53 protein-coding genes (2 of these 53 running past the window's edge) are annotated in these 56,435 nt (G+C 60.7%); 30 read left to right on the top strand and 23 right to left on the bottom strand.

Annotation, left to right across the window (positions count from 1 at the left end):
* The 10 genes from lpxB to ispD all read left to right on the top strand — a co-directional run.
* Positions 1 to 929: the 3' portion of a lipid-A-disaccharide synthase gene (gene lpxB, locus ACR52_RS01945; protein WP_048719930.1), read on the top strand. 211 nt of this gene lie to the left of the window's left edge; only the last 929 of its 1,140 coding nucleotides appear in the window; its start codon lies beyond the left edge, outside the window; its stop codon occupies positions 927 to 929.
* Positions 926 to 1,558, top strand: a complete 633-nt coding sequence (gene rnhB / locus ACR52_RS01940) for a ribonuclease HII (protein ID WP_048719929.1) — start codon at positions 926 to 928, stop codon at positions 1,556 to 1,558. Before lpxB ends, rnhB begins: the two co-directional genes overlap by 4 nt.
* Before the next feature lie 77 nt (positions 1,559 to 1,635).
* Positions 1,636 to 5,157 (top strand): DNA polymerase III subunit alpha, encoded by a 3,522-nt coding sequence (gene dnaE, locus ACR52_RS01935; RefSeq protein WP_048719927.1) that lies wholly within the window; start codon positions 1,636 to 1,638, stop codon positions 5,155 to 5,157.
* A gap of 138 nt (positions 5,158 to 5,295) precedes the next feature.
* Positions 5,296 to 6,243: an acetyl-CoA carboxylase carboxyltransferase subunit alpha gene (locus ACR52_RS01930; RefSeq protein ID WP_048719925.1), complete on the top strand. Its 948-nt coding sequence runs from the start codon at positions 5,296 to 5,298 to the stop codon at positions 6,241 to 6,243.
* Between the two features lie 147 nt (positions 6,244 to 6,390).
* The gene (gene tilS, locus ACR52_RS01925) at positions 6,391 to 7,710 is read left to right on the top strand and encodes a tRNA lysidine(34) synthetase TilS (protein ID WP_048719923.1); all 1,320 of its coding nucleotides are present in this window, start codon (positions 6,391 to 6,393) and stop codon (positions 7,708 to 7,710) included.
* A gap of 273 nt (positions 7,711 to 7,983) precedes the next feature.
* Positions 7,984 to 9,615 carry a CTP synthase gene (locus ACR52_RS01920; protein ID WP_048719921.1) on the top strand — a complete coding sequence of 544 codons (1,632 nt, stop codon included), beginning with the start codon at positions 7,984 to 7,986 and terminating at the stop codon, positions 9,613 to 9,615.
* Positions 9,616 to 9,620: 5 nt separating this feature from the next.
* Positions 9,621 to 10,466 carry a 3-deoxy-8-phosphooctulonate synthase gene (kdsA, locus tag ACR52_RS01915; RefSeq protein ID WP_048719919.1) on the top strand — a complete coding sequence of 282 codons (846 nt, stop codon included), beginning with the start codon at positions 9,621 to 9,623 and terminating at the stop codon, positions 10,464 to 10,466.
* A 157-nt stretch (positions 10,467 to 10,623) separates the two neighbouring features.
* A complete protein-coding gene (eno, locus tag ACR52_RS01910) occupies positions 10,624 to 11,913 on the top strand; it encodes a phosphopyruvate hydratase (protein WP_048719917.1) in 1,290 nt (429 codons plus the stop codon).
* A gap of 184 nt (positions 11,914 to 12,097) precedes the next feature.
* Entirely contained in the window at positions 12,098 to 12,376 is a 279-nt protein-coding gene (gene ftsB, locus ACR52_RS01905) for a cell division protein FtsB (protein ID WP_048719915.1), read from the top strand.
* Positions 12,373 to 13,080, top strand: coding sequence for a 2-C-methyl-D-erythritol 4-phosphate cytidylyltransferase (ispD, locus tag ACR52_RS01900; RefSeq protein ID WP_048719912.1), 708 nt, complete (start codon positions 12,373 to 12,375; stop codon positions 13,078 to 13,080). Before ftsB ends, ispD begins: the two co-directional genes overlap by 4 nt.
* Positions 13,081 to 13,192: 112 nt before the next feature.
* Here ispD and ACR52_RS01895 read toward each other — a convergent pair whose 3' ends face one another.
* Positions 13,193 to 14,089 (bottom strand): LysR substrate-binding domain-containing protein, encoded by an 897-nt coding sequence (locus ACR52_RS01895; RefSeq protein WP_048719910.1) that lies wholly within the window; start codon positions 14,087 to 14,089, stop codon positions 13,193 to 13,195.
* 110 nt (positions 14,090 to 14,199) lie between these two features.
* Here ACR52_RS01895 and ACR52_RS01890 point away from each other — a divergent pair, with 110 nt between their 5' ends.
* The 8 genes from ACR52_RS01890 to rpoS all read left to right on the top strand — a co-directional run bounded on the left by ACR52_RS01890 (position 14,200) and on the right by rpoS (position 21,398).
* Complete coding sequence (locus tag ACR52_RS01890; protein WP_048719908.1) at positions 14,200 to 15,312, top strand: S-(hydroxymethyl)glutathione dehydrogenase/class III alcohol dehydrogenase; 1,113 nt, start codon at positions 14,200 to 14,202, stop codon at positions 15,310 to 15,312.
* Positions 15,313 to 15,400: 88 nt separating this feature from the next.
* The gene (fghA, locus tag ACR52_RS01885; RefSeq protein ID WP_048719906.1) at positions 15,401 to 16,246 is read left to right on the top strand and encodes an S-formylglutathione hydrolase; all 846 of its coding nucleotides are present in this window, start codon (positions 15,401 to 15,403) and stop codon (positions 16,244 to 16,246) included.
* 54 nt (positions 16,247 to 16,300) lie between these two features.
* Positions 16,301 to 16,774: a 2-C-methyl-D-erythritol 2,4-cyclodiphosphate synthase gene (gene ispF / locus ACR52_RS01880; RefSeq protein ID WP_048719904.1), complete on the top strand. Its 474-nt coding sequence runs from the start codon at positions 16,301 to 16,303 to the stop codon at positions 16,772 to 16,774.
* A complete protein-coding gene (truD, locus tag ACR52_RS01875) occupies positions 16,771 to 17,829 on the top strand; it encodes a tRNA pseudouridine(13) synthase TruD (protein WP_048719902.1) in 1,059 nt (352 codons plus the stop codon). Before ispF ends, truD begins: the two co-directional genes overlap by 4 nt.
* The gene (surE, locus tag ACR52_RS01870) at positions 17,817 to 18,566 is read left to right on the top strand and encodes a 5'/3'-nucleotidase SurE (protein ID WP_048719900.1); all 750 of its coding nucleotides are present in this window, start codon (positions 17,817 to 17,819) and stop codon (positions 18,564 to 18,566) included. The genes truD and surE overlap by 13 nt, the downstream gene beginning before the upstream one ends.
* Before the next feature lie 41 nt (positions 18,567 to 18,607).
* Positions 18,608 to 19,243, top strand: coding sequence for a protein-L-isoaspartate(D-aspartate) O-methyltransferase (locus ACR52_RS01865; protein WP_173439168.1), 636 nt, complete (start codon positions 18,608 to 18,610; stop codon positions 19,241 to 19,243).
* A gap of 208 nt (positions 19,244 to 19,451) precedes the next feature.
* Positions 19,452 to 20,288 carry a peptidoglycan DD-metalloendopeptidase family protein gene (locus ACR52_RS29020; RefSeq protein ID WP_082143080.1) on the top strand — a complete coding sequence of 279 codons (837 nt, stop codon included), beginning with the start codon at positions 19,452 to 19,454 and terminating at the stop codon, positions 20,286 to 20,288.
* Positions 20,289 to 20,393: 105 nt separating this feature from the next.
* Entirely contained in the window at positions 20,394 to 21,398 is a 1,005-nt protein-coding gene (rpoS, locus tag ACR52_RS01855; protein ID WP_048719895.1) for an RNA polymerase sigma factor RpoS, read from the top strand.
* A 230-nt stretch (positions 21,399 to 21,628) separates the two neighbouring features.
* Here rpoS and ACR52_RS01850 read toward each other — a convergent pair whose 3' ends face one another.
* Complete coding sequence (locus tag ACR52_RS01850) at positions 21,629 to 21,838, bottom strand: cold-shock protein (RefSeq protein ID WP_002554837.1); 210 nt, start codon at positions 21,836 to 21,838, stop codon at positions 21,629 to 21,631.
* Positions 21,839 to 22,238: 400 nt separating this feature from the next.
* On the opposite strand from ACR52_RS01850, the gene dcd reads away from it, so the two are divergent.
* Positions 22,239 to 22,805 carry a dCTP deaminase gene (gene dcd / locus ACR52_RS01845; RefSeq protein WP_048719838.1) on the top strand — a complete coding sequence of 189 codons (567 nt, stop codon included), beginning with the start codon at positions 22,239 to 22,241 and terminating at the stop codon, positions 22,803 to 22,805.
* A gap of 107 nt (positions 22,806 to 22,912) precedes the next feature.
* Positions 22,913 to 23,110 carry a hypothetical protein gene (locus ACR52_RS01840; protein WP_048719836.1) on the top strand — a complete coding sequence of 66 codons (198 nt, stop codon included), beginning with the start codon at positions 22,913 to 22,915 and terminating at the stop codon, positions 23,108 to 23,110.
* Between the two features lie 29 nt (positions 23,111 to 23,139).
* Here the strand turns inward: ACR52_RS01840 and pdeM are convergent, their stop codons facing one another.
* The 15 genes from pdeM to ACR52_RS01770 form a co-directional block, all read right to left on the bottom strand.
* Positions 23,140 to 23,790: a ligase-associated DNA damage response endonuclease PdeM gene (pdeM, locus tag ACR52_RS01835; protein ID WP_048719834.1), complete on the bottom strand. Its 651-nt coding sequence runs from the start codon at positions 23,788 to 23,790 to the stop codon at positions 23,140 to 23,142.
* Positions 23,787 to 26,270: a ligase-associated DNA damage response DEXH box helicase gene (locus ACR52_RS01830; RefSeq protein ID WP_048719832.1), complete on the bottom strand. Its 2,484-nt coding sequence runs from the start codon at positions 26,268 to 26,270 to the stop codon at positions 23,787 to 23,789. Before ACR52_RS01830 ends, pdeM begins: the two co-directional genes overlap by 4 nt.
* Before the next feature lie 131 nt (positions 26,271 to 26,401).
* Positions 26,402 to 27,166 (bottom strand): ABC transporter ATP-binding protein, encoded by a 765-nt coding sequence (locus ACR52_RS01825; RefSeq protein ID WP_048719830.1) that lies wholly within the window; start codon positions 27,164 to 27,166, stop codon positions 26,402 to 26,404.
* A gap of 13 nt (positions 27,167 to 27,179) precedes the next feature.
* Complete coding sequence (locus ACR52_RS01820) at positions 27,180 to 28,298, bottom strand: succinylglutamate desuccinylase/aspartoacylase family protein (RefSeq protein WP_048719828.1); 1,119 nt, start codon at positions 28,296 to 28,298, stop codon at positions 27,180 to 27,182.
* Positions 28,299 to 28,307: 9 nt separating this feature from the next.
* Positions 28,308 to 29,018: an ABC transporter permease gene (locus ACR52_RS01815; RefSeq protein ID WP_048719827.1), complete on the bottom strand. Its 711-nt coding sequence runs from the start codon at positions 29,016 to 29,018 to the stop codon at positions 28,308 to 28,310.
* Complete coding sequence (locus tag ACR52_RS01810; protein WP_048719824.1) at positions 29,015 to 29,743, bottom strand: ABC transporter permease; 729 nt, start codon at positions 29,741 to 29,743, stop codon at positions 29,015 to 29,017. The genes ACR52_RS01815 and ACR52_RS01810 overlap by 4 nt, the downstream gene beginning before the upstream one ends.
* Before the next feature lie 57 nt (positions 29,744 to 29,800).
* A complete protein-coding gene (locus ACR52_RS01805; protein ID WP_014717255.1) occupies positions 29,801 to 30,580 on the bottom strand; it encodes a transporter substrate-binding domain-containing protein in 780 nt (259 codons plus the stop codon).
* 323 nt (positions 30,581 to 30,903) lie between these two features.
* A complete protein-coding gene (locus ACR52_RS01800; protein WP_048719821.1) occupies positions 30,904 to 32,538 on the bottom strand; it encodes an ATP-dependent DNA ligase in 1,635 nt (544 codons plus the stop codon).
* Positions 32,535 to 33,539, bottom strand: a complete 1,005-nt coding sequence (locus ACR52_RS01795; RefSeq protein ID WP_048719819.1) for a ligase-associated DNA damage response exonuclease — start codon at positions 33,537 to 33,539, stop codon at positions 32,535 to 32,537. The genes ACR52_RS01800 and ACR52_RS01795 overlap by 4 nt, the downstream gene beginning before the upstream one ends.
* Positions 33,540 to 33,780: 241 nt before the next feature.
* The gene (locus ACR52_RS01790) at positions 33,781 to 36,222 is read right to left on the bottom strand and encodes a penicillin acylase family protein (RefSeq protein WP_048719817.1); all 2,442 of its coding nucleotides are present in this window, start codon (positions 36,220 to 36,222) and stop codon (positions 33,781 to 33,783) included.
* Positions 36,223 to 36,438: 216 nt separating this feature from the next.
* Complete coding sequence (locus ACR52_RS01785; protein WP_048719815.1) at positions 36,439 to 37,083, bottom strand: glutathione S-transferase N-terminal domain-containing protein; 645 nt, start codon at positions 37,081 to 37,083, stop codon at positions 36,439 to 36,441.
* Between the two features lie 346 nt (positions 37,084 to 37,429).
* Complete coding sequence (locus tag ACR52_RS29010) at positions 37,430 to 37,645, bottom strand: SEC-C metal-binding domain-containing protein (RefSeq protein WP_082143078.1); 216 nt, start codon at positions 37,643 to 37,645, stop codon at positions 37,430 to 37,432.
* Positions 37,642 to 38,124, bottom strand: a complete 483-nt coding sequence (locus ACR52_RS01780) for an LEA type 2 family protein (protein WP_048719813.1) — start codon at positions 38,122 to 38,124, stop codon at positions 37,642 to 37,644. Before ACR52_RS01780 ends, ACR52_RS29010 begins: the two co-directional genes overlap by 4 nt.
* Positions 38,125 to 38,143: 19 nt before the next feature.
* Positions 38,144 to 38,614, bottom strand: coding sequence for a YchJ family protein (locus ACR52_RS01775; RefSeq protein ID WP_048719811.1), 471 nt, complete (start codon positions 38,612 to 38,614; stop codon positions 38,144 to 38,146).
* A gap of 4 nt (positions 38,615 to 38,618) precedes the next feature.
* Positions 38,619 to 39,116, bottom strand: coding sequence for a DUF6231 family protein (locus ACR52_RS01770; RefSeq protein ID WP_048719809.1), 498 nt, complete (start codon positions 39,114 to 39,116; stop codon positions 38,619 to 38,621).
* Positions 39,117 to 39,306: 190 nt separating this feature from the next.
* On the opposite strand from ACR52_RS01770, the gene ACR52_RS01765 reads away from it, so the two are divergent.
* The gene (locus tag ACR52_RS01765; protein ID WP_048719808.1) at positions 39,307 to 40,002 is read left to right on the top strand and encodes an OmpA family protein; all 696 of its coding nucleotides are present in this window, start codon (positions 39,307 to 39,309) and stop codon (positions 40,000 to 40,002) included.
* A 155-nt stretch (positions 40,003 to 40,157) separates the two neighbouring features.
* The gene (locus ACR52_RS01760) at positions 40,158 to 40,916 is read left to right on the top strand and encodes a hypothetical protein (protein ID WP_048719805.1); all 759 of its coding nucleotides are present in this window, start codon (positions 40,158 to 40,160) and stop codon (positions 40,914 to 40,916) included.
* A gap of 102 nt (positions 40,917 to 41,018) precedes the next feature.
* Here ACR52_RS01760 and ACR52_RS01755 read toward each other — a convergent pair whose 3' ends face one another.
* Positions 41,019 to 41,483, bottom strand: a complete 465-nt coding sequence (locus ACR52_RS01755) for a CopD family protein (protein WP_048719803.1) — start codon at positions 41,481 to 41,483, stop codon at positions 41,019 to 41,021.
* 99 nt (positions 41,484 to 41,582) lie between these two features.
* Between ACR52_RS01755 and dinG the strand changes: the two genes are divergently transcribed.
* The 5 genes from dinG (at position 41,583) to pdxH (ending at position 49,321) form a co-directional block, all read left to right on the top strand.
* On the top strand, positions 41,583 to 43,727 hold the full coding sequence (gene dinG / locus ACR52_RS01750) for an ATP-dependent DNA helicase DinG (RefSeq protein ID WP_048719801.1): 2,145 nt from the start codon (positions 41,583 to 41,585) through the stop codon (positions 43,725 to 43,727).
* Positions 43,728 to 43,825: 98 nt separating this feature from the next.
* Positions 43,826 to 46,123, top strand: coding sequence for a beta-galactosidase (locus tag ACR52_RS01745; protein ID WP_048719799.1), 2,298 nt, complete (start codon positions 43,826 to 43,828; stop codon positions 46,121 to 46,123).
* An 82-nt stretch (positions 46,124 to 46,205) separates the two neighbouring features.
* Positions 46,206 to 47,351, top strand: coding sequence for a serine hydrolase domain-containing protein (locus ACR52_RS01740; RefSeq protein WP_048719798.1), 1,146 nt, complete (start codon positions 46,206 to 46,208; stop codon positions 47,349 to 47,351).
* 143 nt (positions 47,352 to 47,494) lie between these two features.
* Positions 47,495 to 48,646 (top strand): OmpA family protein, encoded by a 1,152-nt coding sequence (locus tag ACR52_RS01735; RefSeq protein WP_048719797.1) that lies wholly within the window; start codon positions 47,495 to 47,497, stop codon positions 48,644 to 48,646.
* A gap of 27 nt (positions 48,647 to 48,673) precedes the next feature.
* Positions 48,674 to 49,321, top strand: coding sequence for a pyridoxamine 5'-phosphate oxidase (gene pdxH / locus ACR52_RS01730; RefSeq protein WP_048719795.1), 648 nt, complete (start codon positions 48,674 to 48,676; stop codon positions 49,319 to 49,321).
* Positions 49,322 to 49,371: 50 nt separating this feature from the next.
* On the opposite strand, the gene ACR52_RS01725 is transcribed toward pdxH, so the two are convergent.
* Entirely contained in the window at positions 49,372 to 49,617 is a 246-nt protein-coding gene (locus ACR52_RS01725; protein WP_048719793.1) for a hypothetical protein, read from the bottom strand.
* Positions 49,618 to 49,774: 157 nt separating this feature from the next.
* Here ACR52_RS01725 and ACR52_RS01720 point away from each other — a divergent pair, with 157 nt between their 5' ends.
* Positions 49,775 to 50,239: an outer membrane lipoprotein gene (locus ACR52_RS01720; RefSeq protein WP_003189251.1), complete on the top strand. Its 465-nt coding sequence runs from the start codon at positions 49,775 to 49,777 to the stop codon at positions 50,237 to 50,239.
* Between the two features lie 75 nt (positions 50,240 to 50,314).
* Here ACR52_RS01720 and nhaA read toward each other — a convergent pair whose 3' ends face one another.
* Entirely contained in the window at positions 50,315 to 51,490 is a 1,176-nt protein-coding gene (gene nhaA, locus ACR52_RS01715) for a Na+/H+ antiporter NhaA (RefSeq protein ID WP_048719784.1), read from the bottom strand.
* Between the two features lie 216 nt (positions 51,491 to 51,706).
* Here nhaA and ACR52_RS01710 point away from each other — a divergent pair, with 216 nt between their 5' ends.
* The gene (locus tag ACR52_RS01710; RefSeq protein WP_048719782.1) at positions 51,707 to 52,801 is read left to right on the top strand and encodes a PLP-dependent cysteine synthase family protein; all 1,095 of its coding nucleotides are present in this window, start codon (positions 51,707 to 51,709) and stop codon (positions 52,799 to 52,801) included.
* A gap of 81 nt (positions 52,802 to 52,882) precedes the next feature.
* Here ACR52_RS01710 and ACR52_RS01705 read toward each other — a convergent pair whose 3' ends face one another.
* The 3 genes from ACR52_RS01705 to ACR52_RS01695 form a co-directional block, all read right to left on the bottom strand.
* Positions 52,883 to 54,496: an NAD(P)/FAD-dependent oxidoreductase gene (locus ACR52_RS01705; protein WP_048719780.1), complete on the bottom strand. Its 1,614-nt coding sequence runs from the start codon at positions 54,494 to 54,496 to the stop codon at positions 52,883 to 52,885.
* Between the two features lie 106 nt (positions 54,497 to 54,602).
* A complete protein-coding gene (locus tag ACR52_RS01700) occupies positions 54,603 to 55,274 on the bottom strand; it encodes a COG3650 family protein (RefSeq protein WP_048719778.1) in 672 nt (223 codons plus the stop codon).
* 97 nt (positions 55,275 to 55,371) lie between these two features.
* Positions 55,372 to 55,971 carry a short chain dehydrogenase gene (locus tag ACR52_RS01695; protein WP_048719776.1) on the bottom strand — a complete coding sequence of 200 codons (600 nt, stop codon included), beginning with the start codon at positions 55,969 to 55,971 and terminating at the stop codon, positions 55,372 to 55,374.
* A 142-nt stretch (positions 55,972 to 56,113) separates the two neighbouring features.
* On the opposite strand from ACR52_RS01695, the gene ACR52_RS01690 reads away from it, so the two are divergent.
* A protein-coding gene (locus ACR52_RS01690) for a LysR family transcriptional regulator (RefSeq protein WP_048719774.1) crosses the window boundary here: on the top strand, positions 56,114 to 56,435 show its 5' portion. Its footprint extends 587 nt past the window's final position; 322 of the gene's 909 nt are visible here — the first part of the coding sequence; the start codon lies at positions 56,114 to 56,116; its stop codon lies off the right edge, out of view.

Genomic DNA, 56,435 nt, shown 5'->3' with positions numbered 1-56,435 from the left:
AGCTGCTGGCTCGGCGCAAGCTGCTGATTCAAGCCCTGATCGAAGAAAAGCCCGACGTCTTTATCGGTATCGACGCACCGGACTTCACCCTCAATATCGAACTCAAACTGCGTCAGGCCGGGATCAAGACCGTGCACTACGTCAGCCCCTCCGTGTGGGCGTGGCGGCAGAAACGCGTGCTGAAGATCCGCGAAGGCTGCGACCTGATGCTGACCCTGCTGCCGTTCGAAGCCAGGTTTTACGAAGAGAAGGGCGTGCCGGTGCGGTTTGTCGGGCACACGCTGGCTGACACCATTCCCCTGCAAGCGGATCGCGCTGCGGCGCGTGCTGAGCTGGGCCTGCCTGGCGGTCCGCTCGTAGCGCTGATGCCGGGCAGTCGTGGCGGCGAAGTCGGTCGGCTGGCCAGCGTGTTTTTCGATGCCGCCGAGCGCCTTCAGGCGTTGAAGCCTGGCGTACGCTTTGTATTGCCTTGCTCCAGCCCGCAACGTCGCGCGCAGATCGAAACATTGCTGGAAGGTCGTAACCTGCCGCTGACCCTGCTCGACGGCCAGTCGCACCTGGCCCTGGCGGCCTGTGATGCGGTGTTGATCGCCTCAGGCACCGCGACCCTGGAAGCCTTGCTGTACAAGCGCCCGATGGTAGTGGCTTATCGCCTCGCGCCGCTGACCTTCTGGATTCTCAAGCGCATGGTCAAGAGTCCCTACATCTCCTTGCCTAACCTGTTGGCCCAGCGTCTGCTGGTGCCGGAGTTGTTGCAGGACGATGCAACGCCCGAGGCCCTGGCGCAAACTCTACTGCCCTTGATCGACGGCGGCGAAGAACAGACCCGTGGTTTCGACGACATCCACCGCACCCTGCGCCGTGATGCCTCGAACCAGGCGGCTGATGCCGTGCTGACGTTGATCGGCCACAAACAGGAAACCCTATGACGAAGCAAATGGGCCTGGATTTCAGCCTTGTCGCCCAAGCCCACGAACTGGTGGCCGGTGTTGACGAAGTGGGGCGCGGTCCGCTGTGCGGCGCGGTGGTAACTGCGGCGGTGATCCTTGACCCGAACCGTCCGATCCTCGGCCTGAACGACTCGAAAAAACTCACCGAAGCTCGCCGCGAAAAGCTCTTCGACGAGATCTGTGAGAAAGCCTTGAGCTGGCATATTGCCCGGGCCGAAGTCGAAGAAATCGATGAGCTGAACATCCTCCACGCCACCATGCTGGCCATGCAGCGCGCAGTTGAAGGCCTGCACATCACGCCGAAACTGGCGATGATTGACGGCAACCGTTGCCCCAAACTGGCGATGCCGGCCGAAGCGGTGGTCAAGGGCGACAGCAAGGTGCCTGCCATCGCAGCCGCCTCGATCCTGGCCAAGGTCAGCCGTGACCGTGAAATGGCCGCGTTCGAATTGATCTACCCCGGCTATGGCATGGGTGGGCATAAAGGCTACCCGACGCCCGTTCATCTGGAAGCGTTGGCTCGTCTGGGCCCGACGCCGATCCACCGGCGCTCGTTTGCCCCGGTGCGCCAGGCTTACGAGCTGCGCGAGAGCCTGAGCGAGGTTTAGTTGCGAGGCTGATGTTTTTGCCAAGGCCCGGTACAATCCCGGGCCTTGTTGTTTCTAAGTTTCTAGACAGGATCACTATGCCGGCTTCATTCGTTCACCTGCGCCTGCACACTGAATACTCCCTGGTCGACGGCCTGGTACGGATCAAACCACTGGTCAAAACCCTGGTGGGCATGAATATGCCTGCGGTGGCGGTTACCGATCAGAACAACATGTGTTCCCTGGTCAAGTTTTACAAGAACGCCATGGGCGCCGGCATCAAGCCGATTTGCGGCGCCGACCTGTGGCTGTCCAACAAAGACCCGGATAACGCCTTGAGCCGCATCAGCCTGTTGGCGATGAACGGCGTGGGTTATCGCAACCTCACCGAACTGATTTCCCGCGGCTTCATCGACGGCCAGCGCAACGGCTCGATCATCATCGAGCGCGAGTGGGTGGCCGAGGCCAGCGAGGGCTTGATCATGCTCTCGGCGGCCAAAGAGGGTGAGGTCGGTATCGCGCTGCTCGGCGGCAACCCGCAGGAAGCCGAGGTGCTCGCCCGCGAGTGGATGCAGGTCTTCCCCGACCGTTTCTACCTCGAAGTGCAGCGCACCAACCGTCCCAACGATGAAGAGCATCTGCACGCCGCCGTGGCCCTGGCCGACAAGCTGGGCGCGCCGCTGGTGGCGACCAACGATGTGCGCTTTATCAAGAAGGAAGACTTCGAAGCCCACGAAACCCGCGTGTGCATCGGCGAAGGCCGGGCCCTGGACGACCCGCGCCGCTCGAAGAACTACAGCGAAGAGCAGTACCTGAAAAGTGCGGACGAAATGGCCGAGCTGTTCAGCGACCTGCCAGAGGCACTGGAAAACTCCGTCGAAATCGCCAAGCGCTGCAATATTGAAGTGAAGCTGGGCAAGCACTTCCTGCCCAACTTCCCGATTCCCGATGGCATGACCATCGACGAGTACTTCCGCAAGGTGTCGTTCGACGGCCTGGATGATCGTCTCTCCGTCCTGTTGCCCAAGGACACCACTGAAGACTACGAAGCCAAGCGCCAGGTCTATGTAGACCGGCTGAATTTCGAGCTGGATATCATTATCCAGATGGGGTTCCCCGGTTACTTCCTGATCGTAATGGACTTTATCCAGTGGGCCAAAAGCAACGGCGTACCGGTAGGTCCGGGCCGTGGGTCGGGTGCTGGGTCGCTGGTGGCCTATGTGCAGAAGATTACCGACCTCGACCCGCTGGAATATGACCTGCTGTTCGAACGGTTCCTGAACCCGGAACGGGTTTCCATGCCCGACTTCGACGTCGACTTCTGCATGGATGGCCGCGACCGAGTCATCGAGTACGTGGCCGAAAAATACGGCCGCAACGCGGTAAGCCAGATCATCACCTTCGGTTCCATGGCGGCGAAAGCGGTAATCCGCGACGTGGCCCGGGTGCAGGGCAAGTCCTACGGCCTGGCGGATCGCCTGTCGAAGATGATCCCGTTCGAAGTCGGCATGACCCTGGAAAAAGCCTACGAGCAGGAAGAAATCCTGCGTGACTTCATCAAGATTGATGAAGAAGCGGCTGAAATCTGGGACATGGCGCGCAAGCTTGAAGGCGTGGTGCGTAACGTCGGTAAGCACGCCGGTGGTGTAGTCATCGCTCCCACCAAACTGACCGATTTTTCGCCAATCTATTGCGACGAAGAAGGCGGCGGCCTGGTAACCCAGTTCGACAAGGATGACGTAGAGGCGGCCGGCCTGGTGAAGTTCGACTTCCTCGGTCTGCGCACCCTGACGATCATCGACTGGGCGCTCAAGACCATCAACCGCGAGCGCGCCAAGGTCGACGAAGCGCCGCTGGATATCGCCTTTATTCCGCTGGACGACAAGCCGACCTACCAGTTGCTGCAAAAAGCCGAAACCACGGCGGTGTTCCAGCTTGAATCTCGTGGCATGAAAGAGCTGATCAAAAAGCTCAAGCCCGACTGCCTGGAAGACTTGATCGCATTGGTGGCCCTGTTCCGTCCGGGCCCGCTGCAATCGGGCATGGTGGATGACTTCATCAACCGTAAGCACGGTCGCGCCGAACTGGCCTACCCGCACTCCGATTATCAGTACGAAGGCCTGAAGCCCGTACTGGCACCGACCTACGGCATCATCCTGTATCAGGAACAGGTCATGCAGATTGCCCAGGTCATGGCCGGTTACACCCTCGGTGGTGCGGACATGCTGCGTCGCGCCATGGGTAAGAAAAAGCCAGAGGAAATGGCCAAGCAGCGCGGCGGTTTCATTGAGGGTTGCGCCGCCAACAACATCGACGCGGACCTGGCCGGCAACATTTTCGACCTGGTGGAAAAATTCGCCGGTTATGGCTTCAACAAGTCCCACTCCGCCGCCTACGGCCTGGTTTCGTACCAGACTGCCTGGCTGAAAGCCCACTACCCGGCGCCGTTCATGGCCGCGGTACTTTCGGCGGATATGCACAACACCGACAAGGTCGTGACCTTGATCGAGGAAGTGCGCACCATGAAGCTGCGCCTCGACGCGCCGGACGTGAACGCCTCAGAGTTCAAGTTCACGGTGAACGACGAAGGCCGGATTATTTATGGCCTGGGCGCGATCAAGGGCGTGGGCGAAGGCCCGGTGGAAGCAATCACCGAGGCGCGCCAGAACGGGCCGTTCAAGGACCTGTTCGATTTCTGCGCCCGCGTCGACCTCAAGCGCATTAACAAACGTACTCTTGATGGGCTGATCCGTAGCGGCGCTTTGGACCGTCTCGGCCCGTACTTCCATGACGAACCGAAGGCCTATCAGGCGAATATCGACCGCAACCGTGCGGTGCTGCTCACTGCCATGGAAGAAGCGATCAAGGCCGCCGAACAGACCGCCCGTACCCATGACAGCGGCCACGCCGACCTGTTTGGCGGGTTGTTCGTCGAAGAAGATGCGGATGTGTACGCGAACCACCGCAAGGCCAAGGAGCTGACCCTCAAGGAGCGGCTCAAGGGCGAGAAAGACACCCTGGGCCTGTACCTGACCGGCCACCCGATTGACGAATACGAAGGGGAAATCCGCCGTTTCGCTCGCCAGCGCATTATCGACCTGAAACCGGCGCGCGACACCCAGACCGTCGCCGGCATGATCATCGCCCTGCGGGTGATGAAAAATAAGAAGGGCGACAAGATGGGCTTTATCACGCTCGACGACCGCTCGGGGCGGATCGAGGCGTCGCTGTTTGCCGACGCGTTCCATTCTGCCCAGTCGTTGCTGCAGACCGACGCCATGGTCGTTGTGGAAGGTGAGGTCAGCAACGATGACTTCTCCGGCGGGCTGCGCCTGCGGATCAAGCGGGTGATGAGCATGGAAGACGCGCGCACCAACCTCGCAGAAAGCCTGCGCTTGAAGGTCAAGACCGAAGCACTCAAGGGCGATCAGCTACGCTGGTTGGGCGACTTGCTCAAGCGTCATCGTGGCGCATGCCCGGTGACCATGGAGTACACCGGCAGCGACGCCAAGGCGATGTTGCAGTTTGGCGAGACCTGGCGAATTGATCCCGCTGATGGCTTGATTCAAGCATTGCGTGACCAGTTCGGCCGTGACAACGTCTTCCTCCAATACCGTTGATGGTCAGGTAGTAGCACATAGCCTGATCTCGACGAAACATTTAATCTCGACCTAGCCGCGCCTCTCCCTTAAGGTAGGGCGCGAATAGACAACCGGCTGGCCAGGCACTGCTTGGCCGTCGACCCAAGACGGACGCTTATGAACCCGAATTTTCTTGATTTCGAACAGCCGATCGCTGACCTGCAAGCCAAGATTGAAGAACTGCGCCTGGTCGGCAATGACAATTCGCTGAACATCGGCGATGAGATCGCTCGCCTGCAAGACAAGAGCAGCACGCTCACCGAAGACATCTTCGGCAAGCTGACCAGCTGGCAGATCGCGCGCCTGGCTCGCCACCCGCGCCGTCCGTACACCCTGGACTACATCCAGCACATTTTCACCGAGTTCGACGAATTACACGGCGACCGCCACTTCTCTGATGACGCGGCCATCGTCGGCGGCATCGCTCGCCTGGACGATCAGCCGGTGATGGTGATCGGTCACCAGAAAGGCCGTGAAGTGCGCGAGAAAGTCCGCCGCAACTTCGGCATGCCGCGTCCGGAAGGCTACCGCAAGGCTTGCCGCCTGATGGAAATGGCCGAGCGCTTCAAGATGCCGATCCTGACCTTCATCGACACCCCGGGCGCTTACCCGGGCATTGATGCTGAAGAGCGTAACCAGAGCGAAGCAATCGCCTGGAACCTGCGTGTCATGGCCCGCCTGAAAACCCCGATCATCGCTACCGTGATTGGTGAAGGTGGTTCCGGCGGCGCATTGGCCATTGGCGTCTGCGATCAACTGAACATGCTGCAATATTCGACCTATGCGGTGATCTCGCCGGAAGGTTGCGCCTCGATTCTGTGGAAAACCGCCGAGAAAGCACCGGACGCTGCTGAAGCCATGGGCATCACGGCTGATCGCCTCAAGGGCCTGGGCATTGTCGACAAAGTGATCGCCGAGCCATTGGGCGGTGCCCACCGTGACCCGGCCGCTGCTGCCGCGTCCATCCGTGGCGAACTGGCTTCGCAACTGGCGATGCTCAAGAAGTTCGACAACGAAGCGCTGCTGGCCCGTCGTTATGAGCGTCTGATGAGCTACGGTCTCTAAGTCGACCCAATGATCGATCATTCCCACTCTCTGCGTGGGAATGTCGCCTGGGACGCTCCGCGTCCCGTCCTGCGTAAGGGGCGCGCGGAGCGTCACGGGATGCATTCCCACGCAGAGCGTGGGAACGATCATGCTCAGGGTGCTGCGATGAAATTACGATTATCCGCCAAACTCCTGCAAACCCTGGGCCCCTGGCGCAATGCCCCGGCCTGGCATATCGCATTCTCCGGTGGGCTTGATTCCACCGTTCTGCTGCACCTTCTGGCCTCCCTGGCCAACACCGAAACCCTCCCGCCATTAAGTGCGGTCCATGTCCATCATGGCCTGCAAGCTGCTGCTGACGCCTGGCCAAATCATTGTCAGTCGGTGTGTGAGCGCCTGGGCGTGCCCTTGCAGGTCATGCGTGTGCACGTGGATCCAGGCGCAAGCCTGGAGCGCGCAGCCCGCGATGCGCGTTATCAAGCGTTTACAGGCATTACCGGAGCAGGGGAGGTGTTGCTGACTGGGCAGCATCGCGATGATCAGGCTGAAACCCTGGTTTTTCGGCTTTTGCGTGGAGCCGGCGTGCGAGGCTTGGCGGCAATGCCTGTGTATCGTGCGCTGGGCGGTGGTCAGTTGGTGCGGCCGTTGCTGGATGTGCCGCGCGCAGAGCTGGAAGACTACGCGCATGAGCACCAGCTCAAGTGGATCGAAGATCCTTCTAACGTCGACCTGCGCTTCTCCCGCAATTACTTGCGCCACCGCGTGTTCCCGACGCTGACGGAGCGTTGGCCACAGGTTGTCTCAAGCCTGGCCCGTACCGCCGAACACCTCAGCGAAGCCCAAGGCCTGCTGAATGAGCTGGCGCAAATGGATCTGCAAGCTGCCCATCAGCCTTCACCATTTGCTTGGCTACCTTTGCCGAACCTGGCTCTGGCGCCCTTGCGCGAGCTTTCCGACGCCCGCCAGCGCAACGCCCTGCGCCATTGGCTCACGCCGCTGACCCGTCTACCCGACAGCGACCACTGGGCCGGCTGGAATTCGCTGCGCGATGCCAAGCATGACGCACAGCCCATATGGCGCTTGGCCGACGGTGAGCTGCACCGTTGCAACGAGCGCCTTTGGTGGTTGCCCTGCGCTTGGTCGGAATTTTCCCACGCATCGGTGAGCTGGCCCCATCCGCGAAACCCACTAGAGTTACCGGGCAACGGCCAGTTGAAATGTATCGGCGAGCCCCCCGAAGGCCCCTTGGTGGTCCGTTATCGTCAGGGCGGCGAGAGCATCGAAGTGCCGGGTCGCGGGCGGCGTGACTTGAAGCGCCTGCTAAACGAAAGTGCGCTGCCGGGTTTCGTCCGTGGCAGATTGCCGCTGCTGTATCAGGGCGAGCAATTGCTGGCTGTCCCAAGCCTTGCGGGGCTATGGGCCATGCCGCCGGGTGACTGGCAATTACATTGGATGCCACAGACCTGCGATCAAGGTTTGAGCTGATAGAGCCTTTCCGGTAGACTACGCTCCCTTCTTGATACAACTTCTGTGGATTCGACTGAATCGCAGCAGTTGCCGATTACCAAGCAGTCTTTGCTGGGCGATTCCAAAAAATGTGTAGCGATCAACGTACCGGTGTTTCATTACTGGTCTGTCACAACGCGGCGGTTTTTTTGAAAGGTGCACTGTGATTAATGCAGGTGATCGGGGGCTTCGGCCTTCCTTCGCTTTCCCCGGCGGCTCGGACCGCTTTAACGCAGACTTCTAGGGTTTTTCATGACGCGCTACATATTCGTCACGGGCGGTGTTGTTTCTTCATTGGGGAAAGGCATTGCCTCCGCTTCATTGGCGGCCATCCTGGAGGCGCGGGGACTTAAGGTCACCATGCTCAAGCTGGACCCGTACATCAACGTTGACCCGGGCACCATGAGCCCGTTCCAGCACGGGGAAGTGTTCGTCACCCACGACGGCGCCGAGACCGACCTGGACCTGGGCCACTACGAGCGGTTCATCCGCACGACCATGACCCAGAACAACAACTTCACCACCGGCCGTGTCTACGAACACGTCCTGCGCAAGGAGCGCCGTGGTGACTATCTGGGTGCAACCATCCAGGTAATCCCGCACATCACCGACGAAATCAAGCGCCGCATCATCAAGGGTGCAGGCGATGCCGACGTGGCGATGGTCGAGATCGGTGGCACCGTGGGTGACATCGAATCCCAACCGTTCCTCGAAGCCATCCGCCAGTTGCGTTTCGAAGTCGGCGCCAAGCGCGCGATGTTGATGCACCTGACACTGGTGCCGTACATCGCCACCGCCGGCGAAACCAAAACCAAGCCTACCCAGCACTCGGTCAAGGAGCTGCGCTCCATTGGCCTGCAGCCGGACGTGCTGGTCTGCCGCTCCGATCACCCGATCGACATTTCCTCGCGCCGCAAGATCGCGCAGTTCACCAACGTTGAAGAACGTGCGGTGATCGCCCTGGAAGACGCCGACACCATCTACAAGATCCCGGGCATCCTGCACTCGCAAGGCCTGGATGATTTTGTAGTCGAGCGTTTCGGCCTGCAATGCAACGGTGCGGACCTGTCCGAATGGGAAGCCGTGGTCGACGCCAAGCTCAACCCCGAGCATGAAGTCACCATCGCCATGGTCGGCAAGTACATGGAGCTGCTGGATGCGTACAAGTCGCTGATCGAAGCGATGAGTCACGCCGGCATCAGCAACCGCACCAAGGTCAACCTGCGCTACATCGACTCAGAAGACATCGAGAACCAGGGCACTGCGCTGCTCGAAGGTGTTGACGCGATCCTCGTTCCCGGCGGTTTCGGCCTGCGTGGCGTGGAAGGCAAGATCACTGCCGTGCAGTACGCTCGTGAAAACAAAGTGCCGTACCTGGGTATCTGCCTGGGCATGCAAGTGGCCGTCATTGAGTTCGCCCGTAACGTACTGGGCTGGAAAGACGCCAACTCCACCGAGTTCGATCACGCCAGCGGCCACCCGGTCGTGGGCCTGATCACCGAGTGGGAAGACGCCACCGGCGCCGTTGAAACCCGTACCGAAACTTCCGACATGGGTGGCACCATGCGCCTTGGCGCGCAGGATTGCCTGCTGGAGTCGGGTTCGCTGGTGCACGACTGCTACGGCAAGGACGTGATCGTCGAGCGTCACCGTCACCGTTACGAAGTGAACAACAACCTGCTGCCGCAGATCAAAGAAGCCGGCCTGAAAGTCTCCGGTCGCTCGGGTGATGGCAAGCTGGTTGAAGTGGTTGAGGCGCCGGATCATCCGTGGTTCGTGGCATGCCAGTTCCACCCTGAGTTCACCTCGACGCCGCGCGATGGTCACCCGTTGTTCAGCGGCTTCGTTAAAGCAGCACTGACGCAACATCAGAAGAAGGCGTAACCCTGATGGCCCAGAAGATCATTCGCGTAGGCGACATCGAGATTGCCAACGACAAGCCCATGGTGCTGTTCGGCGGCATGAACGTGCTGGAAAGCCGCGACATGGCGATGCAGGTCTGCGAAGAGTACGTAAAGGTTACCCAGAAACTGGGTATCCCCTACGTGTTCAAGGCCAGCTTCGACAAGGCCAACCGTTCGTCCGTGACCTCCTATCGCGGCCCGGGCCTTGAAGAAGGCATGCGGATCTTCCAGGACATCAAGCAAGCCTTCGGCGTGCCAATCATCACCGACGTCCACGAGCCGGAACAAGCTGCCGTGGTTGCCGAGGTGTGCGACATCATCCAGTTGCCGGCCTTCCTGTCGCGCCAAACCGACCTCGTGGTCGCGATGGCCAAGACCGGCGCTGTGATCAATATCAAGAAAGCCCAGTTCCTCGCGCCCCAGGAAATGAAACACATCCTGAGCAAGTGCGTGGAAGCGGGTAACGACCAGTTGATCCTCTGCGAGCGTGGTTCGAGCTTCGGCTACAACAACCTCGTGGTGGACATGCTCGGTTTCGGCATCATGAAACAGTTCGAATATCCGGTGTTCTTCGACGTGACCCACGCGCTGCAAATGCCCGGTGGTCGTGCCGATTCGGCTGGCGGGCGTCGTGCCCAGGTATTGGACCTGGCCAAGGCCGGCATCAGCCAGTCCCTGGCCGGCCTGTTCCTGGAAGCCCACCCGGACCCGGACAACGCCAAGTGCGACGGCCCATGCGCCCTGCGCCTGGACAAGCTGGAGCCATTCCTGGCCCAGCTCAAGCAGTTGGACGAACTGGTCAAGAGTTTTCCGACGGTAGAGACCGCGTAACTGCCATTTCTCCGGTAGACTTTCCCACGCTTTACGCTCAGGCCCTCGGGCCTGAGCCTTGTCGCCTGCAAGCCTGCCCCGTTGTTCCACCCTTGCGGTCGGTCAAAAGATTTCCTTCAGCTGCGTCGTTTTCGTCAACTTTGGAGTGTTTACAACAATGGCAAAAATCGTCGACATCAAAGGTCGTGAAGTTCTCGACTCCCGTGGCAACCCCACCGTTGAAGCCGACGTGCTTCTCGATAACGGCATCATCGGCAGCGCCTGCGCGCCGTCCGGTGCTTCCACAGGTTCCCGCGAAGCGCTGGAACTGCGTGATGGCGACAAGAGCCGTTACCTGGGCAAGGGTGTACTCAAGGCTGTAGGCAACATCAACGGCCCGATTCGTGACCTGTTGCTGGGCAAGGACCCGCTGGACCAGAAAGCCCTGGACCACGCGATGATCAAGCTCGACGGCACCGAAAACAAAGGTAGCCTGGGCGCCAACGCCATCCTCGCCGTGTCTCTGGCCGCCGCCAAGGCCGCTGCCCAGGACCAGGACCTGCCGCTGTACGCGCATATCGCCAACCTGAACGGCACCCCGGGTGTGTACTCGATGCCGGTTCCGATGATGAACATCATCAACGGTGGCGAGCACGCCGATAACAACGTCGACATCCAGGAATTCATGGTGCAGCCGGTAGGCGCCAAGACCTTCTCCGAAGGCCTGCGCATGGGTACCGAGATTTTTCATCACCTCAAAGCCGTGCTGAAGGCCCGTGGCCTGAGCACTGCCGTGGGTGACGAAGGTGGTTTCGCACCGAACCTGGCGTCCAACGAAGATGCACTGAAAGTGATCTCCGAAGCCGTGGCCAATGCTGGCTACAAGCTGGGTACCGACGTGACCCTGGCCCTGGACTGCGCCGCCAGCGAATTCTACGAAGACGGCAAGTACAACCTGTCCGGCGAAGGCCAGGTGTTCAACTCCGAAGGTTTTGCTGATTACCTGAAGGGCCTGACCGAGCGCTACCCGATCATCTCGATCGAAGACGGCCTGGACGAGTCTGACTGGGACGGCTGGAAAATCCTCACCGACAAGATCGGCGAGAAAGTCCAACTGGTGGGTGATGACCTGTTCGTGACTAACACCAAGATCCTGAAAGAAGGCATCGACAAGAAGATCGCCAACTCGATCCTGATCAAGTTCAACCAGATCGGCACCCTGACCGAAACCCTGGAAGCCATCCAGATGGCCAAGGCCGCAGGCTACACTGCCGTGATCTCCCACCGCTCCGGCGAAACCGAAGATTCGACCATTGCCGACCTGGCCGTGGGCACTTCGGCGGGCCAGATCAAGACCGGTTCCCTGTGCCGTTCCGACCGCGTTTCCAAGTACAACCAATTGCTGCGTATCGAAGAGCAACTGGCAGGTAAAGCCAAGTACAACGGTCGCGGCGAGTTTCGCGGCTGATCGCTACTTGATGGTAAGGCATGGTAAAAAGTCGACGGATTGCGTCGGAAAACTCACGACAGTGTGAATTTCGACGCTAATCTGATGGCTATCAAGCACAAGCCTGGGTCTTCCAGGCTTCGTGCTATCAGTTGCTGCAAAAGTTTTGCATGGCGGTCTTTTTTCACTGGATACCCGATATTCGATGCGCAGTCCCAATTGGTTGTTCCTCGTCTTGCTCTTGTTGCTGGCTGGCCTGCAGTACCGCCTATGGGTGGGTAATGGCAGCTTTGCGCAGGTAAAAGACCTGACCCAGCAAATTGCTGAACAGCACGCCGAAAACGAAATCCTGCTGGAACGCAACCGCGTCCTCGATGCCGAGGTGCTTGAGCTGAAAAAAGGCACGGAGACCGTTGAAGAGCGGGCTCGTCATGAACTGGGCATGGTCAAGGAGGGTGAAACCCTCTACCAGTTGGCCCAATGAATCATCGTTTGCCGGCCTTCTGGGCCGTGATTCCTGCCGCGGGCATCGGTGCCCGTATGGCCGCGGACCGTCCCAAGCAGTACTTGCAACTGGGCGGGCGCACTATTCTCGAACACAGCCTTGGCTGTTTTCTCGACCACCCTGACCTCAAGGGGTTGGTGGTCAGTCTGGCTGTTGATGATCCTTACTGGCCCACCCTGGCGTGTGCCGCTGACCCGCGTATCCAGCGTGCGGACGGTGGTTCGGATCGCTCGGGCTCGGTGCTCAATGCCTTGCTGCAACTCAATGCCCTAGGCGCCAGCGATGACGACTGGGTGCTGGTGCATGATGCAGCCAGGCCCAATCTGAGCCGCGATGACCTCGATAAACTGCTGACCGAACTCGCGGATGATCCGGTAGGTGGGCTACTGGCGGTACCGGCCCGCGACACCCTCAAGCGCGTCGACAAGCGCGGCCGCGTGATCGAAACCGTCGACCGCAGCCTGATCTGGCAGGCCTATACGCCGCAGATGTTCCGCCTGGGTGCGTTGCACCGCGCCCTGGCCGACAGCCTGGTGGCCGACGCCGTGATCACCGACGAAGCCTCGGCCATGGAGTGGTCCGGCCAGGCACCGCGATTGATCGAAGGGCGTTCGGACAATATCAAAGTGACCCGGCCGGAAGATCTGGAGTGGTTGCGGTTGCGGTGGGCGAATCGACGGTAGTCATTTAAACCGCGTCGACGCTATCGCGAGCAAGCCCGCTCCCACACTTGGAATGCATTCCAAATGTGGGAGCGGGCTTGCTCGCGATGGGGCCGGCACAAACAGCCAATAATTACCGGCAGTATTCTGGCCGCTCGGCCAACCCCTCTTTCAAGTAGTCCACCAGCTTGCGCACCTTCGGCGACAAGTGCCGTTGCTGCGGATACAGCGCCCAGACCGCCGTATTCGGCGGCTGATGTACCTCCAGCAGCGACACCAACGCGCCACTGTGCAAATGTTCCAGCACGTAATAATCCGGCAACTGGCACAGCCCAACCCCTTGTAACGCCGCATCCAGCACCGCTTGCCCACTGTTACAGCGCCAATTGCCCTGCACCCGTTGGGAAAATTCCCGCCCGTCCTGGGCCAGTTGCCAAATGTCGGAGCTGCCGATCAGGCAGTTATGCCGGCTCAATTCCGACACGCTATGTGGCCGCCCATACCGAGCCAGGTAGGACGGCGACGCGCACAGGTACATGCGTCGCGGTGCCAGGCGACTGGCGACCATGCGTGAATCCTGTAAACGCCCGAGGCGGATCGCCAGGTCGAGGCCTTCGTGCACCAGGTCGAGTTGGCGATTACTCAGTTCGATATCCACCCGCAATTGCGGATAAAGCGCCATAAAGCGCGTCACCAACGGCACGATAAACCGCTCGCCATAGGCCACGGCGCAGGTCATGCGCAGCATGCCCTTGGGTTCGCTGGCCAGGTCGCCGACCGCGCGCAGGGCTTCTTCGCGGCCGTCCTGTAAACGCTGGCAGTGTTGCAGGAACGTTTGGCCGGCTTCGGTGAGAGTGACCTTGCGCGTACTGCGATACAGCAGGCGCGTTTGCAGGCGCTCTTCCAGGCGTGCCACCTGCCGACTGATATGCGATGAAGACACGCCCAGCCGCTCGGCCGCCGCTGTGAATTGGCTGCATTCGGCGACTGCGACAAACTCATCGATGCCCTCCCAGCGGTTTTCCAGCATGGCGATTATCCCTGTACAGCAATAAAGTTTTGCTTTCGACTGGATTATTAATCACTGAGCCATGTTTTACACTCACTGCCTCAGTTTTTAACTCCCTGGAGAAACCCCGGATGATTAAGTCCCGCGCTGCCGTAGCCTTCGAAGCCAAGAAGCCCCTTGAGATCGTTGAAGTGGATGTCGCCATGCCCAAGGCTGGCGAAGTGTTGCTGCGGGTGGTCGCATCCGGTGTGTGCCATACCGACGCCTACACCTTGTCGGGCGCGGACCCGGAAGGCATCTTCCCATCGATCCTTGGTCACGAAGGCGGTGCGGTGGTTGAAGCGATTGGCGAAGGCGTTACCTCGGTAGCCGTCGGCGACCACGTAATCCCGCTTTACACCCCGGAATGCGGCAAGTGCAAATTCTGCCTGTCGGGCAAGACCAACCTGTGCCAGGCCATTCGCGCCACTCAGGGCAAAGGCCTGATGCCCGACGGCACCACGCGTTTCTCCTACAAAGGCCAGCCGATTTTCCACTACATGGGTACCTCGACTTTCTCCGAGTACACCGTGCTGCCGGAAATTTCCGTGGCCAAGATTCCTAAAGACGCGCCGCTGGAAAAAGTCTGCCTGCTCGGGTGCGGCGTTACCACCGGCATTGGCGCGGTGATCAACACGGCCAAGGTCAAGCCGGGCGATACCGTAGCCATCTTCGGTCTCGGCGGGATTGGTTTGTCGGCCGTGATCGGCGCGGTCAAAGCCAAGGCCGGCCGCATCATCGCCGTCGACATCAACCCGGCCAAGTTCGAAATTGCCAAGCAACTGGGCGCCACCGACTGCATCAACCCGAAAGACTATGACCGCCCGATCCAGGACGTGATTGTCGATTTGACTGACGGCGGCGTGGACTTTTCCTTCGAGTGCATCGGTAATGTTCAACTGATGCGCGCCGCACTTGAGTGCTGCCACAAAGGCTGGGGTGAATCGGTAATCATCGGCGTCGCCGGTGCCGGCCAGGAAATCTCCACACGGCCATTCCAGTTGGTGACCGGTCGCGTCTGGCGCGGTTCGGCCTTCGGTGGCGTGCGCGGCCGTACCGAATTGCCAAGCTACGTGGAAATGGCCCAGACCGGCGAGATCCCGCTGGATACCTTCATCACCCACACCATGGGCCTGGAAGACATCAACAAAGCGTTTGACCTGATGCATGAAGGCAAGAGCATTCGTACCGTCATTCATTTTTGAAGTAGCTACAAGCTACAAGCTACAAGCTGCAAGTGAGCGCGCCTCACTTGCAGCTTGAGGCTTGCAGCTTTTAGCTGGGAGCATTCCCATGACCCTGGAAAACATTTCCTGCCAGAAGAGTTTTGGTGGCTGGCACAAACGTTACAAACACAGCTCCCATGTACTCGGTTGCGACATGACCTTTGCCGTCTACTTGCCACCGCAAGCGGAGCAGGGCGGCAATTTGCCGGTGCTGTATTGGCTGTCCGGGTTGACCTGCACCGACGAAAACTTCATGCAGAAGGCCGGCGCCCATCGCATGGCCGCCGAGCTGGGGTTGATCATCGTCGCGCCGGACACCAGCCCGCGTGGGCCGGGCGTGCCTGGCGACCCGGACAACGCCTGGGATTTCGGCCTGGGCGCCGGCTTCTATCTGAATGCCACCCAGGAACCCTGGGCCAAGCACTATCGGATGCATGACTACGTGGTGCAGGAATTGCCGGCGTTGGTTGAAGCGCATTTCCCGGCTTCGGATAAACGCGGTATCAGCGGCCACTCCATGGGCGGTCACGGTGCGCTGGTGTGTGCCTTGCGCAACCCTGGGCGTTACCTGTCGGTGTCGGCGTTTTCGCCGATCAACAACCCGATGGACTGTCCGTGGGGGCAGAAGGCCTTTTCCCGTTACCTCGGCGAAGAACGCTCGAAGTGGCGCGAATGGGATGCCTGCGTGCTGATCAGCGAAGCCTCGGAGAAACTGCCATTGCTGGTGGACCAGGGCGATCGTGACGATTTCCTTGCAGTGCAACTCAAGCCTGAAGCCTTGCAGCAAGCGGCCAGGTTGGCCAACCATCCGCTCGAACTGCGCCTGCAGCCGGGCTACGACCACAGCTACTTCTTTATCGCCAGCTTCATCGAAGACCATTTGCGACATCATGGTCGTGCTTTGCTCGGTTAATGTGAGGCAAAAGTAGGTAGAATCACGCCCTGAATTAAATCGGGGCGTTTTTTTATGCGTATTGGCCACGGCTACGATGTGCACCGTTTCGCCGAAGGCGACTTCATCACCCTGGGCGGCGTGCGCATTGCACACCACCAGGGCTTGCTGGCTCATTCCGACGGCGACGTTGTATTGCATGCCTTGAGCGATGCCTTGCTCGGCGCAGCGGCGCTGGGCGATATCGGCAAGCACTTTCCGGACACTGACCCGACCTTCAAGGGCGCGGACAGCCGTGTGTTGCTGCGCCACGTGGTCGGCTTGATCCATGCCAAGGGCTGGAAGGTCGGCAACGTCGATAACACTATTGTGGCCCAGGCGCCGAAAATGGCCCCCCATATCGAATCGATGCGCGCGCTGATTGCTGCGGATCTGCAAATTGAACTGGATCAAGTCAACGTGAAAGCCACTACCACCGAAAAGCTCGGGTTTACCGGTCGTGAAGAGGGCATCGCGGTGCACTCCGTCGCCTTGTTGCTGCGCGCATGAATGACCTGCAACTGTTGGGCCCCCGGGCCCATGGCGATGCCTTGGGCAGCGCGGTTCTGAAGGCCACGGCTGAAGATTTCCAGGTAGACGAAGTGCTGGATATCCCGCTGACCGGCGAGGGTGAGCACCTGTGGCTGTGGGTGGAAAAGCGCGGCTTGAATACTGAAGACGCTGCGCGGCGCATCGCCAAGGCTGCTGGCGTGCCGCTGCGCACCGTCAGCTATGCCGGGCTCAAGGATCGCCAGGCGTTGACCCGCCAGTGGTTCAGCGTACAACTGCCGGGCAAGGCGGATCCGGACTTGAGCGGTGCGGAAAACGACACCCTCAAGATCCTCAAGATCGCCCGCCACAAGCGCAAGCTGCAACGCGGTGCCCATTCGGCCAACGGCTTTACCTTGCGCCTGACCCAACTGGCCGGTGATCACGCTGGCATCGACGCGCGCTTGCAACTGATCGCCCAACACGGCATTCCCAATTATTTCGGCACCCAGCGCTTTGGCCACAACGGTGGCAATGTGGTGGATGCCCGTGAATGGGCTGCACGCAAGGCCTTGCCGGAACAGCGCAATGTGCGTTCGCGGTTGCTGTCCACCGCCCGTAGCTTCCTGTTCAACAAGGTGCTGGCGGCGCGTGTCGCGGATGGCTCCTGGCAGCGCGCCCAGGTCGGCGATCTGCTTGCCTTTACCGATAGCCGCAGTTTTTTTCCGGCGGGGGAGGCTGAATGCAGCGACCCGCGCCTGGCGATTCTGGACCTGCACCCAACCGGGCCGCAGTGGGGCGAGGGTGACTCGCCGGCCACCGGTGCCACTCACGAATTGGAACAAGCCGTCGCAGCCGGTGAAGCCGACCTGCGCGATTGGCTGGTGAACGCCGGCATGAGCCAGGAACGTCGCATTCTGCGACTGCCCATTGGTGGGTTGACGTGGCATTATCCCTCGCTGGACATTCTGCAATTGGAATTCGTCCTGCCGGCCGGATGCTTCGCCACTGTCTTGGTGCGCGAGCTTGTTGATCTGGTGCCGGTGGGGCAGACGGACAGCCCATGCGTATTCTGATATCAAACGATGACGGTGCAACCGCACCCGGCCTCGCTGCGCTTCATGCTGCGCTGGCGGACTACGCCGAGTGCGTGGTGGTTGCCCCCGACCAGGACAAAAGCGGTGCCAGCAGTTCGCTGACGCTCGACCGTCCGCTGCACCCGCAGGTTCTGGCCAATGGCTTTATCAGCGTGAACGGCACCCCCACCGACTGCGTGCACCTGGCGATCAACAGCTTGTTGGACCGTGAGCCGGACCTGGTGGTGTCGGGCATCAACCTCGGCGCCAACCTGGGCGATGACGTGCTGTATTCAGGTACGGTGGCAGCGGCCCTTGAAGGGCGTTTCCTCGGCCGTACTTCGTTCGCCTTTTCGTTGGCCTCGCGCCAATTGGACAACCTGCCGACGGCGGCCTATTTCGCGCGCAAACTGGTGGAAGCCCATGGCTCCCTCGACCTGCCGCCGCGTACGGTGCTCAACGTCAATATTCCCAACTTGCCCCTCGACCATATTCGCGGCATCCAGCTGACACGCCTGGGCCACCGCGCCCGTGCGGCGGCGCCGTTGAAGGTGGTCGACCCGCGTGGCAAGGAAGGTTACTGGATCGCTGCGGCAGGCGATGCGGAAGACGGTGGCCCCGGCACGGACTTTCATGCGGTGATGCAAGGTTATGTTTCGATTACCCCGTTGCAACTCGATCGCACCTTCAGTGATGCCTTCAGTAGTCTCGATGGCTGGCTGGAGGGCCTGCGCTGATGGCTCGTGAACAAGACGACCTGCTGCGTCGTGGCATCGGGATGACCTCCCAGCGCACCCGCGAGCGTTTAATCCAGCGCCTCTACGAAGAAGGCCTGTCGAATGCCCAGGTCCTGGAAGTGATTCGGCGCACGCCTCGGCATTTGTTTGTCGATGAAGCCCTGGCGCACCGAGCCTATGAAGACACCGCGCTGCCGATCGGTCACAACCAGACCATCTCCCAGCCGTATATGGTCGCGCGCATGAGCGAGCTGTTGCTGGCGGCGGGGCCGTTGGACAAGGTGCTGGAGATCGGTACCGGCTCTGGTTATCAGACCGCCGTGCTGTCGCAGTTGGTGGAGCGAGTGTTCTCGGTGGAGCGTATCAAGGTGCTGCAGGATCGTGCCAAGGAGCGCCTGCTGGAGCTGAACCTGCGTAACGTGGTGTTCCGTTGGGGTGATGGCTGGGAAGGCTGGCCAGCACTGGCGCCGTACAACGGCATTATCGTCACTGCGGTCGCTACGGATGTGCCGCAAGCGTTGCTCGATCAACTGGCCCCTGGCGGCCGGCTGGTTATCCCGGTGGGCTCCGGCGAAGTGCAACAATTGATGCTCATTATTCGTGAGGACGAAGGCTTTTCCCGGCATGTACTGGGGGCTGTACGTTTCGTGCCGCTGCTCAACGGCCCGCTGGCTTGATCATTTATTCGCGGGCAGTGAATTCTGTTGGCGAGGATGTGTCTTACGGCGGGGTCTATCGAATCAACATGATCGGCGGCGGTATTCAACACGATGAATGTTTCGTTTCAGTCGTGTGCCGGTAAAACTTCAATGCCCAGTTATAATTGCGTCATATTTCAAGCCTGATACAGGCGTTCATGTTCAGCCACCACAAAGGGAGCGGCGGGTGAGTCTCACAGGTCTTGCGCAGCGTATGAGTAAAACAAGCTTTCAGCGACTGGTGCTTGGCCTTGTCTTGAGTTCCTTATTGGCAGCCTGTTCGAGCACGCCATCCGGCGGTGCGCGGGTGGTTGATCGTAATAACGCGGTGCCGCAAAAGCCGACGGTGACCACTGGGCAATATGTGGTGCGCAAGGGCGATACGATGTTCTCGATTGCCTTCCGTTATGGTTGGGATTACAAGGCGCTCGCGGCTCGTAACAATATTCCTGTGCCCTATACGATACATCCGGGTCAGACGATTCGCTTTGACGGGCGCACCGGTTCCACGCCTACGGCAGTTGTGACAAACACTGGATCCTCGCCGTCGTCTTCGAGCAAAACCACCATCATCACTCGGCCTGCGGGCACCGCCACACCGACGGTTGCGAGCAAGCCGGCACCCGCGCCGTTGCCCCCTGCAGGGCCTGCGCCGACCGGTTGGGGATGGCCTTCAAACGGCGTATTGATTGGAAAATTCTCTTCAAACGGCAGTTTGAATAAAGGCATTGATATCGCCGGGGATTTGGGACAGCCTGTTTTAGCTGCGTCTGATGGGACAGTGGTGTACGCCGGGAGTGGTTTGCGGGGCTACGGCGAGCTTGTCATCATCAAACACAGCGATACCTACGTCAGTGCTTACGGTCACAACCGTAGGCTGTTGGTTCGGGAGGGGCAGCAGGTCAAAGTCGGACAGACAATTGCCGAAATGGGGTCAACTGGTACAGACCGGGTGAAACTGCACTTTGAGATTCGCCGCCAAGGGAAGCCAGTAGATCCGCTGCAATTCCTACCCCGTCGTTGATGTGTTGCCAGCCTGTTCCCTCGCGTAGAAGGAACAGGCTCCAGCGTTGCCAAGGATAAAGGCGTCGCTTGAGCTTGAGGTCGAACTCACCAAAGGACTATAACAATGGCTCTCAGTAAAGAAGCGCCGGAGTTTGACATCGACGATGAGGTTCTCCTTATGGAGACCGGTATCGCTACGGAATCGATGTCGAATGAGGGACCTGCACTACCTTCAGTTCGCACCAAATCCAAGAACTCCACCGCGTTAAAGCAACACAAATACATTGATTACACGCGAGCGCTCGACGCGACGCAGCTGTACCTCAATGAAATCGGCTTTTCACCTCTGCTTACCCCCGAAGAAGAAGTCCATTTTGCGCGTTTGTCGCAAAAGGGCGATCCTGCTGGGCGCAAGCGCATGATTGAAAGCAACCTGCGCCTGGTGGTGAAAATCGCCCGACGCTACGTCAATCGTGGGCTGTCCCTGTTGGATCTGATCGAGGAAGGCAACCTGGGCTTGATCCGGGCGGTGGAGAAGTTCGACCCTGAGCGGGGCTTCCGCTTTTCGACTTATGCCACTTGGTGGATTCGTCAGACCATCGAACGGGCAATCATGAATCAAACCCGTACGATCCGGTTGCCGATCCATGTGGTCAAGGAGCTCAACGTCTACCTGCGGGCAGCGCGTGAGCTGACACAAAAACTCGATCATGAGCCCTCGCCTGAAGAAATCGCCAACCTGCTGGAAAAACCGGTAGGGGAGGTCAAGCGCATGCTGGGTCTCAACGAGCGTGTGTCTTCGGTCGATGTTTCGCTGGGCCCGGATTCGGATAAAACCCTGCTGGATACCCTGACCGATGATCGTCCTACAGATCCTTGCGAGCTGTTGCAGGACGTTGATCTTTCCCAAAGCATTGACCAGTGGCTGTCTGAACTCACGGACAAGCAGCGTGAGGTGGTGATTCGCCGCTTCGGCCTGCGTGGCCATGAGAGCAGCACCCTGGAGGACGTAGGCCTGGAGATCGGGCTGACCCGTGAGCGGGTGCGGCAGATCCAGGTAGAAGGGCTCAAGCGCTTGCGTGAGATCCTCGAGAAGAATGGCTTGTCGAGTGAGTCGTTGTTTCAATAACGTAGCCTGACGCAGCTATGAAAACGCCCGGTGCATGGGAATGCGCCGGGCGTTTTGCTGTGCGTCGATCGTTCCCTCGCTCTGCGTGGGAATGCAGCCCAGGACGCTCCGCGTCCCAAAGCTTGACGCAGAGCGTCACAAGAGGCATTACCACGCTGGGAGTGGGAGCGAGCGGGCATAAAAAAACCCCGCTTTTAAGGGCGGGGTTTTTTCGACTAAGTCAGTACAAGTTAGATAACTTGAACTTCTTCAGCTTGCATGCCTTTCTGACCGCGGGTAGCGATGAAAGAAACCTGTTGGCCTTCTTTCAGGCTTTTGAAGCCGTCGGATTGGATAGCTTTGAAGTGAACGAACAGGTCGTCACCGGATTGTGGAGTGATGAAGCCGAAGCCTTTTTCATCGTTGAACCACTTAACGGTACCAGTTTGGCGATTAGACATGGTGTATCTCCTTGGACAAAGTTAACTGCGACTCAGGAAAAGCCCTGGCCGAGACTGAGTGCAAAGAGCAGGAAAAATTCTTGGAGATGGTTGGATCGAAATTCAACATATCGTGTAGAGATTCTCAGTGACACAAGCAGCACAGTGGCGCCACCTTAACCCTTTTTCCGGAACGTGCCAATGGTATTTCCGAAGGTTTCTCTATTTTCGTGACTGGCGGTGGTATTTACAGTCGCTCGTCGCGGCAGCCGGGATACCGGCCCCGCTGGCTGCGACCTATAAAGGCCATGCATTCATCAATGCATTCATCAACAAATTTCCCACGCCCTTTGAACCCCAACGCCGGCCCCGGTAAGATGCCCAACAGAATTTTTCCACCTCGCTATTCAGGACACCCGCCATGAGCATCAAATCGGACAAGTGGATTCGCCGCATGGCGCAAGAGCACGGCATGATCGAACCGTTCGTTGAGCGCCAGATTCGTGGCGAAGGCGACGCACGCGTGATTTCGTACGGTGTTTCCAGCTATGGCTACGATGTGCGCTGCGCCGATGAATTCAAGGTGTTCACCAACATCAATTCGGCGATCGTCGACCCGAAGAACTTCGACGAAAAGAGCTTCGTCGACGTCAAGAGCGACGTGTGCATCATCCCGCCAAACTCCTTCGCCCTGGCGCGTACCGTGGAATTCTTCCGTATTCCCCGCGATGTGCTGACCATCTGCCTGGGTAAAAGCACCTACGCGCGCTGCGGTATTATCGTCAACGTGACGCCGCTTGAGCCGGAATGGGAAGGCCACGTGACCCTGGAGTTCTCCAACACCACCACCTTGCCAGCGAAGATCTACGCCAATGAAGGCGTGGCACAGATGCTGTTCCTGCAGTCCGATGAGGCCTGTGAAGTGTCTTACAAGGACCGCGCCGGCAAGTACCAGGGCCAGCGCGGCGTCACCTTGCCACGCGCTTGATCGAAACGTCCTACGCGTAAAGGGAATTAGTCTGAGGAAAGTGACTCTATTGGGTGTACTGCCTCGGTACGTGCAAAACGTGCCGGGCCACGCTTGAGGAGTACCTTATGAAGATCGACCCGCGAATCAGCGCCGAACTCGCCCGGCTTGAACCCAACCAGATTGGTGTTCTGGCCTGGTCCCTGATGGCCGACCCTGCTTATGCGGGCGGCATTCCTGGCCAACCTGAACCTGACTACCCACAGCCTACAGAACCTGGCGAACCGACCCTTCCGGACGAGCCGCCACCTGCCCCAGTAGTCTGATCCAGGCGGGTCAGGAAATGTTCAGTTCTTCAGCGTACTGGCCATACTTCCCTGTCACCGATCACAAAGATCCGCCGTTCGTCGTCCCGCTCCACCGAATACCCTCCGGTAAATGCACCAAACGCCGGCAGCAAGCTGACGCGCGTACCGATCTGAAAGCAGGGCAGGCGTAAACTCTGCCGGCCTTTGCCGCGCAAGCGATACACCGGATGAACATGTCCCGCCAGCACGTGATGGCTGGCATGGGCATCCGGTTCGTGTTGCAGGGCGAACGGTCCCAGCAGCAGCGGCTCGGGCACCACCTCGATCCTCAAGTCGGCTGGCGGGTCGCCTGCGCGTTTATCGTGATTGCCGCGAATCAGGGTCATGGGCAGGCCGTGGTTACGTGCTCGCCAGGTCCTCAGCGCGCTCAGGGTGCCGCTGGCATGGGAGCCTGGGCCGTGCAGGAAGTCACCGAGAAAGATTAACTGCGCGCAACGGAAGGTCGACAACAGCCGGTCCAGGCGCTGCAAATTCTCGGTGGTGGTGCCCTGTGGCACCGGTTGTCCCAGGCTGCGATACGCCGAGGCCTTGCCAAAGTGTGCGTCGGCAATCAGCAGGCATTGGCGCGCGGGCCAGTAAACGGCCTTGTCCGCCAACAACCACAGCTCCTCTCCCTCAAGTGTTATCGGGCAAATCATCGGCGTTTCCCGTTATCCGCGACTTTTTCCAGGTCCTTCACCATTCGCGCAATGCGCTCCGACAACTTTTCCGAACTCATGCTTTCGCGCATTCGCTCAACCAGCAGGGGGAAGGCCAGGGGCGTCGGCCGTTCGATCAGGTGCAGGTCCAGTTTCAGCGCCGACAGATGACGCAAGGTCTCTTCTAACCGACGAATATCCAACTCATCACGCAGCACTTCTTCCCCCGCCTGGGTCAGCAACAGGTTCTGCGGGTCATATTGCTTGAACACTTCATAGAACAACCCGCTGGAGGCCTGTACCTGCCGCGTGCTTTTCGGCGCACCGGGGTACCCGGCAAACACCAGCCCGGCGATGCGTGCGATTTCGCGAAACCGTCGCAGGGCCAGCTCCCCGGCATTCAGGCTGGCCGCCACGTCCGCCAGCAAATTTGCTGGACTTAGCAGTACCTGATTCAGCAAGACCGGCCAGTCCACTTCTGTTGCGCTCAACAGCTCCAACCCGTAATCGTTGACGGCAATCGAGAACGTCACCGCCTGCTGCTGGCTGACACGCCACGCCAACAAACTTGCTAGCCCCATATGCACCTGACGCCCGGCAAAGGGGTAAAGAAAAAGGTGCCACCCTTCCCGGGACTTGAGGGCTTCGGCCAGCAAATGCTCGCGTGTCGGCAGGCCGGACCAGCGCAACTGAGTCTGCAGCAGGGGTTGCACCGCCTGCATTTCCGGACCATCGAATTGCCCGTGCGCTGCCGCGTCGAAGCGCTCGACTACCGCCTGGGCCAGCTCATTGGAAAGCGGCATGCGCCCGCCACTCCAGCGCGGCACGGCGGCTTTTTTCGCGGTACTGCGGCGCACGTACGCCGTCATGTTCTCCACCCGCACCAACTCCAGCAAACGCCCGGCAAACAAGAAACCATCGCCCGGCTTGAGTCGCGCGATAAAGCCTTCTTCGACACTGCCCAGGTTCTTGCCACCGCCGCCTTTACTCCAGAATTTCAGCTGGATGCTGGCGTCACTGACGATGGTACCGACACTCATGCGATGGCGCCGCGCCAAACGGGCATCGGGGACGCGCCAGATGCCATGCTCGTCTGGCTCGACGCGGCGGTAATCCGGGTAGGCCGTCAGCGATAAACCGCCATGGCGTACAAACCCCAGCGCCCAGGCCCAGTCGGCGTCGGTCAGATCGCGGTAGGCCCACGCTTCGCGTACTTCCGCCAGTAATCCGTCTGGAGTAAAACCGCCGCCCAAGGCCATGCTGACCAAATGCTGTACGAGCACATCCAACGGCTTGTGCGGCGATTCGCGGGCTTCGATGCGCCGCTGGGCAATCGCGTCCTGGGCCGCAGCAGCCTCGACCAATTCCAGGCTGTGGGTCGGCACCAGCGTCACCCGTGACGGCCGCCCCGGCGCATGGCCGGAACGCCCCGCACGTTGCATCAGGCGCGCCACGCCTTTGGCCGAGCCGATCTGCAGTACCCGTTCCACCGGTAAAAAATCCACTCCCAGGTCAAGGCTCGACGTACACACCACCGCCCTGAGCTGCCCGTCTTTCAACGCCCGCTCCACCCAGTCACGGGTTTCCCGCGAGAGCGAACCGTGGTGCAGGGCAATCACGCCCGCCCAGTCCGGGCGGGCGCCCAACAGCGCTTGATACCAGATCTCCGACTGTGCCCGCGTATTGGTGAATACCAGGCAACTGCTGCTGGCCTCCACCTCGGCCACCACCTGCGCCAGCATCTTCAAACCGATATGCCCGGCCCAGGGAAAACGTTCTGTAACGGGCGGCAACAGCGTGTCGACCCACAGTTGTTTAGCCGTTTGCCCCTGCACATTGATCCCGTCGCCTTGTGGTACCAACACCTCCAAAGCGTGGGACTGGTTACCCAGGGTCGCCGAAATGCCCCACACCATCAGTTCCGGGTGCCAGCGTCGCAATCGGGCCAACGCCAGTTGTAACTGCACGCCACGCTTGTTGCCGATCAGCTCATGCCATTCATCCACGATCACCATGCGCAGGTGCGCCAGGCTCGCCTCACTGTCGGCGCGCGCGAGCATCAGGGTCAGGCTTTCCGGCGTGGTAACCAGTGCCGTGGGCTGCCGGCGGGTTTGCCGCGCGCGCTCGCTGCTGCTGGTGTCGCCGGTGCGCAGCCCTACGCTCCAGGGAATCTGCAACGCCTCCAGTGGCGCCTCCAGGGCGCGCGCGGTGTCGGCGGCCAGGGCACGCATGGGCGTAATCCACAGCACGGTCAGTGGTTCAGGTGGCGGTTTGCGTTTGCCGGTGGTCGGCGGGCGACTGATGGCGAAACGATTGAGGGCGGCAAACCACAGCGCGTAAGTTTTACCGGCGCCGGTGCTGGCGTGCAGCAAACCTGACTGGCCGCGCTTGACCGCCGCCCACACGTCTTTCTGAAAGACGAACGGCTTCCAGCCTTTGGCGGCGAACCATTGCCTGGCGAAGTCGTGGGTTTTTGCCATGCGGCAACTGACGCTCTGGAGGGCTTATTCCACAGACCCTTGAGGCATCGTTGACGTTCCCCGTGTAGCAGCCGGCTTGCCGGCGATGACGCGCGTCTTGCGACAAGCGCCGGCAAGCCGGTTCCTACGGGTTATTTTAGGTTTCCGCTGAGGAACTGCTGCAGGCGCTCGCTCTTCGGGTTGCCCAACACATCCTCCGGTGCGCCTTGCTCTTCCACCAGGCCCTTGTGCAGGAACAGCACTTGGCTGGACACCTTGCGCGCAAAGCTCATCTCGTGGGTGACCATGATCATGGTGCGGCCTTCCTCGGCCAGGCCCTGGATCACTTTCAACACTTCGCCCACCAGTTCCGGGTCGAGGGCCGAGGTGGGCTCGTCGAACAGCATCACTTCCGGCTCCATGGCCAACGCGCGGGCGATCGCCACCCGTTGCTGCTGGCCCCCGGACAGGAACGCCGGGTATTGATCGGCGACGCGCGCCGGCAGGCCCACCTTGTCCAGGTAGCGACGGGCGCGGTCTTCGGCGTCCTTCTTGCTGCAGCCCAGCACACGGCGCGGGGCCATGGTGATGTTTTCCAGCACACTCATGTGGCTCCACAGGTTGAAGTGCTGGAACACCATGGCCAAGCGGGTGCGCAAGCGCTGCAATTCTGCGTCGTCAGCCACGCGCATGCCGTGGCGGTCGCTGACCATGCGGATCGGCTTGCCATCAAGGGTCATGGCACCATCATTGGGCGTTTCCAGAAAGTTGATGCAGCGCAGGAAGGTGCTTTTGCCCGAGCCGCTGGCGCCGATCAGGCTGATCACGTCACCGGTCTTGGCCTTGAGCGAAACACCTTTGAGCACTTCATTGTCGCCATAGCTTTTATGCAGGCCTTCAACGGTCAGTTTGTACATGTGGCGTGCATCCTCAAGGCGAAAGTAGGTAGCCGCTGCGGTAGGCCTCTGAGCCTGCAACATGGCCGATGACCATCCCCGCAGTGGCCATGCGCCGTAGCGAACGGGCGTAAAGCAGGCCGGCCTTCTGGCAGTGCACGGGCGTTACGCGGTCAGTAATAGGGTCGATGACTTCGGCGATCAATTGCCCGGCTTCGAGGTATTCCCCCGGCAAGGCGCTGAACACCAGCAAGCCGCCGACCGGCGTCGCCACCGGCTCCACGCCCGCCAGCGGGGTAGCCGGGTAGGGCAGGTCGGGCAGCGGTGCGACGTCGCCGGCAATTGCGCCGAAATGAATCAGGTAATCAATGATCGCCTGGCAGTCCAGGCTTGCCAGGCCGTGGTTGACGTCGCCCTGGCCGCGTAGCTCGACGGTCACCGAAAAGCTGCCCATGGGGATCGGGAAGCGCTCGCCGAAGCGTTGCTGCAATTGCCACCACACCAAGGTGAAGCACTCATCGAACGACTGCCCGCCGGAGTCGGTGGCCAGCAAGTTGGCCTCCGAGCCGATGTAACGCGCCAGCGGTTCCACCTGTGGCCAGGCTTCGGGCGTTGTGTACAGGTGCGCCACGGCTTCGAAATCACAATGCAGGTCCAGCACCATGTCGGCATCACAGGCCAGGCGTTGTAGCACCAGGCGCTGGGATTGCAACTGGGTCTCGGCGACCTGCTCGGCCAGGGCGCTGGACAGCGTGGTGCGGATCAGCTCGACGTTGTGCTGCGGATCATCCCCAAGCAATGCTTCGACCTGGTTACCGACCGTTTCACTGAGGTCGACAAACAAGCGATTGAAGTTCTGACCGCTTTCCAGCTCATAGCGGCCCAGGGGAATGTCCATCAATACCTGTTCAAGACCCACTGGGTTGGCGATGGGCACCAGCACGATCTCGCTGCGCAAACGCCCGGCGGCCGCCAATTTCGCGAGCCGCACTTTCAGGTGCCAGGCCACCAGCATGCCTGGCAGCTCATCGGCATGCAGCGACGACTGGATGTAGATCTTGCCTTCGGCCTGCTCGGGGCCGAAGTGGAAACTGTGAATCTGCCGCGCCGTACCGGGTACCGGCGAGATCAGATCATGTACCTGATGTCGCATGAATGCTCCTTAGTGGCTCGGCCCCAGGAAGGCCAGCCAGCGGCGCTCCGCCAGACGAAACAGACCGACCAGCGCAAAGGTCACGGTCAAGTAGATCAGCGCAGCAATGCCGAATGATTGAAACGTCATGAAGGTGGCCGAGTTGGCGTCCCGCGCAACTTTGAGGATGTCCGGGATCGTCGCGGTAAACGCCACCGTCGTCGAGTGCAGCATCAGAATCACTTCATTGCTGTAGTAGGGCAATGAGCGGCGCAGGGCCGACGGCATGATGACGTAGGCGTACAGCTTCCATCCGCTGAGGCCGTAGGCTTTGGCGGCTTCGACTTCGCCATGGGCCATGCTGCGGATCGAGCCTGCGAAAATTTCCGTGGTGTAGGCGCAGGTGTTAAGGGCGAAGGCCAGGATGGTGCAATTCATCGCGTCGCGAAAGAACGCGTCCAGCAGCGGTTGCGCCCGCACGGCCGCGATGCTGTAGATGCCGGTGTAGCAAATCAGCAACTGGATATAGAGCGGCGTACCACGAAACAGATAGGTGTAGAACTGCACCGGCCAACGTACCAGGCGGTTGCGCGATACCCGCGCGATGGACAGCGGGATCGACACCACAAAGCCGATGACGAGTGCCGCGCTGAGCAACCACAGGGTCATGGCCAGGCCGGTGATGTGCTGGCCGTCGCTATAAAGGAAGGGGCGCCAGTATTCCTGCAAGAGTTCGATCATCGCACTGCCTCCCGGGAGCCTGCGGAGTAGCGACGTTCAAGACGACGCAGGACAAAGTTGGAGGCGCTGGTGATCAATAGGTAGATCAACGCAGCGAGCACCAGGAAGTAGAACAGTTGATAGGTGCTCTTGCCGGCGTCCTGGGCTGCCTTGACCAAGTCAGCCAGGCCGATGATCGACACCAGTGCGGTGGCCTTGAGCATCACCATCCAGTTGTTGCCGATACCCGGCAGGGCGAAGCGCATCATCTGCGGGAAGGTCACGTAGCGGAAGCGCTGCCCGCGCTTGAGGCCATAAGCCGTGGCGGCTTCCAGTTGGCCACGGGGCACGGCGAGGATCGCGCCGCGAAACGTCTCGGTGAAATAAGCACCGTAGATAAAGCCCAGGGTGATCACCCCGGCGCTGAATGGGTCGATCTCGATGTACTCCCATTCCATAAAGTCGGTAAGACCGGTCAGCCAGGTTTGCAGGCTGTAGAAAATCAGCAGCATCAGCACCAGGTCGGGTACACCGCGAATCAGTGTGGTGTAGAGCTGGGCGGGGATGCGCAGGAAGGGCAGGCTGGAGAGTTTGGCGCTGGCGCCGAGAAGGCCCAGCAACACACTGACGGCCAGGGACAGCACCGACAACTTGATGGTCATCCAGGTGCCTTGCAGCAACAGCGGGCCGAAACCCTTCAAACTGAGCGCGCTCAGCCCGAGGGTTTGCAACAGATCTTCGAACATAAATCAGGACCTATGGCGAAAAAAAAGCGCCCCTTCAGAAAAGGGGCGCCCCGGGCATTATTTGCCGCTGTACAGGTTCAGATCGCCAAAGTGTTTCTTCTGGATGGTGGCGTAGGTGCCATCATCGTGTAACGCTTTGATACCTTTATCCAAAAGGGCCTTCAGTTCAGTGTTACCTTTTTTGATACCGATGGCGGTTTTCGATGGCAGCAATGGGTCATCGATGGCCGCGCTGACTTCGTAGCCGGCACCGGCTGGCGACTTCAGGAAGCCCAGTTCGGCTTGCAGCATGTCCTGCACGGAAGCGTCGAGACGGCCGGAGGTCAGGTCAGCGTAAACCTGGTCCTGGTTGGCGTAGGCCTTGGTGGTCACACCGGCTTTGTCCAGTACGGCCTTGGCGTAGGCTTCCTGGATGGTGCCTTGCTCGTAGCCCACGGATTTGCCCTTGAGGGACTCAGGTGTCGAGTAGCCAGCGCCTTTCTTGAACACCAGCGACGTCGGGCCGGAGAACAGCTCGCTGGAGAAGTCGATGGCCTTTTCACGCACCGGGGTCACGGTCATGGACGAAATAACGCCGTCGAACTTGTTGGCTTTCAGGCCTGGAATCATGCCGTCGAAATCACTTTCGACCCACTTGCACTTGACCTTCAGCTCAGCGCAAATCGCATTGCCCAGGTCGATATCAAAGCCCACCAGGCTGCCATCGGCCGCTTTGGATTCAAACGGCGCGTAGGACGGATCGACACCAAAACGCAATTCCTTGTATTCCTTGGCCGTGGCTACACCTGCGGCCATGCACAGAGCCAGTGCAGAAAGGGTCAGCAATGCTTTTTTCATTATGTAATCCCTGGAAACCAAGATAAGCGCTTGTGGCGCGTTTAGGACTGTTACTGAACGGTGTCAGACGGTTCACAAGTAGCAATTTCTGCACCATAGTTCCGAAAGTAGTTCCGAAAGTAGTTCTGAATGGTCGTTTCAGAAGGTAGGAAGAGGGAGTTCAGAGTGTAGGAGATGCCCGAAAATGAGCATGTAAAAATCAGTGCACATTATTGGGGCGCGCCGGTCCCTGTAGAAGCCGGCTTGCCGGCGATGGGGCCCTCGAATCCTGCGGTAATCTGGCGGACGTTATCGCTGGTAAGCCTGCGCCTGCAAGGAGCGGGTCAGGTCAGGAGGTCTTGCAGCGTGGCGAGATTGTCGGCGTCGTCGACAGACTTGTCCTGCCGCCAACGCAGCATTCGCGGAAACCGCACCGCAATCCCGCTCTTGTGGCGCTTGGACAGCGCGATGCCTTCAAAGCCCAACTCGAACACCATGCTCGGCGTCACGCTGCTGACCGGGCCGAATTTCTCCACCGTGGTTTTGCGCACAATCGCGTCGACCTTGCGCATTTCTTCGTCAGTCAGCCCCGAGTAAGCCTTGGCGAATGGCACCAAAGTACGTTCGCTGCCGGGCGGGCCGTCCCAGACGGCGAAGGTGTAGTCGCTGTACAGGCTGGCGCGTCGGCCGTGGCCGCGCTGGGCGTAGATCAACACCGCGTCGACGCTGAACGGGTCGACTTTCCACTTCCACCACAGCCCCATATCTTTGGTGCGGCCCACGCCATAGAGGCCTTTGCGATCCTTGAGCATCATGCCTTCCACACCGAGTTCGCGAGAGGCTTCACGTTGTTCGGCCAAATCGGCCCACGTTGCGCCGGTCAGCACGGGCGAGGGCCGCAACACGGGCTGGTTGCACTGGGCGATGATGCGCTCAAGCTGGGCGCGACGTTCGGCCTGGATATGGTTGCGCCAGTCCTCGCCCTGGTGTTCCAGCAGGTCGTAGGCCAGTACTGCAACCGGCGCATCGTCGAGGATTTTTTTGCTCAGGGTCTTGCGGCCAATACGCTGTTGCAGCAGCGCGAAAGGTTGCACCGATTCCTTCCAGACCACGATTTCGCCGTCGATCACCGTGCCATCCGGCAGGCCATGCAGCAGGCTGTGGAGTTCAGGGAAACGGTCGGTCACCAGTTCTTCGCCACGTGACCATATCCACAGGCGACCCTCACGTTTGACCAGTTGCGCGCGGATGCCGTCCCACTTCCATTCCACCTGCCAATCGGCGGGCGCACCGAGCAGGGCGTTGAATTGCTCCGCCGGTTGCGACAACCCATGGGCGAGAAAAAACGGATACGGCTGTCCGCCGCGTTGCGCATGTTCGTCGCACGATTCGGCGGCGATCAGCTTGAGGTAGCCTTCGGCTGTCGGCCGGTTGGACAAGTCGGTATAGCCCACCAACCGTTGTGCCACGCGCTTGCTGTCGAGGCCCGCCATGGCAGCGAGGGCACGGGTAACCAACAATTTGGACACGCCCACGCGGAAACTGCCGGTGATCAGCTTGATGCACACCATCAGGCTCGGCTGGTCCAGTTGCGCCCATAACGCCGGTAGGCGCTCGGCCAAATCTTGAGGCGAGAGACCACGCAGGGGCAGGAGTTTTTCTTCCAGCCACACGGCCAGTCCATCCTCAGAGGTGTAGGTCGATTCGGGTAATAGCAGCGAAATCGTCTCGGCCAGGTCGCCCACCGATTGGTAGCTTTCTTCGAACAGCCACGGCTCGATGCCGCAGGCTTCGGTGGCCATGTCGCGCAGCAGGCGGGTCGGCACCAGTTGCCGGGGGCGCCCGCCGGAGAGGAAATACACCGCCCAGGCCGCGTCTTCCGGTGGTGCTTGCAGAAAGTAGGCTTGCAAGGCCGCGAGCTTGGCGTTGCTGGAGGTGGTGGCGTCGAGGTTGGCGTACAGCTCGGCGAAGGCTTTCATGCGGTGGCCTCCTCTTCGTCATCGCCGTATTCGGTGGTGAAACCCTGGGCATCCAGGCCTTTTTCCCGCAGGTGGCGCACTAATACACCGACTGAACCATGGGTCACCATCACCCGTTCGGCGCCGGTTTGCTCGATGGCCCACAACAGACCGGGCCAATCGGCGTGGTCCGACAGCACAAAGCCACGGTCTACACCACGCCGTCGCCGCGTGCCGCGCAGGCGCATCCAGCCGCTGGCAAAAGCATCGCTGTAGTCGCCGAAGCGGCGCATCCAGGTGCTGCCACCGGCGGAGGGTGGCGCGATAATCAGCGCTTGGCGCAGCAGCGGGTCGTTCTTCTGGACGTCACCGGCGTAGAGGGTTTCGGGAATGTAGATGCCGGCTTCGCGGTACACCCGGTTCAACGGTTCGACCGCACCGTGGCTGAGGATCGGGCCGATGCTCGCGTCGATGCCATGCAGGATGCGCTGGGCCTTGCCGAAGGAATAGCAGAACAACACGCTGGCCTTGCCGGCGGCGATATTGCCCTGCCACCAGTCATTGATCCCGGCAAAAATCTGCGCCTGGGGCTGCCAACGGTAGATCGGCAGGCCGAAGGTGGATTCGGTGATAAAGGTGTGGCATCGCACCGGCTCGAACGGCGCGCAAGTGCCATCGGGCTCGACCTTGTAATCACCTGACGCCACCCATACCTCGCCCTGGTATTCCAGGCGCACCTGGGCCGAACCGAGCACATGCCCGGCTGGATGAAAGCTCAGTTTCACGCCGTGATGCACCACCTGTTCGCCATAAGCCAGGGTTTGCAGGTTGATGTCCTGGCCCAGGCGCGAGCGCAGGATGCCTTCGCCGGGGGCGGCGGCCAGGTAGTGTTGATTGCCGGTGCGGGCATGATCGCCGTGGGCGTGGGTGATGACCGAACGCTCCACTGGGCGCCACGGGTCGATGTAGAAATCTCCGGCGGGGCAATAGAGGCCTTCGGGGCGGGCGATGACGAGGTCCATGGGCGTGCCGGGGGCGATGGGCTTATCAGGTAGGAGGCGGGGGCGGGGCGAGAAGTTCGATTAACTGCGGTGTGGCGAGCAGGCCGTTGTGGCGAGCGGGCTTGCCCCGCGTTGGGCTGCGCAGCAGCCCCAAAACCCAAGACCGCGTTTTGTCTGAATCAACGCGGTGAATGTCCTGGGGCTGCTGCGCAGCCCAACGCGGGGCAAGCCCGCTCGCCACAGAAAGCCCATCAACCGAAGGTTATTTACCGGGCGTCAGGGTCAACCGGGTTTTCCCGTACACCTTCTCAAAGTTCTGCGGCTGCATCGGGAAGCTCAGGTATTGCGCCTTGAGCGACGGGTCGATGCCATTCGCATAGTTAGGGCTGGCCGGGTTGCCGGACTGGCCGATGCCACCCTGGCCCGTCATCGGTTCCGCCTGGCCGAAGTCGACGATCATGCGCAGCGCCGATACCTGAGTGGTGTTGAAATCCTGGCCCCAGCTGTAAGGCGCCGGGTTCAAGGTGTTGTGATCGCCACCTGAAGCCAGTGGGCCACGAATCACCTGGCCATTGGTGTTTTTCCAGGTGGTGCTGTGCAGTTTGCCCCACTGCCAGGCCTTGTGATCGGCGCCCAGTTGGCTGTCGCCGGCCGTGATCGCGGCGGCCAGGCTGCGGGCGAGGATCGTCGGTTTGTCTTCTTTTTGTGCGGTGCGCACGTCGTCCCAGAACGGGCTGTCTTCGCGGCCCAGCAGGTGATCGGCCTGGGCGGCGTAGGACAAACTCGCGTTGCTGACAAAAGCTTTCCAGCTCGCGCTGTTTTCCGGACCGAGTTCGTCGAGGAAGACCTGCTTGGTGCTTTCCTGCAGGAACAACTCATAGATAGCAGCGTCGGCGGACGTCGACATGAGGCGGCCATCGAAGGCCATCAGGCGATTCAGCGCTTCACGTGCCTTGGGCTGTTCGGTCGCCGGCAACGCGTCAATTGCCTGTTTCAGCGGCTGGGCCATGCCTGGCGCCTGGAACATGGTCTTGAGTTTGGCGGCGAAGGTGGTGGTCTGGTCGTACTGCATGGCGATCATGCTGCGCCCGTCATGCTTGCCGGCATTCGCCAGTTGCGCCAGGCGCTCGCTGCGCTCCGGTGCATCCCAGGAGTTGGACAACTGCATGCCATAACCGCGTGGCGCGGTGCGCTGGTTGGCGGTGCCGATCCAGCCTTGGGCCGGGTCCTGGTCATACGGGTGCAGCATCGCGTCGGCGTAGCCGTCCCAATCAAAGCGCGCATCCCAGCCCGGCGAGGGCAGCAGGCCTTCGCCTTCGCGACGGTTGGGGAAGCGGCCGGTGACCTGCCAGCCAATATTGCTGGCGTCGGCGAAGACCATGTTCAAGGCGATGGCGCGAATCTCGCGGGTCGCGTCCGACGCCTTGCCGGCGTTTTGCGCACGGGACAGGTCGAAGAACGCGTCCAGGCTCTTGTCGTCTTTGAAATCGGCAGTTTGCAGGGCCAGGCCAAAACCGCTGGTCAGGGCCTGGCTGCTGTTGAGCAGGGCGCCGTGACGGGTTTCGTACACCACTTCGCGAATCGAGCGTTGGCCTTTGACGAAGAAGGTTTCGTTACGCACCCCCGCCGGTAGCCATTTTCCGTTGTTCTCGTAGTAAAGCGCGCTGCCTTGGCGTTTGACCTTTTCCAGGAACAGGTCCTGGGTGTCGCCCTTGACCGTGCTCATGCTCCACGCCACTTTGCCGTTGAAGCCGGACAACAGGGTTGGCAGGCCGGCAATCGAGGCGCCGACGGCCTGATATTTCGGGGCACGAATCTGTACGTAATTCCACGGCGACGGCGCTTGTGGCTGCGCCGCGAGGTCATTGGCCAACAGGCTTTTGCCGGTGCGGCTGCGTTGTGGGCCGATCGCCCAGTTGCTTGAGGTGGTCACCGCCAGCGAATTGAGGCTGCTCAGTTGCTGGCTGACCGAGTCCAGCCCGGCCAGGCCGGTGATCTGGCTCAGGTTCACGCCCTTGAGCTTTTCGGCTTCGGCCAGGGGAATCGGCTCGTCGGGCGCGCTCGGGGTGAGCCAGGCGAGTTTGTCGACGCCGACTTTTTGTGCGAGCACCAGGGACGCCAGTTCCTCCTGCAGGTTGGCCGACTCGCTGAAATTCAGCAGGCAGAACAACAGCGCCGAATCTTCGGGCTTCCAGTACTCGGGCTTGTAGCCGGTCTGGGCCAGGTCCGGCGGCAGCTTGTCGCGGTAGCGGAACAGGTAGGCGTTGACGCCGCGCGCATACACTTCAAAGAAGCGCTTGAGGCGCGGTGAGGACGCGTTATACAGCTCGCCGGCGCTTTTCTTGAGGTTGACTGCGCGCATGAAACGATCGACATCCAGCACTTCTGGCCCGGACATTTCCGCCAGACGGCCCTGAGCCAGCAGGCGCAGGGTGACCATTTGGGTGATGCGGTCGCTGGCGTGTACATAGCCGAGGCTGAACAGCGCGTCGTGGAAGGTGTTGCTTTCGATCAGCGGCATGCCCTGGGTATTGCGACGTATCGACACATTCTGTGCGAGGCCTTTGATCGGCTGTACGCCGGCAACGGGAGGCAAGGTGTCCTGGGTGCTCTGGAGCTGGCAACCGGCCAGGCTTAATGCACTGGCCACTGCCGCGGCAACGCCGAACCGGGGAAGAAAATGTGAGAGGGCTGGCGAGGCCATGGCAAAGCTCCTGCGGGGGGTAGCGTCAGTAAAGGCGCTACGTTAGTGAGCGCGGCGAAACGACGCAAGCGGGAGGCCATGCTTATTTGTCGCTGATCGTTCCCACTCGCAACAAAGGAATGCATCCTGTGACGCTCTGCATCACAACTTTATGAGCAGACGCGGAGCGTCCAGGGCGGCATTCCTTTGCTGCGCGTGGGAACGATCATTAAGGGCTCAGGGTTTGGGTGGGTTTACTTTTTGCACAAGCTCGTACGCCCGTACCGTCGCCGGCCGGTCCTTGATGCTGTTGAACCAGCGCTGCACGTGTGGGAAATCTTCCAGACGCTGGCTCTGCCACTTGTGGGAAACGATCCACGGGTAGATCGCCATGTCGGCAATGCTGTATGCCTCGCCCGCCACGAACGCACGGTCTGCCAAACGCCGGTCCAGCACGCCGTAGAGACGCGCGGTTTCATCCACGTAGCGCTTGATCGCGTAGGGAATTTTCTCCGGTGCGAACTGGCTGAAGTGATGATTCTGACCCGCCATCGGCCCCAATCCGCCCATCTGCCAGAACAGCCATTGCAGCGCTTCCTGACGACCGCGCAGGTCTTCGGGAATGAACTGGCCGGTTTTTTCCGCGAGGTACAGCAGGATCGCGCCTGATTCAAACAGCGAAATCGGTGCGCCGCCGTCGGTCGGGTGCTGGTCAACGATGGCCGGGATGCGGTTGTTGGGAGCGATCTTCAGGAAGTCCGGCTTGAACTGGTCGCCCTGGCCGATATTGATCGGGTGCACCTTATAGGGCAGGCCGGCTTCTTCCAGGAACAGCGATACTTTGTGACCGTTGGGGGTAGTCCAGTAATACAGGTCGATCATGAAGCTCTCCAAATGAGCGAATGCCTGTAGGTATAGGTGACGTTTGCAGGCCGAAAATTCAATGAAATATTTGGGCCTAACGTTAGAAGCGTTTCACACAGCTCCTGCACGGAGCGGGCGCATGAAGGGCCGTTGAGCTTGAGTCATCGGGAGAGTGCAGGCTTGGAGGTGCGACGGGTGTTTCAACGCAAGCCATGAGCCTGAAACAAAGACTGTTTGATCGTTCCACGCGCAGCAAAGTAAATGCTGCCCCGGACGCTCCGCGTCCCGCTCTGAAGTCGTGACGCGGAGCGTCACAGGATTCATTCCCACGCACAGCGTGGGAACGATCAGGCGGGGGAGCGGCTTACGCCCCGTGGCACTTCTTGAATTTCTTTTCACTGCCGCATGGGCAAGGATCGTTGCGGCCGACGTCCTTCATGGCGTTACGCACTGGCTCTTGGTGAGCGTGGCCGCAGTTCGGGCCGTGGACATGGCCGTGGTCGTGATCATCATGGTGATCGTGATCGTGATCGTGATCGTGGTTGCAGTCAGGACCATGGACATGGGGTTGCTGAGTCATCGATGTCGCTCCGGAATAAAATCGCCGGGGATTATCTCGCCATTGTGGGCCACCTGCACGTCATTACCGATGAATAATCCGGTTTTCAGCTCGCCGTCCAGGCGGTAAGGCACGGGCTGGTCGGGATTTTTCAGCATCTGCACCACATCGCGTATCTGCGGCCAGAGGTTGGTGCGCACCGACACCCTGAAAAAGGCATGGCTGCGTGGCGCCACGGTGAGCCATTCATTGGACTCGCCTTCGGTCAGCACAAAGTCGCCCAAGGTGACCTTGTAGATCAGGCCGCGCACGGTCAGGTCCGCGTCGTCGCGGTTGTCCACGCGAAAATACAGTTTGAATTTCTGCTCCAGCAACTTGGCCCGCACCACTTCGACCTTTACCAGGGAAACGTGGGGCGGGGGCGAATCGTCTTCGAACCACGAGGCGCAGCCCGACAGGCCGAGGGTCAACGCCAGCATCAAGCTGTATATCCGTAGCATGGCGTTTTTCCTGTCGTGATTAGAGGTAGCTGGAACAACACTTCTTGAATTTTTGCCCGCTGCCACACAGGCACGCATCGTTGCGCCCCGCCTTCACTTCCACCGTTGGGTCGATGAAGTACCAGCGCCCGTCATTCTGTACGAAAGAAGACTGTTCTCGGTGGCTGTGCTCGCCGGTGCTGTCGTGCCAGCGTGCGGTGAAGGTCACGAACGCATGTTCCGGCTGGCCGCCGAACACCTCGGAGCTTTCCACCTCAAGGCCGAGCCAGGTGCTTTGGGCGCTCCAGGTGCCGATGGCGTCGCGGTCCAGGCCGGCCTGTTGCGCGGGCAGCGTGGTGGCCACCAGGTAATCGACCAGGCCCAGCACATAGGCGCTGTAGCGCGAGCGCATCAGCGCAGTGGCACAGGGCGCAGGATGGCCTGCGTGATAATGGCCGCAGCAGGCATCCAGCAGGTTGCCACTGCCGCAGGGGCAAATGGATGTACTCATCGTGTTACCACCAATACTTGCCGAAGTTTTCCGGGTTGGCCCAGAAGCGGGCGTTGAGCCAGTCCGGCACCTGTTTATAGTCAAGCAGATCATAGGTAAACAGCGTCAGAACCTGCTCGTCGCGCTGGAAGCGCTCGCTGGCTTGCAGGGCCAGGGAGAAAAAGTCGGTGTCCTTCCAGCCGCAGGCGGCCAGGTCCACCAGCGCCGCAATGCGGCTGGCGTTGAGGTTGCGAATGCCACCGAGAAGGGTCAGGCCTTGTGGTTTTGACAGGTGTTCCAGGCAGTCGACCACCAGCGCCAGGTCAAAACGCTGCGCCGCCAGTTCCGCCGGCAACGCTCCAGGCGTCGCGACGGACACCTGGGTTTGCGGATGCGCCGCTTTGAACGCATCCAGTGCCGGGAACTGACTGGCACCCAACAGCAACAGGCGTTTGGGCTGGTGCAAATCGAGCAAGGCAGCCAAGGCTTGCTGGGGCGTACGGGAAGAAATACCAGCGATCATCAGAGATCCTCACATCAGGACCCTAGAGACTAACGCGGCTGAGCGTGCGGGCCTAGAGCGGGCGCCTGAGAAAAGTCCTACAAGTGCGGTCATCCTCAATGAATACGGGGGCGTGGCGTAGTGGCGCAGTTGAAAAGAGCAGTCTTTACTCCACCTGTCGGCCCCCGCCGATCCCCCCAGGAGAAATCAGATGAGCATCATGCGGACAGCTCTACCCTTGGTTCTGCTAACCGGAGTATTGACAGGTTGCGCAGGCTTGCAAAAAACCGATTGGCCCACCTGCGCCGCCGTTGGCGGTGTGACCGGTGCGGCGATTGGCGCGACTGAAAGCTCGGCCTACGCAGGCTATGGCGCATTGCTGATCGGCGGTATGGCCGGCGCCTATTGCTGGGTGCATGGCGACGGCGACGAAGACGGCGATGGCGTGCCGGACAGCCGCGACAAGTGCCCGGGCACTCCGAAAGGCGTGCAGGTCGATGCCAATGGTTGCCCGCCTGCGCCTGTAGCGGCGGTGGTTGAGGAGGTGGTCGTGGTCAAGGAAGAAACCATCGTGATTCGCGATGTGCACTTCCAGTTCGACTCGGCCAAGCTGACGGCGGCGGACAAAACCAAGCTCGACACCATCGCCACCCGCTTGAAGCAGGAAGCCCCTACCGCGCAACTGCGGGTCAGTGGCCATACCGACAGCGTCGGCAAAGACGCCTACAACCAGAAACTCTCGGAAAAACGCGCGCATTCGGTGACTGATTACCTGATCGGCTCAGGCGTGCCTCGCAGTAACTTTGTGTCGGTGACTGGCGCAGGCGAAAGCCACCCGGTAGCCGACAATAAAACCGCTGAAGGGCGTGCCTTGAACCGCCGTACGGAGATCCAGATCAACCGCTGAAGCCCTTGCCCCTGTGGAATCCACAGGGGCATTGTTGGCGATCCTCGCTGAACCTGCGCCTTTCTCAAGTTTTTTGATCCTTCACTGGCATATCGCCGGTAGAAGTCGTTACTGTGCGTCCAAAGAAAAATTTGAAATAAGTCAGGAGCCCCATGATGCGTAAGGTTTTTCTGTTGGCCCTGTTGGTCAGCCCCATTGCCCTGGCCCAGAGCGTCAGTGTCGAAACCAATTCGTTGATGCGCTTGCCCAGCAGCACCAGCGTATTGCAACTCGAACGCCTGGACGTGGGGGACTACGGCACTTTGCTGATCCCGGCCACGATCAGCCAGGTGACAGTGGATGAACTGCACCTGGGGCGCGAAGCGCGCATCACCATCGTCCCCGGCAACACCGCGCTGCAGTTGCAGGTACGCAATGCGCAACTGGAACACGGCAGCCAGATCACCTCGCGCGGCGCTCCCGGCACCCATGAAAAACCGGCCAGGGCCGGGCGTGATCTCACGTTGCGGATTAATGCCCTGACCGCTGAACAGTTGTCGGTCGATGCCCGTGGTGGCGCCGGTGCCCAAGGCTATGCGGGCCTGGACGGCGCCAACGGAGAAGACCCGGGTTGCACCTGGGGTTCGGCCGGGCGCGGGGCCAATGGCGACAACGGCGGCGATGGCCTGCCGGGTGCAGCGGGTGCGCAAGTACGCGTTGAGTTGCCGCAGAAATTCCCGGCTGAACAGATCAAGGTCTGGGTGGATGGCGGGGCGGGCGGCTTGGCTGGCACGGCAGGCAAGCCGGGTAAAGGTGGGCAGTCCAAGGGCTGCCTGGTGTACCGCGCCGATGGTGGCGAAAAGGGCCGAGCAGGGTTGGAAGGGCAACCGGGGCCGGTAGGGCCTGCGGGCTCTGTGACAATCCAGCGGCTTTGAGTCGTCTGATCTGACGCCATCGGGAGCAAGCCCCCTCCCACATTTGGAATGCATTCCAAATGTGGGAGGGGGCTTGCTCCCGATGGCGGACTAAAGGTCGCTTCAGAACATCGGCCGACCCGACGCAATCGCCACTACCACCATCCCCACAATCAGGTTGATCCCCACCAGCTTGCGGATCTGCCCCAGAGCAGCCGCGCCCGCTGGCCAATCTTCAGCCGCCACCGCCGCTCGCAGTTCCGGGAACTTCAACGCCTGGATACGGATAAACAGCGCCGTCATCACCACATACAAACCCATCATCACCTGCACGTAACGTGGCGCGGTCTCAAAACCGCTGAAGCGCAGTTGCAGCAGGCCCACACCGCTGATCGGCAAAACCAGCACCGCCACCCAGACCCACACGAAAAAACGTTGAAACACATTCGCCCACAGCTTGAGTCGGGGAGGGCCCTCAAGTGCCGTCATTGCGGCGGGCCGCAGGATCATCCAGGCGAAAAACATACCGCCGACCCAGATCAGGGCGGCCAGTACATGCAGGGTGTAAACGAGGCTAAACACGGTCATTGAAATACTCCGTTCTGCGCGGGATTAATTAGCGGGGTATGATAGCGGCCGATCCGAACCACTGAAAATTTATCCAGCGTTTTTTGCGCCCGACTATCCATGATCAGCACTGAACTCAAAACCACGATCCAGGGCGCCTATTCGCGTTTTCTCGAAGCCAAGAGCTTGAAACCGCGGTACGGCCAGCGCCTGATGATCGCCGAAGTGGCCAAGGTCCTCGGGGATATCGACACCGATGACGAAGGCCGGCGCAGCGGCGACCCCGCGATCGTGGCCGTCGAAGCCGGGACCGGTACCGGCAAGACCGTGGCCTACAGCCTGGCGGCGATCCCCACTGCCAAGGCCGCCGGCAAGCGTCTGGTGATCGCCACCGCTACCGTGGCCCTGCAAGAGCAGATCGTCTACAAAGACTTGCCCGACCTGATGCGCAACAGCGGCCTGAGCTTCACCTTCGCCCTGGCCAAGGGCCGTGGCCGCTATATGTGCCTGTCCAAGCTCGACGTACTGTTGCAGGAAGGCCACGCGCAAACTGCCACGGCGTCGCTGTTTGAAGAAGAAGGCTTCAAGATCGAAGTCGATGAAGTCAGCCAGAAGCTGTTTACCAGCATGATCGAGAAACTGGCTGGCAATAAGTGGGACGGCGACCGCGACAGCTGGCCCACCGCCCTGGAAGATTCCGATTGGGCGCGCCTGACCACCGACCACAGCCAGTGCACCAACCGCCATTGCCCGAACTTCGGCCAGTGCGCCTTCTACAAGGCCCGCGAAGGCATGGGCAAGGTTGACGTGATCGTCACCAACCACGACATGGTGCTGGCTGACCTGGCCCTGGGCGGCGGCGCAGTGCTGCCGGACCCGCGCGACACCCTCTACGTGTTCGACGAAGGCCACCACCTGCCCGACAAGGCCATCGGCCACTTCGCCCACTACACACGCTTGCGCTCCACCGCCGACTGGCTGGAGACCACCGCCAAGAACCTCACCAAACTGCTGGCCCAGCACCCGCTGCCGGGCGACCTGGGCAAACTGATCGAACAGGTGCCGGAGCTGGCGCGGGAGATCAAGACCCAGCAGCAATTCATGTTCAGTGCCTGTGAGCAAGTCGCCGACTTCAAGCCCGGCGAAGACGTGGAAGGCCGTGAGCGGCCGCGGCATCGTTTTGTCGGCGGGTTGATCCCCGAGCACATGCGCGAAATGGGCATCGAGCTGAAAAAGGGCTTTTCACGCCTGACCGACCTGTTTACCCGCCTCACCGACTTGCTCAAAGAGGGCATGGACGGTGAGGTCAACATCGGCATCGCGAGCAATCAGGCCGAGGAATGGTACCCGCTGTTCGGCAGCCTGTTGTCCCGTTCCCAGGGCAACTGGGAGTTGTGGACCGCTTTTACCGTCGAAGACCCGGAAGACAACCCGCCCATGGCCCGTTGGCTGACCCTGTCGGAAAGCGGCGCGCTGTTTGATATCGAGGTCAACGCCAGCCCGATCCTCGCCGCCGAAATGCTGCGCCGCAACCTGTGGAACGTGGCCTATGGCTGCCTGGTGACGTCCGCCACGCTGACCGCCCTCGGTACCTTCGATCGCTTCCGCATGCGTGCCGGCCTGCCGAAAAAAGCCGTCACCGCCGTGGTGCCCAGCCCGTTCCATCATGCCGATGCAGGCGTGCTGCGCGTGCCGGACCTCAAGGCCGACCCCCGCGACGCACCGGCCCACACGGCGGCGATCATCCGTGACCTGCCGTCATTGGTGGAGGGTTCGCGCGGCACGTTGGTGTTGTTTTCCTCGCGCAAGCAGATGCAGGACGTGTTCGACGGCCTGGACCGCGACTGGCGCAAACAGGTGTTTATCCAGGGCAACCTGTCCAAGCAGGAAACCCTGAACAAACACAAGGCGCGGGTCGACGGCGGGGATTCCAGCGTGCTGTTCGGCCTGGCGAGCTTCGCCGAAGGTGTGGACTTGCCGGGTGCCTATTGCGAACACGTGGTGATCGCCAAGATCCCGTTCTCGGTGCCGGATGATCCGGTCGAGGCCGCCCTGGCCGAATGGATCGAAGCCCGTGGCGGTAATCCGTTCATGGAAATCTCTGTGCCGGACGCTTCCCTGAAGCTGGTGCAGGCCTGCGGTCGCTTGCTGCGCACCGAGGAAGACCGGGGCACCATCACCTTGCTTGATCGCCGCCTGGTCACCCAGCGCTATGGCAAAGCTATCCTTAATGCTTTGCCGCCTTTCAGGCGCGAAATTTCTTAAGCCACCGTGGGCGAATTCGCCCACTTCGTGGTCTATCTCACTGCTATCGATTTGTGTCATCAGGCCATTCACCGGCCGTTTGGGAGAACCTTGCTCGTATGATTCGCACGCTGCCCGCCCTTTTTGCCCTGCTGTTTGCTGCGCCCTTGATGGCCGCGCCTGCCGGGCAACAAACGCTGTTCAACTTCGTCCGGCCTGCCGATGTGGTCAAGGTGGCGACCCAGGACGCCAGCTTGCCGCAATACAACGCCGAACAAACCCCGGAAGGTGAGGTGCTGCGCCGCATTACGTTCAACCCGGCGGCCGAGCCGAGCCTGGTGCTCAGCCCGCAAACCGGTGCCTGGGACTGGTCGCAGTCCAGCGCCATGAGCCTGCGTATCCAAAGCGCCATGGATTGGGCGCTGACCCTCTACGTTAAGGTGCAGAGCACGGACGGCAAGACCCTGGTCAGCCGCATCGACCTGCCGGCCGGCCCGGCCCAGACGTTGCTGATCCCGCTGCAAGCCAACTCGCCCTTGAGCCAAGGCATGAAGGCCGGCCCGCCGATGCCGGTCACCGTGGACGGCCAGCGCGTATTGCTGGCCAGCAGCGCCGGGGAAGTCGACCGCAGCCAGGTGGTGTCGGTAACTCTTTCGATGATCAAGCCTAATGTCGCCCAAAGCATCCTGCTGGAGCGCTTCGGCGTGCAGGACAGCGAGCCGGTGCTCAAGGCGGCCTACAGCGAACTGGTCGATGCCTACGGGCAATCCACCCGTGCACGCTGGCCGGAAAAAGTCAGTAGCGATGAGCAACTCAAGGCTGCCGCCAACAAGGAACAGCAGCAGCTCAAGGGCTGGCTGGCCGAGCGCGACAAATCTTCGCTGGATCAATACGGTGGCTGGAACAAGGGCCCGGCGTTCGACGCGAGCGGCTTTTTCCGCACCGAGAAGCGTGACGGCCGCTGGTATTTGGTGACGCCGCAGGGGCATCCGTTCTACTCCCTGGGCGTCAACACCGTGGCCCCGGACAACAACCAGACCTACGTGAGCGGCCGTGAGTGGATGTTCGCAGCGTTGCCCAAGGCCGGCGAACCCTTCGACAAGTACTACGGCAGCGGCGATCACCGCACGGGCAACGGCGCGGGCGAAGGTCGCAGCTTTGGTGCAGGGCGTTGGTACGATTTCTACGGCGCCAATTTGCAGCGCACCTATGGCTCTGAAGGTTTCGACCAGAAACGCTGGGTGACCCACACTCTGGACCGCCTGCAAGCCTGGGGTTTCAACACCGTGGGCAACTGGAGCGCCCCGGATCTGGCCACCGCTGATCGCGTGCCGTACACCTTGCCGCTGTCGATCGTCGGCGATTACGCCAGCATCAGCACCGGCACCGACTGGTGGGGCGGCATGCCCGACCCGTTCGACCCGCGCTTCGCGATGGCCACCGAGCGTGCCGTGGCCATCGCCGCCCGCGATCACCGCGACGACCCGTGGTTGATCGGTTTTTTTGCCGAAAACGAACTGGCCTGGGCCGGCCCGGGTGATGATCCAAAGTCCCGCTACGCCTTGGCCTACGGCACTCTGCGCATGACCACCGACGTACCGGCCAAGCGCGCATTCCTTAAGCAACTGCGCGACAAGTACCGTAACGAAGAGGGCCTGTCTAAAGCCTGGGGCATCCAATTGGCGGGCTGGGAACTGATGGAAGACCCAGGCTTCGAGCCGCCGATGCCCAACCCCGAGCACCCGGAAATCGAAGCTGACTTCAAATATTTTCAAAAGACCTTCGCCGACGCCTACTTCAAGACCATCGCCGATTCGCTGAAGTGGCACGCGCCCAACCAGTTGCTGCTGGGTGGCCGCTATGCCGTGAGCACGCCGGAAGCCGTGGCGTCCTGCGCGCAGTATTGCGACGTGCTGAGCTTCAACATGTACACCCTCAAGCCTCAGGACGGTTATGACTTCGCCGCCTTGCGCGCGCTGGACAAGCCGGTGCTGATCACCGAATTCAACTTCGGTTCGGCAGACCGTGGTCCGTTCTGGGGCGGCGTGACGCAACTGGCCCGGGAAGAAGAGCGTAGCGCGGCGTACGCCACCTTCCTCAAGCAGGCCATGGCTGAGCCTTCGATTGTCGGTGTGCACTGGTTCCAGTACCTGGATCAGCCGGTGACCGGGCGTCTGCTGGACGGTGAAAACGGCCACTTCGGCCTGGTCGGCATTACCGATGTGCCATTCCAGGGGTTTGTCGACAGCGTGCGTAAAAGCAACCTGGCGGCGGTCGACCAACTGGGCAAGGAGGCCGAAAAGGCCAAGGCAGCCAGCGCGGCGCATGCCGGTGAAGGCGGCAAACCGGGGCATGCAGGCAAAGGCGCGGGGCAGGGCGCTGGACACGCCGGTGGGCACGCCGGAAATGGGCATTGATTCGGCGTTGACGGGTTCACAAATCCCACAATGACTGGAATAATGTCGGCCACTTTTTACAGCGTTATCCGAGGGGGCTTAGGTGCAGGTTCAGGGTCATTACGAGCTCCAGTTCGAAGCGGTACGTGAAGGGTTTGCCGCATTGTTCGATGACCCGCAGGAGCGTGGTGCCGGGCTCTGCATCCAGATCGGCGGTGAAACCGTCGTCGACCTGTGGGCCGGTACCGCCGACAAGGACGGTGCCGAGGCCTGGCACAGCGACACCATTGTCAACCTGTTCTCCTGCACCAAGACCTTTACCGCTGTCACGGCCCTGCAACTGGTGGCCGAGGGCAAGCTGCAACTGGATGCCCCCGTGGCCAAGTACTGGCCGGAATTTGCGGCGGCGGGGAAGGAAGCCATCACCCTGCGCCAATTACTCTGCCACCAGGCCGGGTTGCCGGCCATCCGCGAGATGCTGCCCGCCGAGGCCCTGTATGACTGGCAATTGATGGTCGACACCCTGGCGGCCGAGGCCCCGTGGTGGACGCCGGGCCAAGGCCATGGCTACGAGGCGATCACCTATGGCTGGTTGGTCGGGGAATTGCTGCGGCGCGCCGATGGGCGCGGGCCGGGTGAGTCCATCGTGGCGCGTGTTGCGCGGCCGCTGGGGCTGGACTTCCATGTTGGCCTGGCCGATGAAGAGTTTTATCGTGTTGCCCATATAGCGCGCAGCAAAGGCAATATGGGCGATGAAGCCGCAAAACGTTTACTGCAAGTAATGATGCGTGAACCTGCGGCCATGACTACACGAGCATTTGCCAATCCACCGTCTATTCTGACCAGCACTAATAAACCTGAATGGCGACGCATGCAGCAGCCAGCGGCAAATGGTCACGGTAATGCGCGCAGCCTGGCAGGCTTTTATAGCGGCTTATTGGACGGTAGTTTGCTGGAAGCGGACATGCTCGAACAATTGACCCGTGAACACAGTATCGGGCCGGATAAAACCTTATTGACCCAAACCCGTTTCGGGTTGGGCTGCATGTTGGATCAACCGCAACTGCCCAACGCAACCTTTGGCCTTGGCCCGCGTGCGTTTGGCCACCCTGGTGCCGGTGGTTCTGTGGGGTTCGCCGACCCGGAACATGATGTAGCCTTCGGTTTTGTGACTAATACCCTGGGGCCGTATGTACTTATGGACCCGCGTGCGCAGAAGTTGGTCAGAATATTGGCCGGTTGTCTGTAAAGCGCTTGCTGTTTCACGTTTTTTTGTTACAAAGGCAAGTATAAGAAGGCGCTGAGCGAAATATTGTAACTTTAATGTTCTGGAAGCGTCTGTTTAACGGGTCATTCAGACCCCCGGTTTTTTTCTCATTTTGTGGATATCTCATGTTATCGAACAAGTCCTTGGCACTGGTGCTGTGCCTCACTATTACTGGCTGCGCACAAACACCACAAAATGATGCCGAAGGCGGACATTGGTGGTCATTTGGATCTGATAAAGCGGCTACCAAGGACGCCGTGACCCAAACCGACGCCAAGCCAGATGCCAAACCTGCCGCCGGCGCCAAGGCCGCTGCGCCTGCCGCTGCCGCTCCAGCGCCTGCCCCGGTAGCCAAGGCCGACACCGGCTCCAGCTGGTGGCCGTTCGCGTCCAAGAGCGCCGACGAAAAAGCCGCTGATGCCAAGGCCGCCGACTTGAAAGCCGACCTCAAGGCAGCCACCCCTAAATCGGACGCCGCCCCCGTTGTCGCTAAAGCTGACACCGAAACCCACTGGTGGTGGCCGTTCGAAAGCAAGCCAAAGCCATTGGCCAAGGTCGACGTGACCAACGTGCCGATGCCTGACCCGAAAATCACCCAGGCCTGGTTGGATGACTATGAGCCGCGTCTGCGTGCCGCGATCAAGGACAGCAACCTGCAACTGGAACGTCGTGACAACGTATTGGTCGTGATCGCCCCGGTAGACGGTTCCTACAACCCGAAACGCCCGGCGATGTTGTTGCCGGTTACCTTGGGCCCTTTCACCCGCGTCGCCAAGGCCGTTGAAGCGGATCCAAAAACCGCCGTACTGGTCCTGGGCCACGTTGATGCCACTGGCGCTGCCCCTGCCAGCCAGGCGCTGACCAAAGAGCGTGCGCAGTCCATCGCCTCGATTTTCAGCCTCAGCGGCCTCAAGCAAGACCGCCTGATGCTGCGCGGCATGGGCGACCTGATGCCGCGTGCTGCCAACGACAGCAACCAGGGCCGTGCGCTGAACCGTCGCATGGAAATCATGTTCACTCAGCGTACAACCATGTTGGCCCTGCTGAGTAAGTACAACTCGGGCAAGACGCCACCTGTGGCTGAAATGGTTGCCGTGCAGAACGTTCCAGCACCGGCACCGGCCGCCAAGGCTCCGGCGAAAAAAGCGCCAGCTGCCAAGAAAGCCGCCGCCAAGCCAGCCGCCAAAAAAGCTCCGGCCAAGCCAGCTGCGAAGAAACCCGCGCCGGCCAAGGCCAAGGCCGCTACCCCGGCTGCGAACGACCAGGCGAAAAACTGATCCGTTGAACCAGAAGGATAGAGCCGCATGACCCAGGCACTGGCCGATATGCGCCGTGACTACACACGGGACGGTTTGAGCGAGGCCCAGGCCCCGGGCGAGCCGTTTACGTTGTTCCACCAGTGGTTTGGCGAGGCGGTGAAAACCGAGCAGCCGCCGGTGGAAGCCAATGCCATGACTCTGGCCACGGTCGACCCGGACGGTCGCCCGCATTGCCGCATCCTGCTGCTCAAGGGCCTGGATGCTCAGGGCTTTACCTTCTTCACCAACTATCAGAGCGCCAAGGGCGAACAGCTCGCGGCGCGGCCTTTCGCGGCCATGACCTTCTTCTGGCCGACCCTGGAGCGCCAGGTGCGCATCGAGGGTCGGGTGGTCAAGGTCACGCCCGAGGAGTCGGATGCGTATTACCAGGTGCGTCCGTTAGGCAGCCGTCTGGGCGCGTGGGCTTCCCCGCAAAGCCAGGTCATTCGTGATCGTGAGGAGCTGCAGGATCTGCTCAAGGCCACCGAGCAACGCTTCAGCGACACCCAGCCCGACTGCCCCGAACATTGGGGTGGGTATCGCCTGCTGCCTGAGCGCATCGAGTTCTGGCAAGGTCGCGCCAGCCGCCTGCATGATCGTCTGAACTATCGCCTGCAAGGGGCCGAATGGACGCGAGAGCGCCTGGCGCCTTGAGCTGGACCTTTCGTCACCTCACCTGAATGTTGCCCGTCACCGCGAAGTCTCTAGTCGAGAGGCCTCGCGGTGTACTGCTGCGCAGCGTTTTTCAACCATTCCGGTAGATCCCGTCGCTTGACCTTCAACGTGCGGGCCTTCGCCAGCTGTTGCAGCATAAAGTCACGCTTATGCGGGTCGTTGCTTGCCAGGGACAGCGCCAGGTCGCGGGCTATCCAGCGTCTGATGCGCACGTATAGCCAGCCATGGAAATACAGGCCGGCTGCGGTAGTGACTACAATGATGAAATAATCCATGAAGGTCCTGGTGACGAGAAGAGTGTTACCGTTCGTCGAATTTTCTGCTTCGGGCAGTCTGTACTGAGGCTGAATGAAAGCAATTTTCTGCCGGGCTTGCCGTGACAGGCGTCAAGCTGCAGCGTTTAATGAACACCTGTCCTTTGGAGTTGATTCTATGCGTAAGTCCGTTTTACTAGTTGCCTGCTTTACCACCCTGTCGTTGTTGCTGGGTGGCTGCGCCTCGAGTCTGACCGGCGACTCGTACTCCCGTGACGAAGCGCGTCGTGTACAGACCGTTCGCATGGGCACCATCGAATCCCTGCGTCCGGTGAAAATCGAAGGCACCAAGACTCCAATCGGTGGCGCAGCCGGCGCAGTCATTGGCGGCGTTGGCGGCAGCGCAATCGGCGGCGGCCGTGGCAGCATCGTCACCGCAGTCATCGGCGCCGTTGCTGGCGGCCTGCTGGGCTCGGCCACCGAAGAAGGCCTGACCCGCACCCAAGGCGTGGAAATCACCGTTCGCGAAGACGACGGCAGCATGCGTGCTTACGTGCAGGCGGTGCAGGAAAATGAAATCTTCCGCATCGGCGACCGCGTGCGCATCATGACGGTTGATGGCACCAGCCGCGTTACTCGTTAAACGTAAAGCTGCGAACAAAGAAAAACCCCAATCGGGTGACCGATTGGGGTTTTTTGTGAGCGGTGATTCAGCGAGTCAGGCTTTTTTGCGACTCGCCATCGCCGTCACCGCATACCCAATACATGCAGCCAATATCGACCCGGTCAGAATCCCCATTCGATCCTCCCCGGCAAATTCGCTGGCGCCCGGCACAAACGCCAGGGAGCCGACAAACAGGCTCATGGTGAAGCCGATGCCGCAGAGGATCGCCACCCCGAACACCTGGCCCCAGTTGGCGCCGCTCGGCAAGGCCGCCATGCCCGTCTTGATGGCGAGCCAGGTGAGGCCGAACACGCCGACGGTCTTACCGATCAACAGGCCTGCGGCGATGCCCAGGGGTACGTGATGGGTGAAGCTCTCGAGGCTGACACCCGTCAGGGACACACCTGCGTTGGCGAACGCGAACAGCGGCAGGATGGCGTAGGCCACCCATGGATGCAGCGCGTGTTCCAGGGTCAGCAGGGGCGAGGGTTCGGCATTTTTGGTGCGCAGCGGAATGCAGAACGCCAGGGTCACCCCGGCCAGGGTAGCGTGGACACCGCTCTTGAGTACGCAAACCCACAGGATCAGGCCCAGGATCAAGTACGGCCCGAGCTTGACTACGCCAAGTCGGTTCATCGCAATCAAGGCAATCAGGCAGGCCCCCGCGCCGGCCAGGGCGGCACCGGACAGGTCGGCGGAATAGAACACGGCGATGACGATGATTGCACCGAGGTCATCGATGATAGCCAGGGTCATCAGGAACAGTTTCAGCGATACCGGCACGCGTTTGCCCAGCAGTGCCAGGACGCCGAGGGCGAAGGCAATGTCGGTGGCCATGGGGATCGCCCAGCCGGACAGCGCGGCGGGGTAGTCCTTGTTGATCGCCCAGTAGATCAGCGCCGGTACGACCATGCCGCCGATGGCTGCAGCGCCAGGCAGTACGACTTGCGAGGGCTTGGACAGGTGGCCGTCGAGCAACTCGCGCTTGACCTCCAGGCCGATCAGCAAAAAGAACAAGGCCATCAGGCCATCGTTGATCCACAAGAGCGCGGGCTTGGCGATTTTCAGTGCGCCAATCTGCGCCACTACCGGCACGTCGAGAAATGCGCCGTAGAGGTGCGACAACGGTGAGTTGTTGATGATCAACGCCAAGGCGGCAGCGGCGATCAACAACAGGCCGCTGGCGGCTTCCAGCTGAAAGAAACGGGTGAAAGTGCTACGCAGAGGCAAGGGATGCTCTCCAATCAAGGTTCAATAGGGGCGTACCCTAACCCGTACCGTTAGTTGTTAAAACAAAAGTTATATTCTTATTTGTTATAAGAAACAGGGTCAGGTGGCGTTGCGCCAAAGCCTAGCAATTGTGTGTCCAATTGAGTCGTTACTGTATCTGTGTGCAGTGTAGGAAACATCCTAAGATTGGCGCTGAAATCCTTAGAGACCCCCCTCATGAGCGACCAACGTCCTTGGGCCCGCGAAGCCATTCGTATCATTGAAGCGGACTTCCAGCGCAGCGCTGACACGCATCTGATCCCCTTGCCGCTGCCAGGCTTGCCGGGTATCGAGCTGTACTTCAAGGACGAGTCCAGCCACCCCACCGGCAGCCTGAAACATCGGCTGGCCCGTTCGCTGTTTCTGTATGCGCTGTGCAATGGCTGGCTGAAGCCGGGCGCGCCGGTGATCGAAGCGTCCAGCGGTTCGACGGCCATTTCGGAAGCCTACTTCGCGGGCTTGCTCGGCGTGCCGTTTATCGCGGTGATGCCGGCTTCCACGTCCCAGGAAAAGATCGCCCAAATCGCCTTCTATGGCGGCAAGAGTCATTTGGTACAGGATCCGACGCAGATCTACGCCGAATCCGAACGTCTGGCGAAGGAAAGCGGTGGCCACTTCATGGACCAGTTCACCTACGCCGAACGGGCTACCGACTGGCGGGCGAACAACAACATCGCCGAATCGATCTTCCAGCAGATGCGCTTCGAACATTACCCGGAGCCGAGCTGGTTGATTTCCAGCCCTGGTACCGGCGGCACCACCGCGACCCTCGGGCGTTATGTGCGTTATCGCCAGCATTGCACCCGGGTGTTATGCGCCGATGCCGAGCGCTCGGTATTTTTTGACTACTACCTCAGTGGCGACGCCAGCCTGCGCCTTGACTGCGGCTCGCGGATCGAAGGCATCGGCCGGCCACGGGTCGAGGCATCGTTTTTACCCAAGGTGATTGATGCGATGGTCAAGGTGCCGGACGCGCTGTCGCTGGCGGCCATGCATTACCTGGCCGAGCGGCTGGGGCGGCGTGTTGGCGGTTCCAGTGGGACCAACCTGATTGGCGCGCTGGTGGCGGCGCAGCAGATGAAAGCGGCGGGGGAGTCGGGCTCGATCGTGGCGATCTTGTGTGATGGCGGCGAACGTTACGCAACCACTTACTACGATCAGGCGTGGCTGACGGCGCAGGGGTATGTGCTGGAAGGCTTGATCGCGGCCGTTGCGGCGAGTGTGGAACAGGGCGAGCCTTTACCGGACAGCATCCTTCGCGCGAACATTTGAACCTGTAGGAGCCCGGCTTGCCGGCGATGGCGATCTTGATGACGCCATCGCCGGCAAGCCGTGCTCCTACGGTGTGATGTATCAGGCTTCGATGCCGAGCATATCCCGCGCCAACGCCTCGGCAATCCGAATCCCGTCAACACCTGCCGACAGAATCCCGCCCGCATAACCGGCGCCTTCACCGGCCGGGAACAGGCCTTTGACGTTCAAGCTTTGCATTGATTCGTTACGGGTAATCCGCAGCGGCGACGAGGTGCGCGTCTCGATGCCGGTCAACACAGCATCGTGCAGCGAATAGCCCTTGATCTGCTTCTCGAATGCCGGCAGTGCTTCACGGATGGCTTCAATGGCAAAGTCCGGCAAAGCCAGGGACAGGTCGCCCAACGCCACGCCCGGCTTGTAGGACGGTTCCACACTGCCGATGGCGGTGGACGGCTTACCGGCGATGAAGTCACCTACAAGCTGCGCCGGTGCCTCGTAGTTACTGCCGCCGAGGATGTAGGCGTGGGACTCAAGGCGTTCCTGCAATTCGATTCCGGCCAGCGGGCCACCCGGGTAATCCACCTCAGGGGTGATGCCGACCACGATGCCGGAGTTGGCATTGCGCTCGTTACGCGAGTATTGGCTCATGCCGTTGGTTACCACGCGATTCGGCTCGGAGGTGGCAGCCACCACGGTGCCACCCGGGCACATGCAGAAGCTGTAGACCGAACGGCCGTTCTTGGCGTGGTGCACCAGTTTGTAGTCGGCCGCCCCGAGTTTCGGGTGCCCGGCGTATTTGCCCAGGCGCGCGGCGTCAATCAGCGACTGCGGGTGTTCAATGCGGAAGCCCACCGAGAACGGCTTGGCCTCCATGTACACACCACGGCCGTGGAGCATGCGGAAGGTGTCGCGGGCGCTGTGGCCCAGGGCAAGGATCACGTGCTTGGACAGGATCTGTTCGCCGCCGTCGATGACCACGCCGTTCAGTTGGCCGTCTTCGATCAGCACGTCGGTCACCCGTTGTTCGAAGCGCACTTCACCGCCCAGGGCGATGATTTGCTGGCGCATGTTTTCCACTACGCCAGTCAGACGGAAGGTGCCGATGTGCGGTTTGCTGACGTAGAGGATCTCGTCCGGCGCACCCGCTTTGACAAATTCGTGCAGCACTTTGCGGCCGTGGAATTTCGGGTCCTTGATCTGGCTGTAGAGCTTGCCGTCGGAAAAAGTCCCGGCGCCGCCTTCACCGAACTGTACGTTGGACTCAGGGTTGAGCACATTTTTGCGCCACAGGCCCCAGGTGTCCTTGGTGCGCTGGCGCACTTCGCGGCCACGCTCGAGGATGATCGGCTTGAAGCCCATCTGCGCGAGCAACAGCCCGGCGAAGATGCCGCACGGCCCGAAACCGACGACGATCGGCCGTTCGACCAGACCTTCCGGTGCCTGGCCCACCACCTTGTAGCTGACGTCCGGCGCCGGGTTGACGTTGCGGTCATCGGCGAACTTGAGCAGCAGGGCGGCTTCGCCCTTCACCTCCAGGTCGACGGTGTAGATGAAGCACAGCTCCGACGATTTCTTGCGGGCGTCGTAGCTGCGCTTGAACAGGGTGAAATCGAGCAGGTCATCACTGGCGATGCCCAGGCGCTGCACGATGGCAGGCCGCAGGTCTTCTTCGGGATGGTCGATGGGCAGCTTGAGTTCGGTGATTCGTAACATGACAGGATCCGGTAGGCGGCGGGCAAAGAGGCCGGCTGTTTTGCAAACCGGCGATTATAAGCCCCAATGACAGTTTCCCGTCATGCTAAAACAGCGCAGTGCTGAATCAGTCGTCCCGCGAGCCGCCAAATGCCGCACAACCACGCTGAACCTGGCCGTTGACCCGCAATTCGGCGCTCATGTGCTGCAGGCTGCCGCTGACGCTGTCGATACAGCGTTGCGGGGCGACCCACAGTTCGATGTGCTGGTTATTGGCTTCGGTCATCAGGTTGAAACGGCCGTCACCCAATTGCTCTTCCACATAAGGCACTGCAAGGGGCGGTTGGCCTTCACGCTCCAGCACCATGCCCTTGGTGGTGACGTTCATCGCCCAGGCCGGCTTGTGGCCGTTGGCGCGCAGGGTCATGCGTTTGAAGTCCGGGTCGTCGCAGGCGGAGGTCGAGCGTTCTACGCGATAGAGTTGCTGCAGGTCTACGGTGCCTTGGGTGCCGCTGGCCACGCCGGAGAACTTGCCACGCAAGTCGGCAAACAGCGCGCCTTGCTGGCCGGCCAGGGAGGCGGCCTCTTGCAGGATGCTGGTGCCGCCGGTGTCGTTGACCACGTAGTTGCGTTGGTCGTTGCACGGCTGGAACAGCAGCTTCCCGCCGACCGCCGTGAGTTCACCCTGCATACGCGTCAGCCCCGCGGTAGACGGCTTGGCCGGCTCGCTTTCGAACACCTGGCAGGCGGTGAACAGGGGTAACAAGGCAAACAGGGCTAGGGTACGGACGGCACGCATTTTTCGGGTCTCCAGGCAAGTGCCGCCACGTTACGCAGACTGACGATGCATCACAAGCCCGCCAGCCAGCTTCAGGCAATTCTTACGCGGGTGAGATTCAGCCCACGATAAAAGTCTGACCCGTCTGTAAGCCTTCAACACTTTTTGCGTAGGCCAATGCTACATCGGCCCCCGGAGCCGGTTTGTAGCCTCGGAAGTACGGCGCGTAGCTGCCCATTGCTTCCAGCAGCACCGTCGGACTCACGGAGTTGATACGCAGGCCGCGTGGCAGTTCGATTGCCGCCGCCTTCACAAAGGCATCGATGGCGCCGTTGACCAGCGCAGCCGAGGCACCCGTGCGGATGGGGTCGCGGTTGAGGATGCCGCTGGTGAGGGTGAACGAAGCACCGTCGTTGGCGTACTCACGGCCTATCAATAGCAGGTTGACCTGGCCCATCAGCTTGTCACGCAGGCCCAGTTCGAAATCGGTTTCGCTCATGTCCGGCAAGGCCACGAAGTTGACGCTGCCGGCCGCACACACCAGCGCGTCAAACTTGCCGGTCTGTTCGAAGAGTTTGCGGATTGAAGTGCTGTCGCTGATATCCACCTGGAAGTCGCCGCTGCTGCGACCGATGCTGATCACTTCGTGACGCTGCGCCAGTTCGGCCTTGACCGCCGAGCCGACGGTGCCGCTGGCACCAATCAATAGAACTTTCATCGTGCTGTTCCTCCAAGGGGAGATAAGAAACTGTAGGCGCGAGGGGGCGCCTGCAGTGGGGTGTGGCATCAAGTCTAGGCTGGCTTTTCAGGCGGATAAACGTGCTAATAGGCAACCTTTGGTTTTCAAATGGAAACAATCTATGAGCGAAATGGATGACTTGGCGGCCTTTGCCGTATTGATCGAAGCCGGCAGTTTCACCCTGGCGGCCGAGCAATTGGGCTGCAGCAAGGGCCAGTTGTCCAAGCGCATCAGCCAGTTGGAAGCACAGTTCTCGGTGGTGCTGCTGCACCGCACCACGCGCAAGTTGAGCCTCACCGCAGCGGGGGCAGCGCTGTTGCCCGAAGCACAGGCGCTGGTGGTTCAGGTGGATCGCGCCCGTCAGGCGTTGGCGCGGCTCAAGGATGATTTGGCCGGGCCTGTGCGTATGACGGTTCCGGTCTCATTGGGAGAAACCTTCTTCG

The organism is Pseudomonas fildesensis (genome assembly GCF_001050345.1).
Lineage (GTDB): Bacteria > Pseudomonadota > Gammaproteobacteria > Pseudomonadales > Pseudomonadaceae > Aquipseudomonas > Aquipseudomonas fildesensis.
This window is presented reverse-complemented; position numbering and strand designations above follow the sequence as displayed.

Excerpts from the sequence above, each read along its gene's own strand:
- rnhB (WP_048719929.1), top strand. The coding sequence starts at position 926 with ATGACGAAGCAAATGGGCCTGGATTTCAGCCTTGTCGCCCAAGCCCAC.
- dnaE (WP_048719927.1), top strand. The coding sequence starts at position 1,636 with ATGCCGGCTTCATTCGTTCACCTGCGCCTGCACACTGAATACTCCCTG.
- ACR52_RS01930 (WP_048719925.1), top strand. The coding sequence starts at position 5,296 with ATGAACCCGAATTTTCTTGATTTCGAACAGCCGATCGCTGACCTGCAA.
- tilS (WP_048719923.1), top strand. The coding sequence starts at position 6,391 with ATGAAATTACGATTATCCGCCAAACTCCTGCAAACCCTGGGCCCCTGG.
- ACR52_RS01920 (WP_048719921.1), top strand. The coding sequence starts at position 7,984 with ATGACGCGCTACATATTCGTCACGGGCGGTGTTGTTTCTTCATTGGGG.
- kdsA (WP_048719919.1), top strand. The coding sequence starts at position 9,621 with ATGGCCCAGAAGATCATTCGCGTAGGCGACATCGAGATTGCCAACGAC.
- eno (WP_048719917.1), top strand. The coding sequence starts at position 10,624 with ATGGCAAAAATCGTCGACATCAAAGGTCGTGAAGTTCTCGACTCCCGT.
- ftsB (WP_048719915.1), top strand. The coding sequence starts at position 12,098 with ATGCGCAGTCCCAATTGGTTGTTCCTCGTCTTGCTCTTGTTGCTGGCT.
- ispD (WP_048719912.1), top strand. The coding sequence starts at position 12,373 with ATGAATCATCGTTTGCCGGCCTTCTGGGCCGTGATTCCTGCCGCGGGC.
- ACR52_RS01895 (WP_048719910.1), bottom strand. The coding sequence starts at position 14,089 with ATGCTGGAAAACCGCTGGGAGGGCATCGATGAGTTTGTCGCAGTCGCC.
- ACR52_RS01890 (WP_048719908.1), top strand. The coding sequence starts at position 14,200 with ATGATTAAGTCCCGCGCTGCCGTAGCCTTCGAAGCCAAGAAGCCCCTT.
- fghA (WP_048719906.1), top strand. The coding sequence starts at position 15,401 with ATGACCCTGGAAAACATTTCCTGCCAGAAGAGTTTTGGTGGCTGGCAC.
- ispF (WP_048719904.1), top strand. The coding sequence starts at position 16,301 with ATGCGTATTGGCCACGGCTACGATGTGCACCGTTTCGCCGAAGGCGAC.
- truD (WP_048719902.1), top strand. The coding sequence starts at position 16,771 with ATGAATGACCTGCAACTGTTGGGCCCCCGGGCCCATGGCGATGCCTTG.
- surE (WP_048719900.1), top strand. The coding sequence starts at position 17,817 with ATGCGTATTCTGATATCAAACGATGACGGTGCAACCGCACCCGGCCTC.
- ACR52_RS01865 (WP_173439168.1), top strand. The coding sequence starts at position 18,608 with ATGACCTCCCAGCGCACCCGCGAGCGTTTAATCCAGCGCCTCTACGAA.
- rpoS (WP_048719895.1), top strand. The coding sequence starts at position 20,394 with ATGGCTCTCAGTAAAGAAGCGCCGGAGTTTGACATCGACGATGAGGTT.
- ACR52_RS01850 (WP_002554837.1), bottom strand. The coding sequence starts at position 21,838 with ATGTCTAATCGCCAAACTGGTACCGTTAAGTGGTTCAACGATGAAAAA.
- dcd (WP_048719838.1), top strand. The coding sequence starts at position 22,239 with ATGAGCATCAAATCGGACAAGTGGATTCGCCGCATGGCGCAAGAGCAC.
- ACR52_RS01840 (WP_048719836.1), top strand. The coding sequence starts at position 22,913 with ATGAAGATCGACCCGCGAATCAGCGCCGAACTCGCCCGGCTTGAACCC.
- pdeM (WP_048719834.1), bottom strand. The coding sequence starts at position 23,790 with ATGATTTGCCCGATAACACTTGAGGGAGAGGAGCTGTGGTTGTTGGCG.
- ACR52_RS01830 (WP_048719832.1), bottom strand. The coding sequence starts at position 26,270 with ATGGCAAAAACCCACGACTTCGCCAGGCAATGGTTCGCCGCCAAAGGC.
- ACR52_RS01825 (WP_048719830.1), bottom strand. The coding sequence starts at position 27,166 with ATGTACAAACTGACCGTTGAAGGCCTGCATAAAAGCTATGGCGACAAT.
- ACR52_RS01820 (WP_048719828.1), bottom strand. The coding sequence starts at position 28,298 with ATGCGACATCAGGTACATGATCTGATCTCGCCGGTACCCGGTACGGCG.
- ACR52_RS01815 (WP_048719827.1), bottom strand. The coding sequence starts at position 29,018 with ATGATCGAACTCTTGCAGGAATACTGGCGCCCCTTCCTTTATAGCGAC.
- ACR52_RS01810 (WP_048719824.1), bottom strand. The coding sequence starts at position 29,743 with ATGTTCGAAGATCTGTTGCAAACCCTCGGGCTGAGCGCGCTCAGTTTG.
- ACR52_RS01805 (WP_014717255.1), bottom strand. The coding sequence starts at position 30,580 with ATGAAAAAAGCATTGCTGACCCTTTCTGCACTGGCTCTGTGCATGGCC.
- ACR52_RS01800 (WP_048719821.1), bottom strand. The coding sequence starts at position 32,538 with ATGAAAGCCTTCGCCGAGCTGTACGCCAACCTCGACGCCACCACCTCC.
- ACR52_RS01795 (WP_048719819.1), bottom strand. The coding sequence starts at position 33,539 with ATGGACCTCGTCATCGCCCGCCCCGAAGGCCTCTATTGCCCCGCCGGA.
- ACR52_RS01790 (WP_048719817.1), bottom strand. The coding sequence starts at position 36,222 with ATGGCCTCGCCAGCCCTCTCACATTTTCTTCCCCGGTTCGGCGTTGCC.
- ACR52_RS01785 (WP_048719815.1), bottom strand. The coding sequence starts at position 37,083 with ATGATCGACCTGTATTACTGGACTACCCCCAACGGTCACAAAGTATCG.
- ACR52_RS29010 (WP_082143078.1), bottom strand. The coding sequence starts at position 37,645 with ATGACTCAGCAACCCCATGTCCATGGTCCTGACTGCAACCACGATCAC.
- ACR52_RS01780 (WP_048719813.1), bottom strand. The coding sequence starts at position 38,124 with ATGCTACGGATATACAGCTTGATGCTGGCGTTGACCCTCGGCCTGTCG.
- ACR52_RS01775 (WP_048719811.1), bottom strand. The coding sequence starts at position 38,614 with ATGAGTACATCCATTTGCCCCTGCGGCAGTGGCAACCTGCTGGATGCC.
- ACR52_RS01770 (WP_048719809.1), bottom strand. The coding sequence starts at position 39,116 with ATGATCGCTGGTATTTCTTCCCGTACGCCCCAGCAAGCCTTGGCTGCC.
- ACR52_RS01765 (WP_048719808.1), top strand. The coding sequence starts at position 39,307 with ATGAGCATCATGCGGACAGCTCTACCCTTGGTTCTGCTAACCGGAGTA.
- ACR52_RS01760 (WP_048719805.1), top strand. The coding sequence starts at position 40,158 with ATGCGTAAGGTTTTTCTGTTGGCCCTGTTGGTCAGCCCCATTGCCCTG.
- ACR52_RS01755 (WP_048719803.1), bottom strand. The coding sequence starts at position 41,483 with ATGACCGTGTTTAGCCTCGTTTACACCCTGCATGTACTGGCCGCCCTG.
- dinG (WP_048719801.1), top strand. The coding sequence starts at position 41,583 with ATGATCAGCACTGAACTCAAAACCACGATCCAGGGCGCCTATTCGCGT.
- ACR52_RS01745 (WP_048719799.1), top strand. The coding sequence starts at position 43,826 with ATGATTCGCACGCTGCCCGCCCTTTTTGCCCTGCTGTTTGCTGCGCCC.
- ACR52_RS01735 (WP_048719797.1), top strand. The coding sequence starts at position 47,495 with ATGTTATCGAACAAGTCCTTGGCACTGGTGCTGTGCCTCACTATTACT.
- pdxH (WP_048719795.1), top strand. The coding sequence starts at position 48,674 with ATGACCCAGGCACTGGCCGATATGCGCCGTGACTACACACGGGACGGT.
- ACR52_RS01725 (WP_048719793.1), bottom strand. The coding sequence starts at position 49,617 with ATGGATTATTTCATCATTGTAGTCACTACCGCAGCCGGCCTGTATTTC.
- ACR52_RS01720 (WP_003189251.1), top strand. The coding sequence starts at position 49,775 with ATGCGTAAGTCCGTTTTACTAGTTGCCTGCTTTACCACCCTGTCGTTG.
- ACR52_RS01710 (WP_048719782.1), top strand. The coding sequence starts at position 51,707 with ATGAGCGACCAACGTCCTTGGGCCCGCGAAGCCATTCGTATCATTGAA.
- ACR52_RS01705 (WP_048719780.1), bottom strand. The coding sequence starts at position 54,496 with ATGTTACGAATCACCGAACTCAAGCTGCCCATCGACCATCCCGAAGAA.
- ACR52_RS01700 (WP_048719778.1), bottom strand. The coding sequence starts at position 55,274 with ATGCGTGCCGTCCGTACCCTAGCCCTGTTTGCCTTGTTACCCCTGTTC.
- ACR52_RS01695 (WP_048719776.1), bottom strand. The coding sequence starts at position 55,971 with ATGAAAGTTCTATTGATTGGTGCCAGCGGCACCGTCGGCTCGGCGGTC.